At 47.7% G+C, this 57,671-nt stretch carries 50 protein-coding genes (1 of these 50 only partly in view); 17 read left to right on the forward strand and 33 right to left on the reverse strand.

All coding sequences use genetic code 11. From position 1 onward, the window contains the following. The first annotated feature begins 203 nt into the window (after positions 1 to 203). A complete protein-coding gene (putA, locus tag J9B83_RS03945; protein WP_211535434.1) occupies positions 204 to 3,326 on the forward strand; it encodes a bifunctional proline dehydrogenase/L-glutamate gamma-semialdehyde dehydrogenase PutA in 3,123 nt (1,040 codons plus the stop codon). Positions 3,327 to 3,340: 14 nt separating this feature from the next. Beyond that, positions 3,341 to 4,024 (forward strand): 1-pyrroline-5-carboxylate dehydrogenase, encoded by a 684-nt coding sequence (locus tag J9B83_RS03950; RefSeq protein ID WP_211535435.1) that lies wholly within the window; start codon positions 3,341 to 3,343, stop codon positions 4,022 to 4,024. A gap of 112 nt (positions 4,025 to 4,136) precedes the next feature. Here the strand turns inward: J9B83_RS03950 and J9B83_RS03955 are convergent, their stop codons facing one another. From J9B83_RS03955 to uvrD, 4 genes are all read right to left on the reverse strand, one after another. After that, positions 4,137 to 5,249: a TRAP transporter substrate-binding protein gene (locus J9B83_RS03955; protein ID WP_211535436.1), complete on the reverse strand. Its 1,113-nt coding sequence runs from the start codon at positions 5,247 to 5,249 to the stop codon at positions 4,137 to 4,139. A gap of 333 nt (positions 5,250 to 5,582) precedes the next feature. Further along, a complete protein-coding gene (locus tag J9B83_RS03960; protein ID WP_211535437.1) occupies positions 5,583 to 6,707 on the reverse strand; it encodes a TRAP transporter substrate-binding protein in 1,125 nt (374 codons plus the stop codon). Between the two features lie 268 nt (positions 6,708 to 6,975). Further along, positions 6,976 to 8,034 (reverse strand): Gfo/Idh/MocA family oxidoreductase, encoded by a 1,059-nt coding sequence (locus J9B83_RS03965; RefSeq protein ID WP_211535438.1) that lies wholly within the window; start codon positions 8,032 to 8,034, stop codon positions 6,976 to 6,978. 125 nt (positions 8,035 to 8,159) lie between these two features. Next, positions 8,160 to 10,373, reverse strand: coding sequence for a DNA helicase II (gene uvrD, locus J9B83_RS03970; protein ID WP_211535439.1), 2,214 nt, complete (start codon positions 10,371 to 10,373; stop codon positions 8,160 to 8,162). Positions 10,374 to 10,558: 185 nt separating this feature from the next. On the opposite strand from uvrD, the gene J9B83_RS03975 reads away from it, so the two are divergent. The 3 genes from J9B83_RS03975 (at position 10,559) to J9B83_RS03985 (ending at position 12,965) form a co-directional block, all read left to right on the forward strand. Continuing rightward, positions 10,559 to 10,762: a PA3496 family putative envelope integrity protein gene (locus J9B83_RS03975; RefSeq protein ID WP_211535440.1), complete on the forward strand. Its 204-nt coding sequence runs from the start codon at positions 10,559 to 10,561 to the stop codon at positions 10,760 to 10,762. A gap of 230 nt (positions 10,763 to 10,992) precedes the next feature. After that, the gene (locus tag J9B83_RS03980; RefSeq protein WP_211535441.1) at positions 10,993 to 12,189 is read left to right on the forward strand and encodes an amino acid aminotransferase; all 1,197 of its coding nucleotides are present in this window, start codon (positions 10,993 to 10,995) and stop codon (positions 12,187 to 12,189) included. Positions 12,190 to 12,338: 149 nt separating this feature from the next. Continuing rightward, complete coding sequence (locus tag J9B83_RS03985; RefSeq protein ID WP_211535442.1) at positions 12,339 to 12,965, forward strand: DsbA family protein; 627 nt, start codon at positions 12,339 to 12,341, stop codon at positions 12,963 to 12,965. 45 nt (positions 12,966 to 13,010) lie between these two features. Here J9B83_RS03985 and J9B83_RS03990 read toward each other — a convergent pair whose 3' ends face one another. After that, positions 13,011 to 14,540 (reverse strand): GntR family transcriptional regulator, encoded by a 1,530-nt coding sequence (locus J9B83_RS03990; RefSeq protein WP_211535443.1) that lies wholly within the window; start codon positions 14,538 to 14,540, stop codon positions 13,011 to 13,013. A gap of 178 nt (positions 14,541 to 14,718) precedes the next feature. Between J9B83_RS03990 and J9B83_RS03995 the strand changes: the two genes are divergently transcribed. After that, positions 14,719 to 15,936: an aminotransferase class V-fold PLP-dependent enzyme gene (locus tag J9B83_RS03995; RefSeq protein ID WP_211535444.1), complete on the forward strand. Its 1,218-nt coding sequence runs from the start codon at positions 14,719 to 14,721 to the stop codon at positions 15,934 to 15,936. A gap of 6 nt (positions 15,937 to 15,942) precedes the next feature. Continuing rightward, positions 15,943 to 16,338 carry a SufE family protein gene (locus tag J9B83_RS04000; RefSeq protein ID WP_211535445.1) on the forward strand — a complete coding sequence of 132 codons (396 nt, stop codon included), beginning with the start codon at positions 15,943 to 15,945 and terminating at the stop codon, positions 16,336 to 16,338. On the opposite strand, the gene tcdA is transcribed toward J9B83_RS04000, so the two are convergent. Further along, positions 16,310 to 17,101: a tRNA cyclic N6-threonylcarbamoyladenosine(37) synthase TcdA gene (tcdA, locus tag J9B83_RS04005; RefSeq protein ID WP_211535446.1), complete on the reverse strand. Its 792-nt coding sequence runs from the start codon at positions 17,099 to 17,101 to the stop codon at positions 16,310 to 16,312. The two genes, J9B83_RS04000 and tcdA, sit on opposite strands and share 29 nt — an antisense overlap. A 110-nt stretch (positions 17,102 to 17,211) precedes the next feature. On the opposite strand from tcdA, the gene J9B83_RS04010 reads away from it, so the two are divergent. Next, a complete protein-coding gene (locus J9B83_RS04010; RefSeq protein ID WP_211535447.1) occupies positions 17,212 to 17,952 on the forward strand; it encodes a TrmB family transcriptional regulator in 741 nt (246 codons plus the stop codon). Positions 17,953 to 18,060: 108 nt separating this feature from the next. Here J9B83_RS04010 and J9B83_RS04015 read toward each other — a convergent pair whose 3' ends face one another. The 13 genes from J9B83_RS04015 to mnmG all read right to left on the reverse strand — a co-directional run bounded on the left by J9B83_RS04015 (position 18,061) and on the right by mnmG (position 29,574). Further along, complete coding sequence (locus tag J9B83_RS04015) at positions 18,061 to 18,480, reverse strand: F0F1 ATP synthase subunit epsilon (protein WP_211535448.1); 420 nt, start codon at positions 18,478 to 18,480, stop codon at positions 18,061 to 18,063. A 62-nt stretch (positions 18,481 to 18,542) separates the two neighbouring features. Continuing rightward, positions 18,543 to 19,919 carry a F0F1 ATP synthase subunit beta gene (gene atpD / locus J9B83_RS04020; protein ID WP_211535449.1) on the reverse strand — a complete coding sequence of 459 codons (1,377 nt, stop codon included), beginning with the start codon at positions 19,917 to 19,919 and terminating at the stop codon, positions 18,543 to 18,545. A gap of 29 nt (positions 19,920 to 19,948) precedes the next feature. After that, on the reverse strand, positions 19,949 to 20,809 hold the full coding sequence (gene atpG, locus J9B83_RS04025; RefSeq protein WP_211535450.1) for a F0F1 ATP synthase subunit gamma: 861 nt from the start codon (positions 20,807 to 20,809) through the stop codon (positions 19,949 to 19,951). 84 nt (positions 20,810 to 20,893) lie between these two features. Beyond that, on the reverse strand, positions 20,894 to 22,438 hold the full coding sequence (atpA, locus tag J9B83_RS04030; protein ID WP_211535451.1) for a F0F1 ATP synthase subunit alpha: 1,545 nt from the start codon (positions 22,436 to 22,438) through the stop codon (positions 20,894 to 20,896). Between the two features lie 37 nt (positions 22,439 to 22,475). Further along, positions 22,476 to 23,012, reverse strand: coding sequence for a F0F1 ATP synthase subunit delta (locus J9B83_RS04035; protein WP_211535452.1), 537 nt, complete (start codon positions 23,010 to 23,012; stop codon positions 22,476 to 22,478). 11 nt (positions 23,013 to 23,023) lie between these two features. Then, entirely contained in the window at positions 23,024 to 23,494 is a 471-nt protein-coding gene (locus J9B83_RS04040; protein ID WP_211535453.1) for a F0F1 ATP synthase subunit B, read from the reverse strand. Between the two features lie 54 nt (positions 23,495 to 23,548). Continuing rightward, entirely contained in the window at positions 23,549 to 23,806 is a 258-nt protein-coding gene (gene atpE / locus J9B83_RS04045) for a F0F1 ATP synthase subunit C (RefSeq protein WP_036157682.1), read from the reverse strand. A 65-nt stretch (positions 23,807 to 23,871) separates the two neighbouring features. Continuing rightward, positions 23,872 to 24,699: a F0F1 ATP synthase subunit A gene (atpB, locus tag J9B83_RS04050; RefSeq protein WP_211535454.1), complete on the reverse strand. Its 828-nt coding sequence runs from the start codon at positions 24,697 to 24,699 to the stop codon at positions 23,872 to 23,874. Positions 24,700 to 24,749: 50 nt separating this feature from the next. Continuing rightward, positions 24,750 to 25,154, reverse strand: a complete 405-nt coding sequence (locus tag J9B83_RS04055; RefSeq protein WP_211535455.1) for an ATP synthase subunit I — start codon at positions 25,152 to 25,154, stop codon at positions 24,750 to 24,752. Positions 25,155 to 25,306: 152 nt separating this feature from the next. Continuing rightward, positions 25,307 to 26,188: a ParB/RepB/Spo0J family partition protein gene (locus J9B83_RS04060; protein WP_211535456.1), complete on the reverse strand. Its 882-nt coding sequence runs from the start codon at positions 26,186 to 26,188 to the stop codon at positions 25,307 to 25,309. Positions 26,189 to 26,248: 60 nt separating this feature from the next. Beyond that, on the reverse strand, positions 26,249 to 27,016 hold the full coding sequence (locus tag J9B83_RS04065; protein ID WP_211535457.1) for a ParA family protein: 768 nt from the start codon (positions 27,014 to 27,016) through the stop codon (positions 26,249 to 26,251). A 3-nt stretch (positions 27,017 to 27,019) separates the two neighbouring features. After that, positions 27,020 to 27,646, reverse strand: coding sequence for a 16S rRNA (guanine(527)-N(7))-methyltransferase RsmG (gene rsmG, locus J9B83_RS04070; protein ID WP_211535458.1), 627 nt, complete (start codon positions 27,644 to 27,646; stop codon positions 27,020 to 27,022). Between the two features lie 38 nt (positions 27,647 to 27,684). Beyond that, a complete protein-coding gene (gene mnmG / locus J9B83_RS04075; RefSeq protein WP_211535459.1) occupies positions 27,685 to 29,574 on the reverse strand; it encodes a tRNA uridine-5-carboxymethylaminomethyl(34) synthesis enzyme MnmG in 1,890 nt (629 codons plus the stop codon). Between the two features lie 715 nt (positions 29,575 to 30,289). Between mnmG and acuR the strand changes: the two genes are divergently transcribed. The 3 genes from acuR to J9B83_RS04090 all read left to right on the forward strand — a co-directional run bounded on the left by acuR (position 30,290) and on the right by J9B83_RS04090 (position 33,242). Continuing rightward, on the forward strand, positions 30,290 to 30,952 hold the full coding sequence (acuR, locus tag J9B83_RS04080; RefSeq protein ID WP_211535460.1) for an acrylate utilization transcriptional regulator AcuR: 663 nt from the start codon (positions 30,290 to 30,292) through the stop codon (positions 30,950 to 30,952). Between the two features lie 78 nt (positions 30,953 to 31,030). After that, positions 31,031 to 32,026 (forward strand): acrylyl-CoA reductase (NADPH), encoded by a 996-nt coding sequence (gene acuI, locus J9B83_RS04085; protein ID WP_211535461.1) that lies wholly within the window; start codon positions 31,031 to 31,033, stop codon positions 32,024 to 32,026. Between the two features lie 58 nt (positions 32,027 to 32,084). Next, positions 32,085 to 33,242, forward strand: coding sequence for a glycerate kinase (locus J9B83_RS04090; protein ID WP_211535462.1), 1,158 nt, complete (start codon positions 32,085 to 32,087; stop codon positions 33,240 to 33,242). 41 nt (positions 33,243 to 33,283) lie between these two features. Here J9B83_RS04090 and mnmE read toward each other — a convergent pair whose 3' ends face one another. The 4 genes from mnmE to rpmH form a co-directional block, all read right to left on the reverse strand. Beyond that, entirely contained in the window at positions 33,284 to 34,663 is a 1,380-nt protein-coding gene (gene mnmE / locus J9B83_RS04095; RefSeq protein ID WP_211535463.1) for a tRNA uridine-5-carboxymethylaminomethyl(34) synthesis GTPase MnmE, read from the reverse strand. A gap of 135 nt (positions 34,664 to 34,798) precedes the next feature. Continuing rightward, a complete protein-coding gene (gene yidC / locus J9B83_RS04100; protein WP_211535464.1) occupies positions 34,799 to 36,454 on the reverse strand; it encodes a membrane protein insertase YidC in 1,656 nt (551 codons plus the stop codon). A gap of 94 nt (positions 36,455 to 36,548) precedes the next feature. Further along, positions 36,549 to 36,947 (reverse strand): ribonuclease P protein component, encoded by a 399-nt coding sequence (gene rnpA, locus J9B83_RS04105; protein WP_211535465.1) that lies wholly within the window; start codon positions 36,945 to 36,947, stop codon positions 36,549 to 36,551. A gap of 8 nt (positions 36,948 to 36,955) precedes the next feature. Then, positions 36,956 to 37,090, reverse strand: coding sequence for a 50S ribosomal protein L34 (gene rpmH, locus J9B83_RS04110; protein ID WP_012072147.1), 135 nt, complete (start codon positions 37,088 to 37,090; stop codon positions 36,956 to 36,958). A gap of 508 nt (positions 37,091 to 37,598) precedes the next feature. Between rpmH and dnaA the strand changes: the two genes are divergently transcribed. From dnaA to gyrB, 4 genes are all read left to right on the forward strand, one after another. After that, on the forward strand, positions 37,599 to 39,155 hold the full coding sequence (gene dnaA, locus J9B83_RS04115) for a chromosomal replication initiator protein DnaA (RefSeq protein ID WP_211535466.1): 1,557 nt from the start codon (positions 37,599 to 37,601) through the stop codon (positions 39,153 to 39,155). A gap of 32 nt (positions 39,156 to 39,187) precedes the next feature. Beyond that, positions 39,188 to 40,285 carry a DNA polymerase III subunit beta gene (dnaN, locus tag J9B83_RS04120; protein WP_211535467.1) on the forward strand — a complete coding sequence of 366 codons (1,098 nt, stop codon included), beginning with the start codon at positions 39,188 to 39,190 and terminating at the stop codon, positions 40,283 to 40,285. Positions 40,286 to 40,400: 115 nt separating this feature from the next. Next, on the forward strand, positions 40,401 to 41,507 hold the full coding sequence (gene recF, locus J9B83_RS04125) for a DNA replication/repair protein RecF (protein ID WP_211535468.1): 1,107 nt from the start codon (positions 40,401 to 40,403) through the stop codon (positions 41,505 to 41,507). Beyond that, positions 41,508 to 43,931 carry a DNA topoisomerase (ATP-hydrolyzing) subunit B gene (gyrB, locus tag J9B83_RS04130; protein WP_211535469.1) on the forward strand — a complete coding sequence of 808 codons (2,424 nt, stop codon included), beginning with the start codon at positions 41,508 to 41,510 and terminating at the stop codon, positions 43,929 to 43,931. An 86-nt stretch (positions 43,932 to 44,017) separates the two neighbouring features. Here the strand turns inward: gyrB and J9B83_RS04135 are convergent, their stop codons facing one another. The 9 genes from J9B83_RS04135 to J9B83_RS04175 all read right to left on the reverse strand — a co-directional run bounded on the left by J9B83_RS04135 (position 44,018) and on the right by J9B83_RS04175 (position 54,700). Beyond that, the gene (locus J9B83_RS04135; RefSeq protein ID WP_211535470.1) at positions 44,018 to 44,152 is read right to left on the reverse strand and encodes an ATP-binding cassette domain-containing protein; all 135 of its coding nucleotides are present in this window, start codon (positions 44,150 to 44,152) and stop codon (positions 44,018 to 44,020) included. A gap of 32 nt (positions 44,153 to 44,184) precedes the next feature. Next, positions 44,185 to 46,185: a Fe(3+)-hydroxamate ABC transporter permease FhuB gene (gene fhuB / locus J9B83_RS04140; protein ID WP_211535471.1), complete on the reverse strand. Its 2,001-nt coding sequence runs from the start codon at positions 46,183 to 46,185 to the stop codon at positions 44,185 to 44,187. After that, on the reverse strand, positions 46,182 to 47,084 hold the full coding sequence (locus tag J9B83_RS04145) for an iron-siderophore ABC transporter substrate-binding protein (protein ID WP_211535472.1): 903 nt from the start codon (positions 47,082 to 47,084) through the stop codon (positions 46,182 to 46,184). Before J9B83_RS04145 ends, fhuB begins: the two co-directional genes overlap by 4 nt. Then, the gene (locus tag J9B83_RS04150; RefSeq protein WP_211535473.1) at positions 47,078 to 47,845 is read right to left on the reverse strand and encodes an ABC transporter ATP-binding protein; all 768 of its coding nucleotides are present in this window, start codon (positions 47,843 to 47,845) and stop codon (positions 47,078 to 47,080) included. Before J9B83_RS04150 ends, J9B83_RS04145 begins: the two co-directional genes overlap by 7 nt. Next, positions 47,829 to 48,620: a siderophore ferric iron reductase gene (locus J9B83_RS04155; RefSeq protein ID WP_211535474.1), complete on the reverse strand. Its 792-nt coding sequence runs from the start codon at positions 48,618 to 48,620 to the stop codon at positions 47,829 to 47,831. The genes J9B83_RS04150 and J9B83_RS04155 overlap by 17 nt, the downstream gene beginning before the upstream one ends. 17 nt (positions 48,621 to 48,637) lie before the next feature. Then, complete coding sequence (locus tag J9B83_RS04160) at positions 48,638 to 50,782, reverse strand: TonB-dependent siderophore receptor (RefSeq protein WP_211535475.1); 2,145 nt, start codon at positions 50,780 to 50,782, stop codon at positions 48,638 to 48,640. A gap of 142 nt (positions 50,783 to 50,924) precedes the next feature. Further along, positions 50,925 to 51,815 (reverse strand): AraC family transcriptional regulator, encoded by an 891-nt coding sequence (locus tag J9B83_RS04165; RefSeq protein WP_211535476.1) that lies wholly within the window; start codon positions 51,813 to 51,815, stop codon positions 50,925 to 50,927. Positions 51,816 to 51,913: 98 nt separating this feature from the next. Next, the gene (locus tag J9B83_RS04170) at positions 51,914 to 53,197 is read right to left on the reverse strand and encodes an NAD(P)/FAD-dependent oxidoreductase (protein WP_211535477.1); all 1,284 of its coding nucleotides are present in this window, start codon (positions 53,195 to 53,197) and stop codon (positions 51,914 to 51,916) included. A gap of 12 nt (positions 53,198 to 53,209) precedes the next feature. After that, entirely contained in the window at positions 53,210 to 54,700 is a 1,491-nt protein-coding gene (locus J9B83_RS04175) for an aldehyde dehydrogenase (RefSeq protein WP_211535478.1), read from the reverse strand. 197 nt (positions 54,701 to 54,897) lie between these two features. Here J9B83_RS04175 and aguB point away from each other — a divergent pair, with 197 nt between their 5' ends. Both aguB and aguA read left to right on the forward strand, forming a co-directional pair. Continuing rightward, the gene (gene aguB, locus J9B83_RS04180) at positions 54,898 to 55,788 is read left to right on the forward strand and encodes an N-carbamoylputrescine amidase (RefSeq protein ID WP_211535479.1); all 891 of its coding nucleotides are present in this window, start codon (positions 54,898 to 54,900) and stop codon (positions 55,786 to 55,788) included. A gap of 10 nt (positions 55,789 to 55,798) precedes the next feature. Next, positions 55,799 to 56,875, forward strand: coding sequence for an agmatine deiminase (gene aguA / locus J9B83_RS04185; protein WP_211535480.1), 1,077 nt, complete (start codon positions 55,799 to 55,801; stop codon positions 56,873 to 56,875). Positions 56,876 to 57,000: 125 nt separating this feature from the next. Here aguA and J9B83_RS04190 read toward each other — a convergent pair whose 3' ends face one another. Further along, positions 57,001 to 57,671, reverse strand: partial view of an extracellular solute-binding protein gene (locus J9B83_RS04190; RefSeq protein WP_211535481.1) — the 3' portion only. 448 nt of this gene lie beyond the right edge of the window; the window shows 671 of its 1,119 coding nt (coding positions 449–1,119); its start codon lies beyond the right edge, outside the window; its stop codon occupies positions 57,001 to 57,003.

Genomic DNA, 57,671 nt, shown 5'->3' on the forward strand with positions numbered 1-57,671 from the left:
ACTTTCTTATAAAAAAAGACGACTTTTCTGAAAGACTCTTTATCCCTTCTGTCACTAAAGTGTCAGCATTATCCAGACATGCATTTTTTTGATAAAGCAGAGCAAAAAACCATCAAAAAGACGCGTAACCGTTCCATCACACTAATGCGGCCTTACCTAAAAAAACCAACGCGGTATTTAGGTTAATGCGGGAGAACCCAACCATGTTTAAAGCGATTGAGGTGTTACAACCTAACTTCATTCAGCGTCCACTCAATGAATTGTGGCAGCTTATTTCCCCTCTTTATAAGATGGACGAAGACCAATGGTTGAAGGAGCTGTTGCCGCTGGCAAAGCCGACCGACAGTGAATTGGTCAGCCAAACCAATGCCGCTTCTAGCCTGATTGCCGCGGTTCGCAAAGATGACGACAGCATGTCGATGATCGATGCCTTATTGCTCGAATACAGCCTAGACACCAAAGAAGGCATCTTGCTGATGTGTTTGGCCGAAGCTCTTATGCGCGTGCCAGACAAAGACACCGCGGACGCCTTCATCAAAGACCGTTTGAGCGTGGCCGATTGGGCGTCTCACGCGAAAAACTCCGACTCCTTCTTCGTCAACGCCTCCACTTGGGGCCTCTTGTTGACGGGCAAAATTGTCACCATGGACGAAAACAAAGACGGCTCACCCGCCAACTTGGTGAACCGCATGGTCAATCGTGTGTCCGAGCCGGTCATTCGCAAAGCGATGAACCAAGCCATGAAAGTCATGGGGCACCAGTTCGTATTGGGTCGCAGCATCAAAGAAGCCCTTTCTCGCGGCAAAAGCTATCGCGACAAAGGCTACACCTACTCGTTTGACATGCTCGGCGAAGCGGCACTCACCGCTGCTGACGCGCAAAAATACCTGACCTCTTACGAGCAAGCAGTGGAGTCCGTCGGCAAAGACACTTACAGCCAAAAACACCGCCCAACAATCTCTATTAAACTGTCTGCCCTTCATCCTCGTTACGAAGTGGGTTGTGAAGAACGCGTGATGACGGAACTGTTTGACAGCGTCAAAGGCTTAATCGCCAAAGCACGCGCCTTGAACGTGGGCATCACCATCGATGCAGAAGAAGCCGATCGCCTAGAATTGTCTTTGCACCTGTTTGAAAAACTCTACCGCGACGATGTCACCAAAGGTTGGGGCTTATTTGGCCTTGTGGTACAAGCCTACTCCAAGCGTGCCTTGCCGGTACTTGTTTGGTTGGCGGCACTGGCGAAAGAGCACGGCGACCGTATTCCGGTTCGTTTGGTCAAAGGCGCGTATTGGGATTCTGAAATCAAATTGTGCCAACAACGGGGCATCGACGGCTACCCTGTGTACACCCGCAAAGAATCCACCGATGTGTCCTACTTGGCGTGCGCCCATTTCTTGTTGAGCGAACACACCCGCGCCAACATTTTCCCGCAATTCGCTAGCCACAACGCCCACACTATCGCGACGATTAACTGCATCGCGACGCAACTGGGCGCCACCACCAACGAATTCGAATTCCAACGCCTGCACGGCATGGGCGACGCTCTGTACAATCGCCTCATCAAAGACAGCGATATTTGCGTACGCATTTACGCGCCAGTAGGCAGCCACAAAGATTTGCTTCCCTACTTGGTGCGCCGATTATTAGAAAACGGTGCTAACAGCTCTTTCGTGCACCGTTTGATCGACGCCAGCTACCCAATTGCCGATTTGATCGACCACCCAGTGACCACCCTAGAAAGCCGCAAGTCTTTGTCGAACCCGCACATTAACTTGCCGTCTAACTTGTTCGACGACCGTAAAAACTCATTCGGCCCAAATATCGAAATTGATTCCGACTGGACACCATTTAAAGCGAAAATCGACGCCTTCATGGGTCAAGACACCCAATGGCGCTTCTACCCTATTGTGGGTGGACAACAAATCAAAACGGGTCATACCCATGCTATTTTGAGTCCTTACGATCACAGCGAAAGCGCGGGACAACTGGATTGGGCCGATGCAGCCACCGTGACGAAAGCCATTGATCTCGCCGAAGCGGCTTTCCCAGCTTGGTCCGCCCGCCCTGCTGGCGAACGTGCCGATTGCCTCGACAAAATGGCCGATTTGATGGAAGAGCACTACGCTGAACTGATCGCTCTGTGCCATCGTGAAGCGGGTAAAACCATTCAAGACAGCATCGACGAAGTACGCGAAGCCGTGGATTTCTGCCGCTACTACGCGCAGCAGGCTCGTAGCCATTTTGCCAATGCGACGCCATACAAAAACTTCCTAGGCCAAGAAAAACACGCCAAACTCAATGGCCGCGGCGTATTCGCTTGCATCAGCCCTTGGAACTTTCCGTTGGCGATCTTCACCGGTCAAATTGCTGCGGCCTTGGTTGTCGGTAATACCGTGGTCGCCAAACCCGCAGAGCAAACCAGCTTAATTGCATGTCGTGCCATTGAACTCTTGCATCAAGCTGGCGTACCTGGTGATGTATTGCACCTAGTACCCGGCAATGGTGCGACCGTTGGCGCACCACTCACCAGCGACAAACGCATTGCTGGCTTAGCGTTTACTGGCTCTACGGGCACCGCTCAATTGATCAATCGTACACTCGCTACTCGCGGTGTCGCACCGGTTCCAGTTATTGCCGAAACAGGCGGTCAAAACGCCATGTTGGTGGATTCGACCTCGTTGCCCGAGCAAGTGGTACGCGACGCTGTGCGTTCAGCGTTTGCATCCGCCGGTCAACGTTGTTCCGCTTTGCGTGTTTTGTTTGTGCAAGCCGACATCGCCGATCGTGTTATCCCTATGATCAAGGGCGCCATGCAAGAACAATCCGTCGGCTTGCCGTATTTGCACAGCACGGATGTGGGCCCTGTGATCGATAAAAAGGCGCAAGCCATGTTACTAGAACACATCGACCGCATGACCAAAGAAGCCAAACTCATCGCTCAATCTGAGTTGCCTTCTTTTGCCGACAAAGGCACTTACGTGGCACCGACGGCGTTTGAAATTAGCAGTATTGATCAACTTACGGACGAGAAATTCGGCCCTATTCTGCACGTGGTGCGCTACAAAGCCCGTGATTTGGATAAGATCATCGACACCATCAACAACTCAGGCTTTGGTTTGACCTTGGGTGTTCACAGCCGTAACGAGACTACCTGTGCCCGCATTGCGAGCCGTGCTCGTGTCGGCAACATGTACATCAACCGCGACCAAGTCGGTGCCGTGGTCGGTGTACAACCATTCGGCGGCCAAGGTTTGTCTGGTACTGGCCCGAAAGCCGGTGGCCCACACTATTTGCAACGCTTCGCCATTGAGCAAGACCTTTAAAAGGAGACATTATTATGACCATCGTACAACCTATCCAAATTCAGGTCGCTCAAGGTATTTTTGAGGCGTGGGACAGCTTAGGCGTAACAGACCGTGCCGCGAAACTAGAAAAAGCCCTAAACGCCTTCGCGCCGAGCGAACGCAACATGGCCGCGTGGCAAATCGACAACGCCAAGCAGTCCATTGCCGACACCCTGGTATTACCAGGGCCGACCGGCGAGCGTAACGAGCTGTCAAATCAAGGTCGCGGGCCGTTTCTTTGCTTGTCGTTGCTCGACGGCAAACAAACCAAAGTGGGCTTAGTCGGTCAGGTATTTGCCGCCCTTATCGCAGGAAACCCGGTGATTACCGTTGGCCCAACGGGTCAAGACATCATGGACTTGATCACGCCTTTTGTTGCAGAAGGGGTGGTACAAAACATCGCGGAATCCGCACAAGACTCCTTGATCGAAGCCAATCATCTGGCAGGCGTGGCGGTCATCTGTGACGCAGAACAAGCGCAGCAGCTAAATCAGCGCTTGGCGGCAAAAGGCGGTTTGATCTGCCAGTTGATCGAAGAAACCGACGCCGACACTCTCTCTACCATTAGCAAACCGCATTATTTACTGCGCTTTGTGACGGAACGTACCATCTCTAACAACACCACCGCAATCGGCGGCAACGCGACACTGCTTGAATTAGGCAGCATGAACGACTAACAAACGCCTTTGCACAGACAGTACTCAAAAAAAAGCCTTGCTAACATCCGCTAGCAAGGCTTTTTTATTCTGTGGTTCTTTTTACCCTGTCACGTATTGTATCCGTTAGCGCTTAGTCATCTGCTCGCGCATTGATAAACGCACGTTCTGAGATGTCGTGCCACGCGCTGACAGAATCTAGGAAGCTTTTGAACGAGTCATAGACCTTTTGGCTCATTGGATCGTTCGCTGCAATCTCTTGTAGAGTCTCATCAGAAGCGACTTTTAGGGCTGCTAACAGATCGTTCGGAAAGGTTTTCAAAATCACGTTGTGATCGTTCACCAGCGTTTCTAATGCTGCGTTGTTGCGAGCGGTAAACTCGTTCAACATAGCGAGGTTAGCCTGTTGTGCTGCTGCACGAACGATACCTTGTAGGTCCGCTGGCAAAGCGTTGTACGCGTCTTTGTTCACCAAGGCTTCGATCGCAGAGCCTGGCTCTTGCCAACCTGGGTAGTAGTAGTATTTCGCCGCTTTGTACAAACCAAAAGCGAGGTCGTTATACGGCCCTACCCATTCGGTCGCATCGATCGTACCGGTTTGAAGCGCAGTGAAAATTTCGCTGCCTGGCAAGTTCACCATCACAGCGCCGACTTTTTTCATCACTTCGCCGCCAAGACCTGGCATGCGCATTTTTAGGCCTTTGAAGTCGTCAACCGAATTGATCTCTTTGTTGAACCAACCGCCCATTTGCGCGCCTGAGTTACCTGCCGCCATCGGAATCACATTAAAAGGCGCGTACACCTCTTCCCATAAATCCAAACCACCGCCGTATTCCAACCAAGCGTTAAATTCTTGCGCCGTCATACCAAAAGGCACAGACGAGAAAAATTGCACCGCTGGCGCCTTGCCTTTCCAGTAATACGCCGTACTGTGCGCCATTTCGGCCGTGCCACGGGACACCGCATCAAAGGCTTCTAGTGCAGGAACCAATTCACCTGCCGCATAGACCTTCACTTCCAAGCGACCGTTCGACATGGTGTTAATGTTCTTTGCTAACGCCTCTGCACCGGTTCCTAAACCAGGGAAATTTTTTGGCCAAGTTGTGACCATTTTCCACTGAATTTTTTCGACTTTTTGTTCTGCTTTCGCCGTCTCTTCGGCTTTATCAGAACCACCACACGCAACCAAGGTTGCGGCTGCCAAACCGACTAACGCCAGCTTGCTCCACGTTTTTAGTGTTTTCATTTTTTATCCCTTAGGAAACGGTTTGTTTATTTTTATCAGATCAAGCGCCATGGCTTGCAACATCACACAACCCTAATTGTGTAATGCGAGACAGGGTTTGCGAACACCTATTCATGTTGGCAAACCTGACCCTTTAGTCACATTTCGTGCACTAAGTGGTCTGAATAGTATGAATTGCAGCCGCTGCCCTCAAGCGCTTTTTTCAATTTCTGTGACAATCAGCATAATTTCATCGAGATGGCGTCGCACAAAGCAAAAAAAGCGCCCTTGCTCATCACAAAGACGCTTTTAAACACTCATTTTCATGAATGATATCGTCAGAACATTCGCGAATTAATCGTTGGCTCTGGCGTTGATAAAGGCACGTTCTGAAATATCATGCCACTGGCTAACAGAATCCAAAAAGGCTTTAAACGACACATATACTTTGTTGCTCATCTCATCGTTTGCTGCCACTTCTGCCAATGTTTCAGCGGATGCTACTTTTAACGCCGCCAGCAAGTCGTCTGGGAAGCGTTTCAAAATGACATTGTGCTCGTCTACTAACGAGGTCAACGCCGCGTTGTTACGAGCCGTTAACTCATTCAACATAGACGAATTGGCTTTTTGTGTCGCTGTACGGACGATTTCTTGCAAATCCGCCGGTAAGGCTTCAAATGCTTCTTTGTTGAACAAGGCTTCTACCGCTGAACCTGGCTCTTGCCAGCCTGGGTAGTAGTAATACTTGGCCGCTTTATACAAACCAAAGGCCAAATCGTTGTAAGGACCTACCCACTCGGTCGCGTCGATCGCCCCCGTTTGCAAAGCCGTGAACATTTCGCTGCCTGGCATGTTCACCATCACCGCGCCCATTTTCTTCATTACTTCGCCGCCCAAGCCTGGCATGCGCATTTTCAGACCTTGGAAGTCCTCTAGGGAATTGATTTCTTTGTTAAACCAACCGCCCATTTGCGCGCCCGTGTTACCGGCTGCCATAGGGATCACGTTAAAAGGCGCGTACACCTCTTCCCACAAAGCCAAACCGCCGCCAAATTCCAGCCACGCGTTAAACTCTTGCGCCGTCATACCAAAAGGCACAGACGAGAAAAATTGCACCGCAGGCGCTTTGCCTTTCCAGTAATAGGCCGAAGTGTGACCCATTTCCGCTGTACCACGAGACACCGCATCAAACACTTCTAGCGCTGGGACAAGTTCGCCCGCCGCGTACACTTTCACTTCCAAACGGCCGTTTGACATGGCGGTAATGTTCTTCGCCAACGCTTCAGCACCCGTACCCAAACCAGGGAAGTTTTTCGGCCAAGTCGTGACCATTTTCCATTGAATTTTTTCGACTTTTTGTTCTGCTTTTTGTGCTGTATTGGTGGATTCTTCCGTGTTATCCGAACCACCACACGCTACCAATGACAACGCCAACAAGCCAGCAAACGCCCACTTGCCCAAACCCATTACATTACGCATTATTATTCCTCAGGGAGCCAGTTACTTGATAATCAAACCGTCTGTCCCTGACCAAAGGCGCGCCCAAACGCCCCCCACAGAGATAGAATCAACAACCGACGAGATCGAGACCATCGTCCATTGTTGTATTTTTATTTTAAGATCAGACAGAAAAACGCCCTTTTCCTGCAAAAACAACAAAAGGGCGAAAGATGATAAGAACTGGAGGCCGATTGCTCAACCTTTTTCCGTCGAAACCAATCGATTTATACCAATGCCGATGCAGCCTCTAAAGCGAAGGGGAGTAACTCCATGACATACGCTGACCACTTTCTGCCGATTGCTCGGCCAAACACAACAAATAGATCAACTGACAAGCCTGCACATTCGATACCGGTGCCTCGCCTTTGTTGAGAATAGCATCACGTAATTGCCCATAAAACGCCGCATATTCCCCTTGTGTTGACGCTTCAACCACGGTTTCAATCGTATTTTGATCGTAGGCCACAAAACGGGTAACGCGCTGCTGGGTCGCTTGCGATGGAAAATAGGGTTCCCATGGCATTTGTCCGCCACGCAGGGCTTCTTCTTGCGGGTCTAACCCCACACATTGCCAGCTACCCTGGGTAAAGCGGGCGTTGAAACGGCGCATTTCACCCGCTTCAAACGGCGTCGACGCCAAACGAATGCGCTTATCGTCGTAACCTAATTCAATTTCAAACCAATCGTGGGTGGGGCTATTGTCACGCAATGCATCGATGCTCGCGTGTAGCCACTTAGGTGGGCCGAACAAACACAAGGCCTGATCCAACAAATGTGACCCTAAATCCCAGAAAATCCCCGCGCCAACGCCTGGTTCCTCGCGCCATCGTGCCTGTGCCGTTGGACGAAAACGATCAAAGCGCGATTCTAAATGCTTCAACCCCCCCAATTCGCCACTGTCGATCAAGGCTTTTAGACGTAGAAAATCCCCGTCAAAGCGACGATTTTGATACACACAAAATACCACGCCTTTTTGCTTGGCTAGGGTACAGAGTTGCTCTATTTCGGCGACTGTAGTCACAGAAGGCTTCTCTAGCAACACGTGTTTGCTATTTTCCAGCGCCAATCGAGCCTGATCGAAATGCAGCGCATTCGGTGTGGTAATCACCACCAAATCCACCTGTTCTGCCATACACACATCGGCGGGCGACGATACCACAGACACTTCTGGCATCACCGACAATACCTCGTCGGCCTTAGAGCTGCAGACGTACGTCATCGTCATACCAGCATCATTTATCACAAACGGCGTATGAAACACTCGCCCCGATAAACCAAACCCGATCAAACCAACACGAATCGCCATGCGTCACTCCTTACATCTCGTTTTTATAATTATGCACTCTGTCTAAATGACGCTTTCATTTATCGCGTCACCTTAGATACTCTATTTGTCTGTTCAAACTGTCTGTTCATACTAACAAGCAGAAACTACAAAACCTCCAATTTCGCAAACGACAACACTAGCCATTTAGTGCCTTCGTCATCGAAGTTCACTTGCACTCGAGCTTGTGGCCCTTGGCCTTCGTAGTTAATCACTAAACCTTCACCAAACACTGGATGGTTCACCCGATCGCCCATGTTCACGGTGACCTCTGGCGCTTTGTAACTGTTTAACAGGCTGCTGTTTTGCAGTTTGCTTTTCTCTTGCTGATAATCTGGGCGTTGCAAGGACACAGGACGACTGACTTGTGAGCGCAAGCGCACTTCTTCTAAGCATTCCGCGGGCAATTCCTTGATAAAACGCGAGGGACTGTTGAAGGATTCGCTGCCAAACAAACGACGGGATTCCGCGTAGGTAATGTAGAGCTTTTCCATCGCGCGCGTGATGCCCACGTAACACAAGCGGCGCTCTTCTTCGAGGCGACCTGGCTCTTCAAACGACATTTTACTCGGGAAAACGTTCTCTTCTACGCCGGTCAAAAACACCAACGGAAACTCCAAGCCTTTGGCGGAGTGCAAGGTCATCAACTGTACGGCGTCTTGATATTCATCCGCTTGGGCGTCGCCGGCATCCAACACGGCTTTATCGAGGAAGGCCATCAGCGGCGAACTGAATTCTTCGTCTTCATCGCTCCAACTAAAACCACCGGCGGCACCGACCAACTCTTTTAAGTTTTCGATGCGCGCTTCGCCTTTTTCGCCTTTCTCTTTTTCATGGAACGGAATCAAACCGGCTTCTTCGATAATCTGCTCGAAAATGTCGTTTAAGTTCAAATCCGGCTGCTGTACCGTGGTGGTCAACCCCTCAATTAACTGCAAAAAGGCGTTTATGGCATTGGTCGCCCGAGCCGTCATCAAAGATTGTCGTACCACTTCTTGCGCGGCTTGCCACATGGAGCAGCCATTGTCACGGGCGATTTCTCGCAAGGTGCCAATGCTGCGCTCGCCAATACCGCGAGGCGGCACATTGATAACGCGCTCCATGGCGCCATCGTCGTTCGGATCTAACGCCAATCGTGCGTACGCCAAGGCGTTTTTGATTTCCAAACGGTCATAGAATCTGTGCCCACCATAAATACGATAAGCAATCTGTTCCCGAACTAGGCATTCCTCAATCACACGTGATTGTGCATTGGAGCGGTACAGAATCGCCATGTCCACCAGCGGTGTACCCTTGTCGTGCCACTGCTTGATGATGCCCATGATGAAACGCGCTTCGTCTTGTTCGTTAAAGCCAGCGTACAAAGAAATAGCATCACCGTCGCCGCTTTCTGTCCATAACTCTTTGCCTAGGCGATCGTTGTTGTTCTTAATCAAACCGTTAGCTGCATTCAGTATATGGCCTGTAGAGCGGTAGTTTTGTTCTAGTCGCACCGTGCCGACGTCTTTGAAATCTTTGGTGAAATTTTGGATGTTTTCGATTTTCGCCCCACGCCAGCCGTAAATGGACTGGTCATCGTCGCCGACCGCGGTAATCGTACCCTGATCACCCACCATGATGCGTAGCCAAGCGTATTGAATGGTGTTGGTGTCTTGGAACTCGTCCACCAGCACGTGGCGAAAACGCTCTTGATAATGGCGTAACAACGTCGGTGTGCTGAGCATGAGTTCATGGGCGCGCAGTAACAGCTCGCCAAAGTCCAATAAGCCGCCGCGTTCACACGCTTCTTCGTAGTGGTAATACAGCTCTCGCATGCCTTTGTAGAAAGGGTCGTGACTGTCTGGCACGTGCGCTGCACGGCGACCTTCGTCTTTTTGGCCGTTGATAAACCAACACACTTGCTTGGGTGGCCAGCGGGTGTCGTCGATGCTGAGCTCGCGCATGATGCGTTTCACTAGGCGCAGTTGATCGTCGCTGTCCATAATCTGGAAGTTTTCTTTTAGCCCAGCATCACGCCAGTGAGCGCGCAGTAAGCGATGTGCTAAGCCGTGAAAGGTGCCTACCCACATGCCCTGTGGCGGTACACCGACCAACTGTTCGATTCGCCCCTGCATTTCACGAGCAGCTTTGTTGGTAAAGGTCACCGCCATCAGGCTATAAGGCGACAATTCATAGGCGTGCATTAGCCACGCAATACGGTGTACCAAGACTCGTGTTTTGCCCGACCCCGCGCCAGCCAGTACCAAGCTATTTTGCAGCGGTGCGGCGACCGCTTCACGTTGCTTGTCGTTAAGTGAGTCGAGGATAAAAGAAACGTCCATTACATTCCGCCATGATTAATTAATCTGTTTGTCATAAAAAACACGTAGAAAATAGGTTGATTTTCAATCGATTTACGTTTTTTATTAGTTTGAAAATGCGTTGTCTGTCTATTTTGACTTTTTTCAACTGCCGATGACAGTGATCTCTGCATCCAATGTCATTGAACGTACAAAAGGAGATTACGATGAGCGATTTTGTAGCCACACTCACTGAAGTTAAAACCAACATTATGCACGCTTCGATAAGCTTGGAAAATGAATCAAAAGAGCGTAATCAAAAGGAAGATGCGGCTCGTATGCGAAAAGCTCGACGCGCCATAGAGCAACATCTTGAACAGCGACGTTTGCATCATAACATTTCAAACGGTTGGGACGATGAGCCTATTTGAGTCACGTTATAACCTGTACTGATGGAACACTCACTGTTCAGACCTAACGGTCTCGTTAGGTCTGTATTTTTTCATCAAAATAATCACCAATCTTGATTTACCTCTGGTAAATGCCACCCCTTTCACCTCAACTTATGGCAGTTGCTCACGTCTTGGAGTACCATACGCTTTGATTTTTACATCCTCTAATCCATAATAAAAACAGACCATAACCCTCTTGGGGAGTTACCATGTTTGAACATATCCAAGCTGCTCCTGCAGACCCAATTCTTGGCCTAAACGATGCTTATAAAAACGACACGAATCCCAATAAAATCAACTTGGGCGTTGGTGTTTACAAAGACGAGCAAGGCAACACACCTATCTTAAAAGCCGTAAAACAAGCTGAAGAGCGTTTGTTGGCAAAAGAGAAAACCAAAAGCTACCTCAGTATTGAAGGCGCACCGGCTTATCGTTCAGCCGTGCAGACGCTTTTATTTGGTAAAGACCATAACATCATTACCAAGCAGCTTGCTCAAACAGCGCAAACTCCAGGCGGTACTGGCGCACTTCGCGTTGCCGCTGAATTCATCAAAAAACATTTACCAGAAGCCACTATGTGGGTCAGTAACCCAACGTGGGCAAATCATCAGTCTGTTTTCCAATCTGTTGGTTTAGAGGTCGGTAGTTACGCTTACTACGATGCGGACGCCAAATCTCTGGATTTTGAAGCCATGCTGGCCAGTTTATCGCAAGTGCCGGAAGGCGATGTGGTCTTGTTCCACGGTTGCTGCCACAACCCAACGGGCATCGATCCTACACCAGAGCAGTGGTACCAATTAGCGAAGCTGTGCAGCAAACAAGGCTTCTTACCTTTGTTCGACTTTGCTTATCAAGGTTTTGGCCAAGGTTTGCAAGAAGACGCTCAGGGCTTACGCACCTTTCTTGAACATGTGCCAGAAATGCTAATCGCCAGCTCTTTTTCAAAGAACTTTGGTCTTTACAACGAACGCGTTGGCGCCTTGACGATCCTATGTGAAACCGCAGAGCAAGCCGAAAACGCCTTCACTCAAGTGAAACGCTGTATTCGTACAAACTACTCTAACCCGCCATCTCACGGTTCTGCCGTGGTGGCCGAAGTGCTGAATGACGATGAGTTGTATGCGCTTTGGGAAAGTGAAGTAAAAGGCATGCGTACCCGCATTCATGAAATGCGCAGCTTGTTTGTGAATACCTTGCGTGCCAAGGGCGTCAGCCAAGATTTCTCTTTCATTTCGAAGCAGCAAGGCATGTTCTCTTTTTCTGGCTTAACGCCCGATCAAGTCGCCCAGTTGCGCAAAGAATACGGCATCTACATTGTCGGTTCTGGTCGCATCAGTGTGGCAGGCTTAACCCATGACAATATGGAGCCCTTGTGCAGTGCGATTGCAGAGATTCTAAAAGATTAACTATTAGTTGATCTTAAAAACGGCCACAAGCGATGCTTGTGGCCGTTTTTTTATGGCTTTTATTTGTTATGTGGTCGTCGAGGCTGCTACCTTATGGCCTGTTTTTTTAAATCGTAATCATTGTCTAATATGACCAATAGGAGCGAGCGATGGCCGCCACGCTGATTTACTGCTATGACCCAATGTGTAGTTGGTGTTGGGGATTTCGCCCAACTTGGAACAAACTACAAAAATCTCTACAAAGTTTAGTCGATGCCAACCAACTCACCATTCAACCCATGCTCGGAGGCCTCGCTGTGGATTCTGATGCGCCTATGCCAGAAGATATGAAAGGTAAGCTTGAAGGCACTTGGCACCACATTCAATCAGCTTTGGGCACCGAGTTTAACTTTGACTTTTGGCGCACGGCCTCACCACGTCGCTCTACCTACCCAGCATGTCGCGCCTGTTACGTGGCAAGAGACAGCGGCCTAGAAGATGAAATGTATCATGCCATCCAAAACGCTTATTACCTGCAAGCCAAAAACCCTTCGGACCTAGATACACTGACCGATTGCGCTGATCAAATAGGCCTAAATACAGAAGGCTTTGCCAAAGCCATGCAGCACGTGAAAGACAAACAGCTGATCGAACAAGAAATACAGCAAGCGCGACAGTTAGGGCTTAACTCCTTCCCTTCTTTGGCGCTGTTAATCGGCGACAAACTGACCCCGATCGCACTGGACTACAAAGATGCATCGAGCATGGTTACGGCCATAAAAAAGGCGCTGTCATAGCGCCTTTTCGTTCATTCCTCTTGTCTCCGCTCGTTCAATACATTCCTAACCAAAATCGTGGCTAATCAGGTCGAGCATTGGGTTGTAAAGCGGCTCTGTCGTTATTTGACGGGAAGCTTTTTTGGTCTTTTCGGCGACGGGTTCCGCCGCTAAATCACTTTGTACGGCGCTTTTTAGTGCGCTTTCAGCTATAGTTTCGGCTTCGTCCAGCTCATCGCTAGCGGGCGCGTTTGCATCTTGTATTTTTAGGTGTTCAGCCAAGGCCTTGGCCAAAGGTTCCACGTCATTCAGTGTTACGTTAACCGCCAACCAGTGGTTAGCGTCTTTTTCATGACTGACCAAGGTACCCGGAACAATGGCATGACGGAAGGTGCCGAGTAAGGTGGTCATTTTCGTGCTGTCTAAAGGGGAAGACAAACGCATCCATAATGCCATGCCGCCTTTACTGGCCGCAAAACTCACTCGGTCACCCAAACGGGTTTCTAAATGCGACTTGATGCGTTCTGCGTTGGCCCAGACATCACGGGCACGGCGCGTGATTGAGCGCTTACTATTGAGTTGTAGAGCATCGCATAGCGTCGCTTGTTGGCCTTCATTTAATGCCATGTCGGCACCTAAAAATGCACCGTCTAACTCATCATGATAACGAGCTGGTAAGCACCAAGCTGCTGACCGCCCTGATGTTTGCGATTCAACGCCACCGATATACACAATTTGGTCGGCGGTGTCTAAAGATTTGTAGGTCATCATAGGGCTGCTGCGATAAGCCAGATGCGAGCACAAATCCCACTCAATCACCGGCAAAGCGGCTTCTTCTATGATGGCAATCCAACGACGTAAACTCAGATTGCTAATCAACTGTCCCGTCGGAAACGAGAATTGCCCAGGCAACACCAATAAGCGAATCGGTTGCTCTCGTAAGCAAGTGATGGCTAGATCCAAATCCACTCCCCGTTCTCCTGCGCTCAAGGTCACCACTTGTCGACCTAAACTTTGCAGAGTCGTGGTGATGCGCGGATCGCAAGGGCTAAGCACCAATACTTGATCGCCACGCTGTGTGAGCGTCTGCACACTTTGGGTGAACATCGCCAACGGCGAGTTACCCAGCCATAGCTTAGCGGCGTGAGTTTTGATCGATACGCTTTTTAAATACTCACTTACTTGATCACGAGTAGCCAAATGCCCTTTGCCCAACACAGGTAAGAAACTATCATCGGAGCTAGAAATGGGGCTCAACAACACATCGCCTTGATCCACTAACGCCATGTGATGGGCCAAGCTCGCCCATGCTGTTTGCGTGCCTTGACCAGGTAAGGTATGAAGACTTTCCCCTGCTAACAAGAGTGCAGGTTTGTTGCCACTTCGATGACACACAAAGTAACCGGATTTAGGTCGAGATTCGATCCAACCCTCTTCGCTGAGCAATTCATAACCATGAATAATGGTGTTTAAACTCAACCCCAATTGCTTGGATAAAGCGCGCAACGACGGCATTCTGTCCCCTGCCACCAGCGCATCTTGCGACATTTGACCGAGAAACCAATCCACGACCCCTTTGTATAAAAAATCCGCCACGAATGTGTACCCTCTTTAATTTTTTGGCTTATATCTGTTATCAAAGAGTATAGTATTCTTCTTTGTATCTGTCTTAAAAAATGCCGATGAAAGCGCAAGGCTTTCTGTTTAAAGGTCAGTTAGGGTACAATTTTTGGTCTTTCGCCCTTTTCGTCTTTTTGCCCAAAGTAGAGTACTCATGGCTTTTGACCCTTCCTTGCTGCGCCCTTTATTCCCGATTTTATCGCAACCGGCCTATGAGCATCCGCTGACCTATTTAGACAACGCGGCTACTACGCAAAAGCCGCTCGCGGTGCTCGACGCCATACAAAACTATTACCGCACCGGCAACGCCAATGTTCACCGTGGCGCGCACTTTTTGAGCGACCGAGCAACCAATCAGTTCGAGCATGCTCGACACACCCTCGCCCACTTTCTACAGGCTCCGGAACAGAGTCATATTATTTGGACGAAAGGCGCCACAGAAGCCATTAATATGGTGGCCTACGGTTTAGAGCATGTGCTCGCCAAAGGCGATGAGATCCTCATCACCAGTTTAGAGCATCACGCTAACTTGGTGCCCTGGCAACAATTGGCGTTTCGTACTGGCGCGCGTTTGCGCGTGTTGCCGCTCACGTCCAGCGGCGAGTGGGAAGCAGAATTTGCCCATTACTTTTCCGATCGAACCCGCATCTTCGCCGCCACACAAATCTCCAATGCGATCGGCACAACGACACCTATGCAAACCATGCTCGACCTTGCCAAACAGCAGGGGGCTTTTACGCTTGTGGATGGCGCGCAGGCCGTGGCGCACTACCCTGTGAATGTCAGTGAATTAGATTGCGATTTTTACGTGTTTTCTGGCCATAAAATGTATGGCCCAACGGGCATCGGAGTCTTATACGGCAAACAACACGCGCTGGAAGTCTTGATACCTTATCAAACAGGGGGCGAAATGGTTCGACATGTGTCCCATCAGGCGACGGAATTCAATGTCTTGCCTTATCGCTTGGAAGCCGGCACACCCAATATCGAAGGGGTGATTGGACTAGCGGCGGCATGTGATTTTTTGTCGGCGCAAGATCGGTCAGCATTATTGGCGTGGGAACAAAGCTTGGCGCATCATGTGTACACAAGGCTCCACAAAGAAGGCGGCATTGAATTACACTCACCTGAAAACAGCACCACCTTGGTGTCGCTCAGTGTGCCTAATGTGCATCTTTTGGATTTGAACGCCTACCTAGACAGCCAAGGTGTGGCGGTGCGTGCCGGTAGTCACTGCGCCCACCCGCTGATGGCGCAACTTGGCGTGTCGGGTACTTTGCGAGCGTCTTTCGCTTGCTACAATACCCTTAAAGAAGCGGATCGATTTTGCGACGTGCTGATCGACGCCATTGATTTACTGAACGATGAGTAACTCACGATGACAAATGCACCTTCACTAGACATCGAACACCAACTGCAAGCGTGTCGTAGCAAAGAAGAAACGTTTAAAACCTTGGTTGTTTTGAGTAAAACCCTACCAAGATTGAGCGACGATGAAAAAATCGAAGACAACAAGGTGAAAGGCTGCGAAAGCGCGGTCTGGCTCATCATCGAAGACATCAACGACGTTCGTCACATTAGAGCCGACAGCGACGCCAAACTGATGCGCGGCGTACTGGTTGCCCTGTTAAGCTTGGTGGCAGATAAATCTTTCGCCGACATTCAACAAATGGACTTGAAGCGTGAACTGGCTGAACTCAACTTATCTAGCTACCTGACCAGCTCACGTACCAATGGTGTACTGGCTATTTTGGCTCAGATCCAGCGGCCTTAGCGAGCTTTTCCAGTACTCTCGACACAGCAACAAACGCAAAAGACGCGGTCACCGCGGTGCTCGCGCCAAAGCCAGTATCGCAGTTCATTTTGGTTTCTGTGTCGCCTTTGAGACGTTGATAAGAGACAGTGCCGTCGCCTTGTGGGTAGCGTAATTGCTCGGTGGAATACACACACTCGATGTCAAAGCGGCGCTTCGGATTGCGCGTAAAATTATAATAGCGACGTAGAAAATTGCGCAATTTGGCCGCTAATGGGTCTTTTTCTGTTTTAGCCAAATCACCAATCAGGATTTTGGTTGGGTCTGTTTGACCGCCTGCACCGCCGACGGTAATCACTTTGCGCTTATTGCTCTTACTCCACGCCATAAGAGCCGCTTTTGGCTTGATACTGTCTATGCAGTCAATAATGTAATCAAACGGCTCAGACAATAGCTCAGATAGATTTTCAGGGGTAATAAAGTCTTCTATACAAGTCACTTGGCAATGCGGATGGATCAACTTGATGCGCTGAGCCATAACATCGACTTTCGCTTCACCGATCGTGCCGTCTAGCGCGTGAATTTGGCGATTAACATTAGTAACGCAGACATCGTCCATGTCAATCAAGGTGATGCGACCAATACCTGAGCGCGCCAAGGCTTCTGCCGCCCAAGAGCCCACCCCACCAATGCCGATAACGCAAATATGCGCCTGCGAAAAAGCCTCATACCCAGCATCGCCATACAAACGGCGAATACCGCCAAATCGTTGATCGTCTGTCACTTTTGTCTCCTCGCAGGCAGATCGTCCTGCGTTTTGCGTTTAATGCGTGTATTCTTGTAAAGGCCGTAAGATACGGATTTTTGTAACGTATTACCCCAGCTGTGAGCCCTATGATCGAACAAGCTTTTGAAATACTTGGTGTTACCCCTAGAGAAACTCAGCTTTACCAAACGTTGTTAAAACTGGGGCCCTCGTCGATTCGAGACATCGCCGAGCACAGCGGCATCAACCGCGGTACGGCCTATGAATCTCTGAAACAGCTGCAGACTAAAGGTATTGTTAGCTATTTTCCTAAAGGAAAACGTCGCTTTTTCATGGCGGAAAACCCTGATATTTTGTTGAACCTAGCGGAAGAAAAACGCAACCGCTTGAACAAAACCATCGACAACTTAAAAAACACCATTATTCCCAACTTGCATCAGCAACAGCCAGACTACCACCAAACCAATGTGCGCTATTATGAAGGGGACGACGGCATCGAGTGGGTCTTGCGCGATATTTTAAACGTGGTGTCTCAACAAGACCATAAAGAATATTGTGTGTTTTCATCTAAGCCGATTCGGCCTTTTTTGTATCGCCCCTTTCCAAACTACACCAAACAGCGGGTTAAATTGGGCATCAATGTAAAAGTCATTGCTTTGGGAGACGGTGGCGAAGAAGCCGAATTGTCGGAACGAAAATGGATCAAAACCGAAGGTTCAGTCGACGCCAGTTACATTGCTATTTACCCACCAAAATGTGCCATTATTTCCCTCGCCAGCAACAACTTTCCCTCTGCTGTGGTGTTGGAGTCCAAAGACATTGCCAAGGCTCAGCAGATTATTTTCGACACCCTTTGGAAGATGTTGTAGCGTTTTTATAGCCACTTTAGGGTTCGAGCGACTAGAACATAAAATATAGACCATTAAAAAAGCAGCCCTTAGGCTGCTTTTTTGATTTCTCTAATTCAACAATAACGCTTATTTTTGCTGGCGAAACTGCTGAATCGTACGTAGGCGGGCCATGGCTTCTGCCAATTCCACTGTCGCACGAGAGTAATCGACATCAGGTTGTTGATTCGCAAAAAGCTCTTTCGCATGCTCTTGAGCTTTTAGTGCTGCCTCTTCGTCCAGATCTCTTGCACGAGTGGCTGAGTTAGCCAAGACAGTGACACGGTGTGGTTGAACTTCTAAGAAGCCACCAGACACGAAGATAAACTCTTCATCACCATTTTCTTTAACCACACGAACAGGACCAGGTTCCAGAGTCGTCAACAACTGTGCGTGGCCAGGCATAATACCTAGATCGCCGTAGGAGCCTGACGCCACAAGATATTGAACCTTACCGGAAAAAATCTCTTGCTCAGCGCTTACGATATCGCAGAGTACTGTGATAGCCATAAGTTGCCTCTCTTAGTCATACTCAGTAAAAGCATCTAGGATGCTTTTACATCGTGTGATGGTTAAAGTTTCTTAGCTTTCTCGACCGCTTCGTCGATACTACCAATCATGTAAAACGCCTGTTCTGGAAGCTCGTCAAACTCGCCATCCAAAATGCCTTTAAAGCCGCGGATAGTATCTTTCAAAGAAACATACTTACCAGGTGCACCTGTAAAGACTTCTGCTACGAAGAAAGGCTGAGACAAGAAACGTTGGATTTTACGAGAACGGTTAACCGTTTGCTTATCTTCTTCAGATAACTCGTCCATACCCAAGATTGCAATGATGTCTTTCAATTCTTTATAACGTTGCAATACCATTTGTACGCCACGTGCTACGTCGTAATGCTCTTGACCGATAACAAGAGGGTCAAGCTGACGTGAAGTAGAATCTAGCGGATCGATCGCTGGGTAGATACCCAAAGAAGCGATGTCACGAGACAATACAACAGTTGCATCCAAGTGAGAGAAAGTGGTTGCTGGAGACGGGTCAGTCAAGTCATCCGCTGGTACGTATACCGCTTGAACAGACGTGATAGAACCTGTCTTAGTAGAGGTGATACGTTCTTGAAGAACACCCATCTCTTCAGCAAGTGTAGGCTGGTAACCTACCGCAGATGGCATACGACCTAGCAATGCAGATACTTCTGTACCGGCAAGCGTGTAACGGTAGATGTTATCTACGAAGAAAAGTACGTCACGACCTTCGTCACGGAACTTCTCTGCCATGGTCAAACCAGTCAAAGCAACACGTAGACGGTTACCTGGTGGCTCGTTCATCTGGCCGTAAACAAGAGATACTTTGTCGATTACGTTCGAGTCAGTCATCTCATGGTAGAAGTCGTTACCCTCACGAGTACGCTCACCAACACCGGCGAATACAGAGTAACCGCTGTGCTCGATCGCGATGTTACGGATAAGCTCCATCATGTTTACGGTTTTACCAACACCCGCACCACCGAACAAGCCTACTTTACCACCCTTAGCGAAAGGACAAACAAGGTCGATAACCTTAATGCCTGTTTCTAGCAATTCGTTGCTAGAAGACTGCTCAGAGTAAGAAGGTGCAGAACGGTGGATAGACCAACGTTCTTCTTCGCCGATAGGGCCTTTTTCGTCAATTGGGTTACCTAGAACGTCCATAATACGGCCTAGTGTTTTCAAACCAACAGGGACAGAAACAGGTTTGTTGGTGTTATCAACAGCCAAACCACGCTTCATACCGTCTGTAGAACCCATGGCGATAGTACGAACAACACCATCACCTAGTTGCTGTTGAACTTCCAACACCAACTCTTTACCCTCGATAGTCAGGGCATCATATACTTTTGGCACGCTATCACGTGGGAATTCCACGTCGATAACCGCACCGATAATCTGTACGATTTGTCCGCTACTCATGTTCGGATCCTCTTAAATACCTAAATACCTTAAACCGCTGCCGCGCCGCTGACTATCTCAGAAATTTCCTGAGTGATCGCTGCTTGACGAGCCTTGTTGTACACCAACTGCAATTCATCAATGATATCGCCCGCGTTGTCGGTTGCGTTTTTCATCGCAAGCATTCGAGATGCTTGTTCACACGCAATGTTCTCAACGACTGACTGATATACTTGAGATTCAATGTAGCGAACCAATAATTCGTTTAAAATTTCAACGGGCTCTGGTTCGTAGATGTAATCCCAGTGGTGCTGTAACTCTGTATTCTCTTCCGCTTTTAATGGCAAAAGTTGCTCGACTTTAGGGACTTGAGTCATGGTATTCACGAACTCATTAGACACCACGTAAAGACGATCAATGCGACCTTCATCAAACGCGTCCAGCATCACCTTTACGCTACCGACTAGGTCGTCCGCTTTGGGTGCATCACCTAGACCGGTGAAGGCTGCTGTGACATTTCCGCCGTAGTTACGAAAGAATGAAACCGCTTTGCTGCCGATAGCACAAACGTCGATTTCAACGTTGTTATCAGCAAACTGCTTCATGTCTTTGATGGCTTTTTTGAACACGTTAATGTTCAAACCGCCACACAAACCACGATCAGAAGAGACTACGATATAACCAACACGATTCGCCTTACGTTCGGTAAGGTAACGGTGTTTATACTCAGGATTCGCGTTGGCCAAGTGACCAACTACTTGGCGAATTCGTTCCGCATACGGACGAGAAGCGGCCATACGATCCTGAGCTTTACGCGTTTTACTCGCCGCTACTTTTTCCATAGCACGGGTAATTTTACGCGTATTGTTAATGCTCGAAATCTGAGTACGTATCTCTTTTCCGACTGCCATAATAGAACTGCCCTTGTGAGAATGTTATTTCACAAACTGCAAGAAGATGGTGACAAGCTGATTAACGGCTTGTCACCAAAGTCATTACCAAGTTTGCGTCGCTTTAAACTTCTCGATTGCCGCTTTCAATGTCGCTTCAATCTCGCCGTTAAAATTACCAGTTTTGTTGATGTCAGCCATCACGTCAGCGTGTTCGCTGTTCATGAAGCCTAACAATGCTGTTTCAAAACTGCCAATTTTGCTTGTTTCAACATCTTCAAGGTAGCCATCATTAGCAGCGTAAAGAACTACACCCATATCTGCTACAGGCATAGGAGAGAACTGTTTCTGTTTCATCAGTTCTGTCACTTGTTTACCGTGCTCAAGCTGCTTACGAGTTGCTTCGTCTAGGTCAGATGCGAACTGAGCGAAGGCCGCCAATTCACGGTACTGAGCCAAGGCAAGACGAATACCACCGCCAAGCTTCTTAACGATCTTAGTTTGCGCTGCACCACCTACACGAGATACAGAAATACCTGCGTTCATCGCTGGACGAATACCGGCATTAAACAAGCTCGTTTCTAGGAAGATCTGACCATCGGTGATGGAGATAACGTTTGTCGGTACGAAAGCCGATACGTCACCACCTTGTGTTTCGATGATTGGCAATGCGGTCAAAGAACCGGTTTTACCTTTCACTTCACCATTGGTGAATTTCTCTACGTATTCTTCGTTTACACGAGAAGCACGCTCAAGAAGACGAGAGTGAAGGTAGAAAACGTCACCTGGGTAGGCTTCACGACCTGGTGGACGACGAAGAAGCAACGAGATTTGACGGTAAGCCCAAGCTTGTTTCGTCAAGTCATCGTATACGATCAACGCATCTTCACCGCGGTCACGGAAATATTCACCCATAGTACAACCAGTGTATGGCGCTAGGAAAAGCATAGACGCTGGATCGGATGCACCGGCTGAAACAACCGTGGTGTACTCCATTGCGCCAGCTTCTTCAAGCTTACGTACTACGTTGGCAATAGTAGATTGCTTCTGACCAATCGCTACATAGACACACTTAATGCCGCTGTATTTTTGAGCGATGATAGTATCGATCGCAAGTGCTGTTTTACCAACCTGACGGTCACCGATAATCAACTCACGCTGACCACGACCTACTGGTACCATGGCATCAATTGCCTTGTAACCTGTTTGGATTGGTTGATCAACAGACTGACGAGCAATAACGCCAGGCGCTACTTTTTCAACTTTGTCTGTTAGTTTTGCATCGATTGCGCCCTTGCCGTCGATTGGGTTACCCAATGCGTCAACAACACGACCTAGCAATTCAGGACCTACTGGAACTTCCAGAATGCGACCTGTACATTTCACTTTTTGACCTTCTACAAGGTCTTGGTATTGACCCAATACAACCGCACCAACAGAGTCACGCTCTAGGTTCAAGGCCATACCGTAAACACCACCAGGGAATTCAATCATTTCCCCGTACATAACATCTGCCAAGCCGTGGATCAGAACGATACCGTCTGCCACACTGACAATTGTGCCCTCATTTTGGGCGTCAGAAGACACATCAAGATTCTCGATGCGCTTCTTAATAATCTCGCTGATCTCAGATGGATTCAGTTGCTGCATGCTAAATTCCTCAACCCGGTTTCGATTTAACGAAACACTAGGAGTTTATCGCCTCGGACAGTTTCGCTAGTTTACCGCGAACTGAACCGTCGATGATTAAGTCACCTGTACGAATAACCACGCCACCGATTAGGCTTGCGTCTGTTTCACTGGTTAAGTTGACGGTACGGTCTAACTTTTTACTCAATGAAGCGGCCAGTGCTTGTGCTTGTTCTGCTGTTAATTCGAAGGCAGACGTAAACTTCACGTTTACCGCTTTTTCGAAATTCAGTTTGAACTGTGAAAATAACTCAGAAATAGCTGGGATCAGCGTTAAACGATTATTCACCGCTAGGGTCAATAAAAAAGCTTTCCCTTGTTCTGTGGTTACTTCTGCACAAACGTCCGCTAGAGCGCTTGCCTTCTCTTCCGCACTAAAAGCTGGATTTCCAAGTGCTTTTTTAAGCTTAGGTTCCATGGTCACAACGGCTAATGTGTTTAACATATCAGCCCATTGTGAAATATGACCTTGCTCTCTCGCAACTTCAAAAACCGCTTTTGCGTACGGTCGCGCGACTGTTTTTAATTCAGCCATTAGACCCTCGCTTAAAGCTCTTTGGCGAGCTGTTCAACGATCTCGCTATGTGCTTTCTCGTCAATGGTGGCTCCCAAAATCTTCTCGGCACCAGCAAATGCAAGAACGGAAACTTGAGCACGCAATGCTTCTTTAGCACGCATTACGTCTTGTTCGATCTCTGCTTGAGCTACTTCGCGCAGACGCTTGCCGTCGGCAATTACCTGCTCTTTTGCCTCGTCGACCATTTGGCTCGCACGTTTGTTGGCTTGTTCAATTATCTCGGCCGCGTTCTCTTTGCTTTCACGTAGAATTTGAGAGGCTTGTTCTTGCGCCAACTCAAGGTCACGTGAAGCACGGTTCGCTGCTTCCAAACCGTCTGCGATTTTCTTGCTACGCTCTTCGAGCGCAGCAATCACTGGTGGCCACACAAATTTCATGCAGAACCAGACAAAAATCGCAAACGAGATAGCTTGGCCTAGAAGTGTGAGATTTAAATTCACGCTAATATCCTCGCTCTAAGTCGTTTAAAAAAGTTTTCAAAGTAGTCTGAAAACTTAGCCAGCAACCTGAGCAATGAAAGGGTTCGCGAATGTAAAGAACAATGCGATACCAACGCCGATCATAGATACAGCATCCAAAAGACCCGCTACGATAAACATTTTCGTTTGTAGCATAGGGGCAAGTTCAGGTTGGCGAGCACTCGCTTCCAAGAATTTACCACCCAAGATAGCAAAACCGATGGCTGTACCCAATGCAGCAAAGCCAATTAGCATTGCTACTGCGATTGCCGTCATACTTACTACTAGTTCCATTTTAACTCCTAATTTTCACAGTTTTAGATTTACAAGGTTTAAAAACACAGGGGATTACAAAATCATTAATGCTCTTCGCTCGCCATGCTTAGGTAAACAATGGTCAGCATCATAAAGATAAATGCTTGCAAAGTTATGACTAAGATATGGAATATTGCCCAAGGTACAGATAACGCCCATTGAGCGAACCAAGGTAACACGGCAATCAAGATGAAGATCAACTCACCAGCGTATAGGTTACCGAATAAACGTAACGCCAATGAGACAGGCTTAGCCAACAGACCAACCATTTCTAACACGAAGTTAAATGGGATCATGATTGGAGTGTTAAAAGGTTGCAGTGTCAGCTCTTTCGCGAAGCCACCGATTCCTTTGATGCTAATGCTGTAAAATATAATGAGGAAGAACACAGACAAAGATAGACCAAGAGTCGCGTTGATGTCTGTTGTTGGGACGATTTTAAAGTAATCGAGCCCGAATACGTCGTGAGCAATTCTTGGCACAAAGTCGACAGGAATCAAATCCATCAAGTTCATCAAGAAAATCCACACAAAAATGGTTAACGCTAAGGGAGCAATGACTTTGCTCTTACCATGAAAACTCTCTTTAACAGAGTTATCAACGAACTCAACCATCAACTCTACAAAATTTTGTAAGCCTGTTGGTGTATCAGTAGAGGCTTTTTTCGCCGCGATACGGAACAACCATAAAAACAAAATACCTAAACCAATAGAAAAACCCATTGTGTCTAAATGAATTGCCCAAAAGCCCATATCAGATGCTTGTTGTGATGTTTCCGCAATACCCCAGCTACCATCAGGATGCTGACCAAAGGTCAAATTCTGAAGGTGGTGCTTTATGTATTCGGAAGCACTTGGATTTTCACTTGCCATAATTACATCCACGCCCTTTCAATTATTAAAACGATTTTCCTTTTTGCTGACTATTGTCTCAACAAAATAGGACTGAGCCAGTGACTCAGAATAGCGACCCCAAAACCTGCAAAGAAATATTCAGCAGAAATAGGTTTCACCAAAATAAAAACCAACGACAATACTATTGCCGTTAACACTAACTTGCCTGCTTCACCGCGATAAAAAGAACGCACGACCTCTTTTGCTGGTCGGACGCCTTTGTAAGCAAACACTCTCCAGGCCATGTAGACACTGGGTAACAAACTACTAAAGGCGCCTAGGATAAAAGAGTACCCATACAGACCGCCACTCACGTAAAAAATTCCCAAAGATATCAATAAAACTAAGAGTATTTGTAATAACAAGAAACGAAAGATCGCCTTTTTCTTAGCGCTTACAATCGCACTCGCGCTTAGTGGCTTTTTCACTTCCATTTCAAACTCTCTGTTCGCCCTATAAAAGTGCAACCAATGTGATGATTTACGAAATTCGAGGCATTATAGGGGGAATGGCGGCGGTGTTCAACTTAAACCGATTCTTATACTCACTATTTAGAAGCGTTATTTTGGCCTCAAAATTCGCTTTACTAACGACTAACCAGTTCACTAATCAAGCGCTCTAGGTGCTCTGCGTTACGATATTCAATCACCACCTTGCCTTTCCCTTTGGCGGAAGGTTGTATTTTTACCGTTGCATTGATTTTTTGGCTAATGCGCTCAGCGTCTGCACTTAAATCAGGCAAGGCTGCTTTTGCTTCTTTTTTATTGTCTTGATCTGATTGGATATTTTTTACCAATCGCTCTGTTTCGCGAACCGATAAGGATTTTGTTACCACTTGGGAGGCCGCTTGTATTTGCTGATCATGCTCCAAGGGCAGCAAGGCTCTCGCATGACCCATCTCTATGTCACCGTGCTCTAAAAGACGACGCACCTCTGGTGTTAATCCCAATAAACGCAATAAGTTGGCAATGGTCGAACGAGACTTTCCTATGGTATCAGCCACTTGCTGTTGCGTTAATTGGAAGTCATCGACTAAGCGCTGCAGGGCGATCGCTTCTTCAATAGGATTTAAATCTTCACGCTGAATATTTTCAATAAGAGCCAACACCACAGCATCGGCATCTTCCACGTGTCGAATAATGACCGGCACCTGGCTAAGTTCCGCTAGTTTAGCGGCGCGCCAACGACGTTCCCCAGCAATAATTTCATATTTGTTCGGCGCGATGAGTCGCACCACAATTGGCTGCATTATGCCTTGATTACGAATAGAAACCGCCAACTCTTCAAGCTGTGTGGGGTTCATATCACGACGAGGTTGAAACTTACCTTTGGATAGCCACTCAATAGGCAAATAGGTTAAACCTTTGATTTCATCACTGTTGCCATCACTAGGTGCATCGGCTTTTGTTGCTTGGGGCGCTAATAAAGCATCCAATCCCCGACCTAGACCTCTTTTTTTCATCGTCATATTTGTAACCTTAGTAGGATGTATCAGACCTTGTTTACGCTGTACTTTATACGATTGAGATCAAGCGCCTGATTTTCTAATAAATTCCCCCGCAAGCGCGAGGTAAGCAAGGGCACCACGGGATTTCTTTTCATAATGCAAAACAGGTATTCCATAGCTTGGGGATTCAGCAAGGCGAATATTACGCGGTATAACAGTATCGTATACCTTGTTGCCAAAATGCTTATGAAGCTGGCTGGAAACATCGTGAGTTAAGCTAGGCCTTGGGTCATACATGGTACGTAAGATCCCTTCTACCACCAGAGATGGATTCAAAGCTTGTGTTATTTTCTCTATGGTTTGCAGTAAAGCAGTTAAGCCTTCTAAAGCATAGTATTCACACTGTACCGGAATCAAAACCCCTTGAGATGCGGCTAAGGCATTCACGGTCAACATGTTCAATGCCGGTGGGCAATCGAGCAGAATATAATCAAACTCAGTATCGACTTCGTATAAGCCGGCGCGCAAGCGAGTTTCTTTACTCGGTAGGTCCAATAACACCACTTCGGCACCCGTTAAATCCCCATTTGCAGGCAAAACCCAATAATCGCCTGGTGACACTTTCTTCATCACCTCTTTGGCGCCATGGGTGCCAACCAACACATCGTATACACTAGTATCCAAATCTTCTTTGCTCAAACCACTGCCTGTGGTGGCGTTGCCTTGGGGATCTAAGTCGATCAATAGTACTCGGCGCTTCATCGCTGCCAACGACGCCGCTAAGTTTACGCACGTCGTCGTTTTTCCTACGCCGCCTTTTTGATTGGTCACCGCGATGATTCTTGCCATGTTTTATCCTTTACGCGCCATCACAACCATATGACGCTCAGCCTGAATAGTGGGCACATTGAGAGGTTCTACTGATATCACCGTTACCTCTTTTGGTAAGGCGGCTATTTCATCATGAGGATACATGCCTTTCATGGCCAAAAAATTACCCGTGTCTTTTGGTAAGGGCAATGTCCATGTGATCATGTCTTGTAGCGAGGCAAATGCTCGCGAAATAACATGATCGTATTGACCTTGATGAGCGTGTTTTTCAACGCGTTCGTTGGCGATGGTGACATTATCCATGCCCAAATCCATTTTTACCTGGGTAAGAAAACGCGTTTTCTTACCATTGCTGTCAAGCAAAGTGAATTGTTTTTCTGGGTAGCAAATCGCTAGCACCATACCAGGCAAGCCAGGTCCAGTCCCCACATCGATGATGTTTTGCCCAGTGATAAAGGGCAAGGTGGCCAAACTGTCCAGTAGGTGCAAGGAAATCATTTGCTCAACGTCACGAATGGCCGTGAGGTTGTAAGCTTTGTTCCACTTTTCAAGCAGCGTTAGATATTGAACAAGCGTCTGAATGGTGTCATCAGATACATCAGCGCCCAGTTGTTGGGCGCCTTTTTGAATGGTGTCAAAATGTGTCACAGTCGATCCATGTAATAAGGGATTGTCGGCTGATGATTTTAGGCACTTTTGCGCGCAATGGCACGTTTTTTAAGATGAATAAGCAATAAGGATACCGCCGCTGGGGTCACACCTTGAATACGCGATGCCGCCGCTAAGGTTTCAGGTCGTTGTTGTGTCAGCTTTTGTTTGATCTCATTGGATAAACCTTCCATTTTAGAATAGTCCAAATCATCGGGTAAAAGCGTGTTTTCTTGACGGCGTAATCGCTCAATGTCTTCTGCCTGACGAGTAATATAGCCCGCGTATTTTACGGCGATCTGAACTTGTTCTGAGACTTGCTCGTCGACCGGTTCATCTAACGCATTTTTTAAGTTCGCCACATCCGCATAGACAATATTTGGACGTTTTAATAAATCCAACAAGCTGTATTCATGGCTAATAGGCGTTTCTAATTTGGGGTTGATCACTCCCGCTTCAGGGGAATTTGGTACGATCCAACTGGATTTTAAGCGTTGTGTTTCTTGTTCTATGGCGTCGCGTTTTTGACAGAAAGCAGCCCAGCGTGCATCGCTTACCAAACCTAATTCACGACCTTTTTCTGTTAGACGCATATCGGCGTTGTCTTCGCGCAGAATCAAACGATATTCAGCACGACTCGTAAACATTCGATAAGGTTCTTTGGTGCCCATGGTGATGAGGTCGTCAACCAACACCCCTAAATAAGCTTCATCGCGACGTGGTGTCCAAGGGTCTTTTTCTTGTGCTAACAACGCCGCATTGGTACCTGCCAACAAGCCTTGTGCACCCGCTTCTTCGTAACCGGTTGTGCCATTAATCTGGCCCGCAAAGAACAACCCCGGCATGTGTTTGGTTTCAAGTGAATACTTTAAATCTTGCGGATTAAAGTAGTCGTATTCTATGGCATAGCCTGGACGGATAATATGAGCGTTTTCCATGCCCTTCATCGAACGAACCAAGTCTATTTGCACATCAAATGGCAAAGAAGTTGAAATACCATTGGGATACAACTCATGAGTGGTTAACCCCTCAGGCTCGATAAAGATCTGATGAGAATTTTTGTCCGCAAAGCGCACTATTTTATCTTCAATGGAAGGGCAATAACGTGGGCCAATCCCTTCAATGACACCAGTATACATAGGTGAGCGATCCATACCGGCGCGAATAATGTCGTGTGTGCGTTCATTAGTATGAGTGATAAAACACTCTATCTGACGAGGGTGCATGGCACGGTTGCCCATGTAAGACATAATAGGAGTAATATCATCACCTGGTTGAGCCTGCATCTGAGAAAAATCCACACTGCGAGCATCAATGCGCGGTGGTGTACCGGTTTTTAATCGATCAACCCGAAAAGGCAAGGCGCGTAACTTTTGTGCTAAGCCAATAGATGGTGGATCTCCTGCTCGGCCACCAGCATGGTTTTCTAAACCGACGTGGATAATGCCACCTAAAAAGGTACCGGCGGTCAACACAACGGTCTTACTTTGAAATCGTATACCTGTTTGTGTCACAACACCGCGTGCCTCTCCGCCTTCAACGATGAGGTCTTCAACAGATTGTTGGAACAACCAAAGATTTTCTTGGTTCTCTAACATGTGGCGAATCGATGCTTTGTATAAAATACGGTCTGCCTGGGCTCGGGTTGCTCTTACAGCAGGTCCTTTACGGGAATTGAGAGTACGAAATTGAATACCCGCTTGATCTGTTGCCAACCCCATTGCGCCATCCAAAGCGTCAATTTCTTTGACGAGGTGAGATTTTCCTATGCCACCAATCGCAGGGTTACACGACATCTGCCCTAATGTCTCAATGTTGTGAGAAAGCAATAAGGTTTTTACCCCCATGCGTGCTGCAGCAAGCGCTGCTTCTGTACCGGCATGTCCGCCACCAACGACGATCACATCAAAGCGACTTGGGAAATCCACAGGAACCTCGGTATTACTAATTAAATAGAAAACAATGAATAAAAATCGAACAGCTATCGATAAGGCCGCCTAGTATATAGGCAAAATTCTAAAAAGAAAGGCGTCACCCACTCCATTACCCGGTCATCAATATTAATATATTAAGTAAGTATATAAGATCTTTTATGTTTGTTATGTTTATGTAACAAGCAAAATTCTGTTGATAACAAATTATTTTATATATAAATCATTGCCTTATGAACATAACATCTTGTTAATCGACCCCTTCCTTTCCTGTTATGTGGATAACCCTTTCTTGTGCATAAAACCTTAACTTATACACTCGAGATTTTTCGCCCCCGACTTATTAAAAACTGTGCAAAACTTCTTATTGACCTATCACCAAACTTATCAACAAGGCACTTTTAGCTATCCGAACTGTATAACATAATGTTTATTAACAGTTTTTTGTTGATTAAGTCGATTTTATGGGCTTTTTTTAAGAAATTTAATCCACAACGAAAAAAAATAAAAAAAGTGACATTCGTCTTGTTAACTGAGATCAAGGAATGTGCATAATTCGAAGAGAGTAAGGAAAATGGTACTTTGTGGTAGCGTAAAATTAGAATAAAGCGCTTTGATTTATACACTGTGTGTAACTTTTTGGCAGTGCGACCCACGGGTTTGATTTATGTAGTCGACTGGTCTATATTAAAAAATCAATATGATAACTCTGATGATAAAGCCATTGCAGGAAACCAGTTTGATGGAAGTGATCAACAAGCCGCGCCGCGGTCGGCCGAAAAAGTCCGCAACAGAAGGGATGGATACCCGCGAATCTTTGTTGCGCGCTGGTATGTCGATGTTGACAGAAAGTGGTTTTTCACAAAGTGGCATAGACCCTATTCTAAAGTCCGTTGGCGTGCCTAAAGGCTCTTTTTATTACTATTTTTCCAGTAAAGAAGCCTTTGGTTTGGCCGTTTTGGCTCGCTATCGACGCTACTTTGAAGCCAAACTTGATGGTTTTTTATTAGACGACGCGTTTTCGCCGTTGGAGCGGTTACAACGTTTTGCCTTGGATGCACAAGATGGCATGGCGCGTCATGATTTTAAACGTGGCTGTTTGGTTGGCAATTTAGAGCAAGAATCCAGCCTATTGTCGGAAGCTTTTCAACAGGCACTGCAAGATACTTACGCAAGCTGGCAATTTCGTGTGGCGATTTGTTTACAAGAAGCGAAAAAGCAGCAGTTAATGGCAGAAAACAGCCAAATAGACAGGCTGGCACAGGTATTTTGGATGGGCTGGGAAGGCGCTGTGCACAGAGCGCGATTGGAAAAAAGCAGTCAGCCTCTGAGTGTATTTATTGATTTTTACCTTGGCGCTATTCAACGAAACTAGACGCTAAGATTCCTACCAAATCGATTGATTTGGTTTTTTAACTATTTTAATAGACGATTGGTCTATATTGGAGGCACTATGTTTAAGGGCTTATTAATCACTCAAGAAACCGACAACGACAGAAAAAAAAGCGTGGCTACTGTTACCGAGCTAAACGAAAACCAGCTGCCTGAAGGCGATGTTCTGATCGATGTGCAATACAGCACGTTGAACTACAAAGACGGTTTGGCGATTACGGGCAAGGGCCCCGTCGTTCGTTCTTTTCCAATGGTGCCTGGCATTGATCTAGTCGGTAAGGTGTTGGAAAGTGATTCATCGCGTTTCGCGCCCGGAGACCTGGTTGTGTTGAATGGTTTTGGTGTGGGTGAAGCTCATTGGGGTGGGCTTGCAGAGCGAGCACGATTAAAAAGTGAATGGCTTATTCCGCTGCCTGAAGGCATAGAGGCGAAACAATCTATGGCCATAGGCACAGCGGGTTACACGGCCATGTTGTCTGTATTGGCGCTGGAAAAACAAGGCGTGACACCAGAGTCAGGGGATATTTTGGTAACAGGTGCCAATGGTGGGGTTGGCAGTTATGCGATTCGCTTACTGAATCGTTTGGGTTATCGTGTTGTAGCGTCTACAGGCCGAATGGAAGAAGCAGACCATTTAAAAAGTCTTGGTGCCAGTGACGTCATAGATAGACATACCCTGTCGGAGCCGGGCAAACCCTTACAAAAAGAGCGTTGGGCTGGAGTAATCGATTGCGTGGGCAGCCATACTTTGGCCAATGCCTGTGCCAGCACACAATACGGTGGGGTGGTGACTTCCTGCGGTTTGGCCCAGGGCATGGATTTTCCGGCGTCGGTTGCGCCTTTTATCCTTCGTGGCGTAAAACTGATTGGTATCGACAGCGTAATGAGACCGCTAAAAGATCGAATGGAAGCGTGGCAGCGTTTGAGTGAACTGCTCCAAGCAGAGGATTACGATGCCATCAGCGAAGAGATTCCCTTGGATAAGGTGGTAGAAACGGCCTATAAATTGCTTGATGGTCAAGTACGAGGTCGAGTATTGGTGAACATGAAAGCGTAATAATTCGCGCTTTGTGTTTCCTTGCTGCGACGGACATTGTATTCAGAAAGGAGCCAATATGAAGATTGTGATTGCACCGGATTCGTTCAAAGAAAGTCTTACTGCTTTGCAGGTCGCCAATGCGATTGAAAACGGCTTTTATCAGATTTTTCCTGATGCACATTATCTAAAAGTGCCTATGGCCGATGGTGGCGAAGGCACGGTGCAATCCATGGTGGATGCGACACAAGGTCAAACCATTGACCTTGAAGTGACAGGGCCACTGGGCAATAAAGTGATGGCGCAATACGGTATTTTGGGGACGACCGCAGGCCAGACTCCAACGACCGCCGTGATTGAAATGGCCTCGGCGTCTGGTTTGCATCTGGTGCCTCGAGAGCAGCGTGACCCTCTTTATACCACCAGCTTTGGCACCGGAGAACTGATCAAAGACGCCCTTGACCGAGGCATAAAACACATCGTGCTGGGCTTGGGGGGCAGCGCTACGAACGACGCAGGCGTCGGACTTGCTCAAGCGTTGGGCATTCAATGCCAAGACGATCAGCATCGAGAGCTGGCTTTTGGCGGTGCGGCGCTCGCACAATTGCGCCATATTGATGTGAGTCAGGCTCACCCTCTGCTCGCTGATTGTCGTGTGGAAGTGGCTTGCGATGTCGACAACCCCTTGTGTGGCGATCGTGGTGCATCAGCGATTTTTGGCCCGCAAAAAGGTGCTACCCCCGAGATGGTTGTAACACTCGATAACGCCCTAGGGCATTTTGCCGATGTGTTAGTGCAGCAAGGTTTTACCGATCATCGATTGGAAGCGGGCGTGGGAGCCGCAGGCGGTATGGGCTTAGCCGCCAAGGTGTTTCTTAATGCCACATTAAAACCCGGTATTGAGATTGTTATGGACACGGTTGGGTTAGGCAAAGCCTTACAAGGTGCCGATCTTGTCATCACCGGCGAAGGCCGAATGGATGGCCAAACGGTGTTTGGTAAAACCCCAATGGGGGTGTTGAAAAAAGCCTTAGCAAATAAGGTGACAACCATTGGTATTGCTGGGTGTTTAGGTCAAGACGCCGAGGCGATTTTAGACCACGGCATGTCGGCTATTTTCCCGATTATTCCTACCCTCGACACCTTAGATACGGTACTAGCGCAAGCCGAAAATAACCTGATCAACACATCGCGCAACATCGCCTCGATACTTAAGCTGGGCAAAAATCTCGCGTAAGCATCGACGCTTTGTTGTAACAACCGTTGTCGTGATAACCCTTATTTACCGATACAAAATGAGCCAAAGATACGTCCCAGCAAGTCATCACTGGTGAAAGCGCCAGTGATTTCACTGAGTGCTTGTTGCGCTTCTTTAAGGTCTTCGGCCAATAATTCCCCAGCGCCGTAACCCTGTAGTTGTTCGTTGCCAGCGTCTAAAAAGCGTTTGGCTTTGTTAAGCGCTTCTATGTGTCGACGACGGGCAATAAAACCTCCTTCTGTGGTGCTGTCGAAGCCCATAACGGCTTTTAGATGGCTGGTCAGCCCATCAATGCCCTGCCCTGTTTTGGCAGATAAAGAGATCACAGGGACGCCTGAGACTGTCTCAGTGCCGACGTTTTCTTTGGTTAAATCCACTTTGTTGCGCACCAGCGTCAGATGTTTGGTGTCGCCCAGTTTTTCCATAAATTCAGGCCAGATCTCGCTGGGATCTTTGGAATCAATGGCTTGGCTGTCGACCATCATCAAGATGCGATCGGCTTTGCTGATTTCATCCCATGCCCGTTGAATCCCAATGCGTTCCACTTCGTCTGGACTGTCGCGAAGCCCTGCTGTGTCTATGATGTGCAGCGGCATCCCATCTAGGTGAATATGTTCGCGCAATACGTCACGAGTGGTGCCTTCGATGTTGGTGACGATGGCGGAATCCTTGCCCGATAAAGCGTTTAATAAGCTGGATTTACCGGCGTTCGGACGCCCTGCAATCACCACACTCATGCCTTCACGAATCAAGGCGCCTTGATTCGCTTCTTTGAGCACATCCGCTAGCTTGGCCTGAATGCCTGCTAATTCATTGGCGACCTTGCCATCGCCGATAAAATCGATTTCTTCTTCTGGAAAATCAATGGCGGCTTCCACATAGATACGCAAGTGAATTAAGGCTTCAACCAGCTCATCGACGCGTTTTGAAAACGCACCTTGCAGAGATCGCAACGCGCATTTTGCCGCTTGCTCTGAGGTACTGTCGATCAGATCCGCAATGGCTTCCGCTTGGGTTAAGTCCATTTTATCGTTCATAAAGGCGCGTTCAGAAAATTCACCAGGTCGCGCTAAACGTGCTCCTAAGGCCACACAATGGCTCAGCAGCATGTCCATGATCACCGGACCACCATGACCCTGTAGCTCAAACACGTCTTCCCCCGTAAAGGAATTTGGCCCTGGAAAGTAGAGCGCCAGACCCATGTCGAGCTGGTCGTTTTGTGCGTCGTTAAAAGGCACATAATGGGCGTAACGGGGTGTCGGTTCAAAGCCGACAATTTGCTTGGCAATGGCCAAACTTTTCGGGCCGGATAAACGAATAATACCAACACCACCACGGCCAGGAGCAGTGGCTTGTGCGGCAATGGTGTCTTGGTCGGTGGCGTATTGGAAATCAGTCATAATCAAACCCAGTGTTGTTTGGTCGATAAAGTCATTTGATGGTCGAAGTGGCTGTTTGGCGATGCATGGATAGTGACAAAAAAGGCCTCCCAATGGGAAGCCTTTTTGATTCAAAACACCGCGCAATGTTGCGTATTAGGCTTCTTTTTCAATGCGTTTGGTAATGATGTACTGCTGCACGATCGACAAGGTGTTGTTGGTTACCCAGTACAGAACCAAACCACTTGGGAACCACAAGAAGAAGAAGGTAAATGCGATCGGCATAATCTTCATGATGCGTGCTTGCATTGGGTCTGGAGGCGTTGGATTCAACATCTGTTGTCCCAGCATACTCAAGCCCATCAGTATAGGCAGAATGAAGTACGGGTCCATAACCGACAAATCGTTGATCCACAGGAAGAAAGGCGCGTGACGCAATTCAACCGATTCCATCAATACCCAATACAAAGAAAGAAACACGGGCATTTGCACCAATATAGGCAAACAACCACCCAACGGGTTGATTTTTTCTTTCTTGTACAGCGTCATCATGGCTTGCGACATGGCTTGTCTGTCGTCGCCGTGTTGCTCTTTAAGCTTGGCAATTTCAGGACCGAATTTGCGCATTTTCGCCATAGAACGGTAGCTGGTGGCCGACAACTTGAAGAAGATGGCTTTCACACACACTACCACTAGGATGATGGCGATACCCCAGTTGATGACGAACGATTGAATCAAGGTCAACAACCAAAACAAGGGTTTCGCTAACCACCACAACCAGCCGTAATCGACAGTTAATTCTAGGTTTTCAGCGGTATCTTGCAGATGATCTTGCAGTTTTGGTCCCACATAAAACGTGGAGCTCAAAGTGCCTTGAGTGCCCGGTGCAATTTCAACCGCGGAACCGGTGAAACCTATGATGTTAAAGTCACCATTAGTACGTGCTTGCATGGTCACTTTTTGACCCTGCTCTGGCACCCAAGCGGACACAAAGTAATGCTGAAGAATCGCTACCCAACCTTGTGTTGTTGAGGTTTTAATAGGCTCTTCTGCCATGTCAGAGAAAGAAACTTTACTGTACTTGGTTTCTTCGTCTGAAATCGCACCACCCAGATAAGGCTGTAAGCCCATGCTGGTGGCTTGACTTGGATCTGGTGTATTGTCGCGTTTGATTTGCGCGAACAAGTTACCGCGCCATGTAGACGCCGCCGCATTGTCAACGGTAATCAACTGACGGATACGGTATTTACCCTGCATAAAGCGGAAGGTTTTGGTGTATTTCACCCCGTTTGCGTCTGTGTAATACAGATTTACATCCAGAGAGTCTTGGCCTTGCTCGAGTGTGTAAGACGTTTGTTCAGACTGATAAACAGGACGACCTTCTGATGAAGCATCTGGGCCATTTTGACCGATCAAACCGCTTTGCGTGACGTAGGTTTGCTCGCTGCTGTCTTCTAAAATGACAAAAGGATCGGGTTTACCCAATTCTTTTTTATACTGTAAAAGCGCCGCACCAACAATATCGCCACCAATCGGATTAATCGACACACGAAGTGTATCTGTGGTGACTTCGATCAATTTGCCAGGAGCGATTTGTTGTGCGCTGTCTGGAATCTCGCTATTGGCTTCGTTAGCGCTTTGAATTGCCATTGGCAAATCATTGTTGGCTTCGAGGTTTGTCTCGGTGGGAGACTGAGTGCTTTGGGCAACGCTTTGCGTGGACTGAGGACCATAATCCTGGCTCCACTGCAAAAACAGTAGGTAGCCACTGATAAAAAGCGCACCCCATAAAAAGTAACGTCTGAAATCCATGGTATTCAACTAATTTGTTTGGTTGGACAATAGGTTCACAGAACCCTTATAAAAATCACGCGCTATTAAACCAGCCTTTGGCAGTTTTTTCAGCCTATTTCTGCTTAGAGAGGTCGCGTTTTTTAGTTTGAGATGGTTTTTGTGCTTTTTTCGCCAGCTGATCCCACGCTTTATTCAGTCTTTTGTCTAAATCGGCGTTATCAAGCTCTTTGATTCCTTGTCTAGCAAGAAAAACAATGTCTAAGCCAGCCAGTGGCATTTTGTGATGGCGAAAGGAATCCCGTACCAAGCGTTTGATACGATTCCGGCCTACCGCACGTTTGTCCGTTTTTTTCGACACAATAAGACCTAACCGAGTGTGGTTGTCATCTCGTTTTCGTGCCAATAAAAGGAATTCGCCTGCGAAGACTTTGGAGGAGGTGTCATTAAAGACAGATTGATAATCCCCGGCATTCAGAAGTCTGACATGCCGAGGAAAACAATAATCGGTCATCAGCGGGATTATGCGCTTAGTACCTTGCGTCCGCGAGCGCGACGACGAGCGATAACTTGACGTCCGCCTTTAGTAGCCATACGGGCACGGAAACCGTGGTTGCGTTTGCGTTTAAGAACGCTAGGTTGGAAAGTTCTTTTCATCTTAATTCTCTCACTGAATGCAGTGTTTGAGTTTTGAGGGTTAGCGGCCGCCAAGCCTCTACATTTGATCGTCAAATCAGGGCGCGGATTTTAGAGGCTTTTTTGCACAAATTCAATGTTTATTGCTCCATAAATCGTTAAAAAACAACGCACAAATCATTAAACACTTATCAACAGAGTTTGTATTAAAAAGTGGATAATAAAAAAAGCTAGCCATTTAGTTATCCACTGATAAAAATCCTAGATAAATATGTGCATAAGATTCAAAAAGATAGCGGCTTGTTCACATGTGAATAAGTGGCGAGTAGATGAAAATTTTATAGTGGATAACTGCCATGGATATACACAAAAAGTATTTTTATCTACCGCTGTGCATAACTTTTCCTGTGATTATTATTTTCCTTTTGCACATTGTGCAGGGCTTTTTTCTATTTATGTGTGGATAACTTTATAGTGGCGATGTAAAATCCGCTTCTTGTCTGTCACTCAACCAGGGAGTACGTCTACAGTGTCTTTGGAACATTGGAATCTTTGCCTGCAGCGCTTGCAGGGTGAGTTTTCCACCTCTCAGTTCAACACCTGGATTCGTCCATTGCAGGCTGAAATGACGCCGAATGGCGACCTGTGCTTAAGTGCACCAAACCGATTTGTGTTGGATTGGGTGAGTAACAAATATCAAGCGCGCATTAAAGAGCTTTTGTCTGAGTTTGCTGGTGACGGTTTGGCGCCAGCTTTAAAGCTAGAAGTCAAAGCACAACACTTTGCGCAACCCAACACGGCGTCACCGCCACCACCACCTGTTTCCAGTGCCCCACCGATTAGCCCATTGAACAATGAAGTGGTGCGAGAGTCGGGTTATCGTCCAGGGTTCGGTTTGATGGACGAAGAAGAAGGCACCCCCCACGCCGACTTAGAGTTTGAAGCGCCTTTGACCTTGTCGGCCAATGGTCGTGGCTTACGTGGCGAGCTTGAACCTTATGAACAAGGCCAATTGCCTTTGACGGCACCAAAACGCAAGGTGCAAGTGGAAGGCGGCATCAATCACGGGGCGAATCTAAACAATTCTTTTACCTTCGATAATTTTGTTGAGGGTAAATCTAACCAACTTGCTCATGCTGCAGCGTTGCAAGTGGCCGAAAACCCAGGCGGTGCTTACAATCCATTGTTTATTTATGGTGGCGTGGGTTTGGGTAAAACTCACTTAATGCAAGCCGTCGGCACAGAGTTAATGCGCCATAACCCCAATGCGAAAGTCGTGTATTTGCACTCAGAGCGTTTTGTGGCCGACATGGTAAAAGCCTTACAACTTAACGCGATCAACGATTTTAAGCGCTATTACCGCTCGGTAGATGCTCTATTGATCGACGATATACAATTTTTTGCTGGTAAAGATCGCACCCAAGAAGAATTTTTTCATACCTTTAATGCCTTATTAGAAGGCGGTCAGCAGATGATTTTGACTTGCGACCGCTATCCAAAAGAAATTCAAGGCTTGGAAGATCGGTTAAAATCTCGCTTTGGTTGGGGGCTCACAGTGGCGATTGAGCCGCCTGAATTGGAAACCCGTGTGGCGATTCTGATGCGTAAAGCCGATGAAAGCGGCATCAAGTTGTCTTACGATTCGGCGTTTTTTATTGCTCAGAAAATTCGCTCCAATGTGCGAGAATTAGAAGGTGCTTTGAAGCGCGTAATAGCGAACTCGCACTTTACGGGTCGCGCGATCACACCAGACTTTGTGCGTGAATCACTAAAAGACCTTTTGGCCTTGCAAGACAAGCTGGTGAACATTGATAATATCCAGCGCATTGTGGCGGAATATTACAAAATTAAGATCAGCGATTTGCTGTCGAAACGTCGCAGCCGCTCCGTGGCTCGACCTCGTCAGGTTGCCATGTCGCTGGCTAAAGAATTAACGAATCACAGCTTGCCGGAAATTGGCGACGCCTTTGGGGGTCGTGATCACACCACGGCACTGCATGCGATTCGCAAGATCAAAGAGTTACAAGACACGGATTCTGATATCCGTGAAGACTACAAACAATTAATGCGAATTCTGACCACCTGATGGTCTAAGACTTTGAGTTTACGAGGAAAATAATGAAATTTTCAGTCGTCCGCGAGACACTTCTTAAGCCACTTCAACTTGTGGCAGGTGTGGTAGAGCGCAAGCAAACCATGCCCGTCTTAGCCAATGTACTAGTGGAAGTAAGCAACCAGACCCTCACCTTGACAGGTTCCGATTCGGAAGTGGAATTGATCGGTCATTTAGCACTGGATGAGTGCGAAGAAGGTCGCATTACCGTGCCGGCTCGCAAACTGATGGACATTTGTAAAAGTTTGCCCGACAGCGCCGTGATTGAGTTCACCTTAGACGGTCAAAAAGCGGTAATTCGCTCTGGTCGCTCACGCTTTAGTTTGTCGACCTTGCCAGCCGAAGAGTTTCCGAACATCAAAGACATGCAAGGCGACTTAACGGTATCCATTGCGCAAAACAGCGTACGTCGTCTGATCGACCGTACGGGTTTTGCCATGGCCAATCAAGATGTGCGTTATTACTTAAACGGCATGCTGATGGAAGTGGCCGATGGGCAACTTCGCGTGGTGGCCACCGACGGACACCGTTTGGCGACGGCCGTGGAAGACGCTCAAGTCAGTGGTGATTTGACGCAAGTGATTGTGCCGCGTAAGGGTGTGTTGGAATTGAACCGTTTGTTGAGCGACACCGACGAGCTAGTCGAGCTCACTATAGGCACCAACCACATTCGTGCCAAGGTGGCAGAATATGTATTTACCTCTAAATTAGTCGACGGTAAGTTCCCGGACTACCACCGAGTGATTCCCCGTAACAATGAAAAAATCATCATTGCGGATCGTTTAGAGCTGCGCCAAGTGTTTTTGCGTGCGTCTATCCTGTCTAACGAAAAATACCGCGGTGTACGCTTAATTCTATCGAACGGTATGTTGCAAGTGTTTGCCAACAACCCAGAGCAAGAAGAAGCCGAAGAGTCCGTGCTGGTGCAATACCAAGGCGACAACATGGAAGTGGGCTTTAACGTTGGCTATTTGTTGGACGTATTGGGCGTGGTCGACACTCAAGAAGTGCGCTTGTCCCTGAACGACTCCAACAGCAGCGCCTTGATCGAAGAAGCGCAAAGTCATGCGGCGCAATACGTCGTGATGCCGATGCGTTTGTAATCGCGTTTTTTGCCGTTAATACAGATCAAATGCTGGTCTTATCACCCGTTTGGCTTAGCACAAGAATGCTTTGCCAAGCGGGTTGTTTCTTCCCTCCAATGAAGGTGTAAGCCTTATGCCGCTGGTGCGTTTGGACATTTCCCATGTTCGCAACCTTTCTAGTGTGCGCTTTGAACCCTCGCCTCAAGTCAATGTGATTGTCGGTAAAAATGGCAGTGGCAAAACCTCTGTGCTCGAAGCGATCCACTTGCTGTCCTTTGGCCGCTCGTTCCGCAGTCACAAGCATAAAACCTACATTCAATACGATAACGACGCCTGTGTGGTGTTCGCTCAATTGCATCAAGCCCAAGGCAGTCCAGTTCGCGTCGGGTTACAGCGTCAGCGCGATGGTCACATTGATGTGCGTATTCAAGGTCAGCGAGCGCAATCTGTGATCGAATTAGCCGAACGCTTGCCGGTGCAGCTGATAAACCCTGATGCCTTTCGATTATTAGAGGGGTCGCCGAGCATTCGCCGCCAATTTATCGACTGGGGTGCCTTCCATTTCGACAAAGACTTCATTCAAGCGTGGCGAGGCTGGCAAAAAGCATTAAAACAGCGGAATACCTTGCTTAGACGTGGTAAAATATCCCTCAGTTTATTGGCCGCATTTGATCAAGAATTGATTCGATTAGGCGAGCAGGTGAATCAATCTCGCAAGGCGTACGTGACAAAATTGACACCGCATTTTGAGCGTGTTTTAGCGCAGTTGAGCGATGAACTGTCCGTGCAATTGCAGTTCTTTCAAGGCTGGGACGCGCAAAAAGATTTGCACATGGCGGTCGACGCCGGACGTGAACGAGACATCGAGCTAGGCTACACCCATACCGGCCCTCAACGAGCCGATTTGCGGGTGAAAACCGCCACAGGCGATGCCTTAGATAGCTTGTCACGGGGTCAGCAAAAGCTGGTGGTGTCGGCGCTGAAAATCGCGCAAGGTCAATTATTGATTGATATGGGCCGCCCTTTGGTGTTTTTAGTGGATGATTTGCCCGCCGAGTTAGACGCCAATCACCGACAAAAGTTGTGTCAGTTGTTGGAGTCGTTAAACAGCCAAATTTTTATTACCAGTGTTGAGCCTGATACCACGGATTTTACGTGGGCCAACACCACAGACGTTCGCCAGTTTTCCATGAATAACGGCGAGTTGTCTTTATTGAGCAAAGGTTTACAGGAGAGTTAAATGAGTGAAAATAATTACGATTCGTCCAGTATCAAGGTGCTCAAAGGCCTAGACGCTGTACGTAAACGCCCAGGAATGTACATTGGTGACACAGACGATGGCACCGGTTTGCATCACATGGTGTTTGAGGTCGTGGATAACTCCATTGATGAAGCCCTTGCTGGTCACTGTGACACCATTACCGTATTGATTCACCCTGATGAATCCATTTCTGTATCGGATAACGGCCGTGGTATTCCGGTCGATATCCACGAAGAAGAAGGCGTGTCTGCCGCGGAAGTTATCATGACGGTTCTTCATGCCGGTGGTAAATTTGACGACAATTCCTACAAGGTGTCCGGTGGTCTTCATGGTGTAGGTGTGTCCGTGGTAAACGCCTTATCAGAAGAACTGACGCTCACCATCCGCAAAAACGGTAATGTTTACGAGCAGCATTATGCCCACGGTGTACCTCAAGCGCCCTTGGCGATAGTCGGCGACACCGATGGTGCGGGCACGACGGTGCACTTCAAACCCTCTGCTGACACCTTTAACAACATTTTATTTATCTACGATATCTTGGCAAAACGCCTGCGTGAGTTGTCTTTCTTGAACTCAGGCGTCGCCATCAAACTCAAAGATGAGCGCAGTGGTAAAGAAGATTTCTTCAACTACGACGGTGGTTTGCGTTCTTTTGTTGAGCATTTGAACACCAACAAAACTCCGATCAACGACATTTTTCACTTCATTTGCCAGCGCGATGACCTAGAAGACGGCATCGCGGTAGAAGTGGCGCTACAGTGGAACGAAGGCTTCCAAGAAAACATCTACTGTTACACCAATAATATCCCTCAGCGCGACGGCGGTACTCACTTAGCGGGTTTCCGTGGCGCCTTGACGCGAACCCTGAATAACTTCATCGAAAAAGAAGGCTTAGCGAAAAAACAAAAAGTGGCCACAACCGGCGACGATAGCCGCGAAGGCTTAACCGCCATTGTGTCAGTAAAAGTACCCGACCCTAAATTCTCTTCTCAAACCAAAGACAAGCTGGTGTCGTCGGAAGTAAAAACCGCCGTAGAGCAAGAAATGGCGAAGCGTTTTGCTGAATATTTGTTGGAAAAACCAGGCGAAGCTAAAATCATTGTTAACAAGATGATTGATGCGGCTCGTGCCCGTGAAGCGGCGCGCCGTGCCCGTGATATGACTCGCCGTAAAGGCGCGTTAGACATCGCCGGTTTGCCAGGTAAATTGGCCGATTGCCAAGAAAAAGACCCTGCGCTTTCTGAAATCTACCTAGTGGAGGGTGACTCGGCGGGTGGTTCGGCGAAGCAAGGTCGTGATCGTCGTACGCAAGCGATCTTGCCACTGAAAGGTAAAATCTTGAACGTCGAAAAAGCGCGTTTTGATAAGATGCTGTCGTCTGTGGAAGTGGGCACACTGATCACCGCACTGGGTTGTGGTATTGGTCGCGACGAATTTAACATCGAAAAGCTACGCTACCACAGCATCGTTATCATGACCGATGCCGATGTGGATGGCTCGCACATTCGTACCTTGTTACTGACGTTCTTCTTCCGTCAAATGCCAGAAATCATTGAACGTGGTCACATCTTTATTGCCCAACCTCCTTTGTTTAAGATCAAACGTGGTAAGCAAGAGCAGTACATCAAAGACGAGCCCGCGCTAGAGCAACACTTGATTGAGGTGGCATTAGATGGCGCGCACATGCACGTCAACGCTGATGCACCGGGCATTCAAGGGGAACATTTAGCGAAGTTAGTGCGTGATTACATTCGTATTGAAGCAGACATTGATCGTTTATCTCGTGTGTACCCTAAAGACGTAATGACCAAGCTTTTGTATTGCAAAGCCTTAACCCAAGAAAACCTTGCTAACGAAGCCGATGTTACCGAATGGGTTGAAGCGATTCGTCGTCAAATGCCACAAGATGCCCGTACCGGCTTCCGTTTCGATTTCTCGGTTGAAAAAGACGATGAACGTAACCTGTACCTACCTGTGGTCGATATCATGTCCCATGGTGTGTCTAATCGTTATCGCTTTGAAGGCGCCTTCTTCAACTCACCTGAGTACAAGCGCATCGTTGCCATGTCTGAAACCGTAGAAGAATTATTCGGTGAAGAATCTTACATCCAACGTGGCGAGCGTCGCGAGTCGGTGACAACCATCAGCGACATGAAAGCCTGGCTGATGAAAGAAGCGTCCCGTGGCATGACCATCCAGCGTTACAAAGGTCTGGGCGAGATGAACCCAGAGCAACTTTGGGAAACCACCATGGACCCAGATGCCCGTCGCATGTTGCGCGTGACCATCGACGACGCCGTCGCCGCCGACCAAATGTTCACCACATTAATGGGTGACGAAGTGGAACCGCGTCGTAACTTCATCCAAGAGAACGCCCTAAACGTCGCCAACTTGGACGTGTGATAGTGTTGCTTTAAGTTAGATCATTTAAACATCAAAAAGCCTCGACTTCTCAGAAGATCGGGGCTTTTTTGATTTTGGATGAGTATTTAGTTGAGATTAAAGTCACAGATAACGATGGTGGATTTACCGGCTCCACTGGGGCCGATAAGTCCAACAATCTCACCATCGGGCACCTCAAAACTGATGTCTTTCAATACACAAGGGCCAGATTTGTAGCGCATTTTTAAATGCTCAATTTTAAGCGCTGATTTTATTATGAACTGTTGGTATTTTTACGGTTTTTCAGCAGCAAGACGATAAAATAAGTGCCCCCTATGATAGCGACCATGGTACCAGCAGCTAATTGATTCGGATAAATAATGGTTTGCCCTATCCAGTCTGACAGTTGCAGCAAGCTGGCACCTAGTAAAGCGGATAACAACAGCTGAGGCAAAACAGTACGTGCTCCGAGCAAGCTGGCGAGATGGGGAGCGACAATACTGACGAAGGCAATGGGGCCGACCAGTGCCGTTACCGAAGCGCACAAGGCACCGGATAGAGTCAGCAAAAACACAAAGGTTGGCTTGACGGCAATGCCTCGTGCCGCAGCGGTTATGTTGCCCATAGACATGAGTGCTAGCACGCGGTGTAAGCTGACAATGAATAGGATCAAGATACTACTAATAAAGCATAATAAAATCGCTTGCTCTGGCGTGACTCGGTAGGTAGAGCCCGCTAACCAGCGCAAAATATCGTAAACCTCTTCTGTACCTCTCATCATGCTAAACTGTACCAGTGTTTCTATTAAAGCAGACAGCGCCACACCGGTTAAAATCATTGGAGCGGGTGCGAACCGAAAGCGTCGACCGAGCATGAGTAAGAATAACAACACCGCCATACTGCCTAGAAACGCAATGATGGGACCGAGCTCTCCCATGCGAATACCTAAAAAAGCGCTACAAGCTACCATAGCGAGTACGGCACCAGCGGATAAGCCCAATAAGTCAGGGCTAGCCAAAGGGTTATGAATGAGTCGTTGCATAATCACGCCTGATACAGCCATAGCTGCGCCTGCTGCCAGACTAGCCGTCAGTCGAGGCCATTTTAGTGACCAACTAAACGCATTTGGCCAATGAAGCACATAATGATTGTGCTCAAAATGGGAAAAGACGCCAAGAAACAGAATGACGATGAAGACGAAAAGCACCAGCAATAGTCGCTTTGTGGACAGCCCAGAGTGACTGACAATGGCCCGAAAACTGCTGTTTTCTGCCTGGGTTAAGCGTTGACGAATGAGCCAAACAAGCAAGGGTGCACCCAATAACGCTGTGGTTAACCCTGTTGGTACTATGTCTAAGCTGATCTTTCCTATAATAAGAGCAAGATTATCCGACATGATCAGTAGTAAAGCGCCGAGTAAACAGGACCAATAAAGCTCTGACGTTGCGGTTCTCGCTCCTACTAAACGCGCCAAATTAGGAGCGACCAAACCAAGAAAACCAATAATACCAACCATGGTAATGGCTGCGGATAGCATCCACAGGCCTGCAACCATGAGGATAAGAAATAAAGCGGTGACATTTAAACCACGCCCTGCTGCGCCCTTCTGCCCCAATTTTAATAAAGTCAGTGGTCTACCTGCGAAGAGCAATATGGCGATACCAATCAAGCAATGGGGCCATAACCAATGAACCTTGTGCCAACCATTTTGATTTAAATCCCCTGCTCCCCAAATGAATAAGTTTTGTGCGTATTGTTCATTCAACAAGACTAAAGCGGTTGTTATGGCACCAAATAGCAGGTTTACGGCCATGCCGGACAAGACGATGGACAGACCAGTCAGTTGGCGAATACCACTGATAAATAATACTAACCCTAAAGCAAGGAGCGACCCCATCATAGCGGCGGCGGCTTGAAAATGGGCCTGGCCTTCTGGCCAAAAAATGGCCAGGACTATAAGGCCAAGCCAAGCCCCGCTAGATGTGCCCAAGGTGGTTGGCGAAAGTAGTGGATTGCGAGTCAACTGTTGAATCACACTGCCGATTAAACCGATGGAGCCACCTACCAAGAGTGCCATTATCAATCTAGGTAAGCGGGAGTAAGCCCAGTCGACCTGATCAAAGTTTTGCATGATCTGTTGTTGAGAAAGTTGTCCTGTAACTATATCCCACTGGGTTTTTAATGTGATTTCTGTGTCTATTTGTAGGAGCGTTAGGCAAACGAAACCTAAAACAAAGAGAGCGGCATATTGCCCTTTTGTGCGGGAGGTGATCATTCTTTGTTCGCTAATTTGAGTAAGGCCGCGGTCATTGCTTCTGCCAAATATTGCAATGACATGGCTCCGCCGTAGGTCCAAGTGGACTCAACAGAGGCCACCCTGCCACCTTGTACAAAAGGCATGGCTTGCCATAACGGTGACTGATTGAGCTGCTCTTCTTGGTAAAAAGGTTGGAAGTAGAGCAAAACATCTTGGTCGATTGTTCGCAGAAATTTAAGTCTTTTTTGTTCTAATCCCCACTGACTATTTTTAATGACTATCGCCGGCTTAATACCGAGTGCCTCAAGCGCGTATTGTGGCATGGAATTTTCACCGTACACGTAAGCGGATGTTGTATTGGCAAAGCGCATACTGGTTACCTTAGGTAAACCATTCACAAAAGCGTGTTCAAGCTGAGTTCTGAGTGTGTTGAGTACCTGGCTGCGCTGTTTTAACTTCTGTAAGGCAATATCTTCTTTGCCCAAAAGTTTAGCTAGAGTCATGAAGTCTCTGTCGGCTTGTTCGGCGTTATTATGGTCTGCTCGGTAAGTATCGAATAGCATTACAGGAGCGATGGCTTCTAATCTTGATGCCATGTCTTTTAATGAGCTGCCAATCAAGATGATATCGGGTTTTAATTGTACAAGTTTTGCTAAATTAGGCTCTTCACGAGTGCCTATGCCCTCTGTGGAAGAAGGGATGGCCGGACGCTTTACCCATTCGTTATAGCCTTTGATATCGCCTGCGGCAATGGGTGGTACACCTAATTCGATGAGGCTTTCCGTTAAGCCCCAATTTAGTGAGGCAATACGAGTTGGTGTGACGGTTGATTCTGCCTTGATCCATGTGGAAAAGCTGAGCAGACACAGAATGAAAGCCGCTTTAAAAAAGGGTTGGCTGGGGGGCAGTGTCAACATACTATGGCTACCTTGGAATCATTTTCTGGGTGTTGGATCAATGTCATAGGAATGCCGTATAACGCTTCTAGAGGTCCGGCTTGCATGAGCTCCTTTGGTGCGCCTTGAAAGAAAACCTTACCTTGTTTCATGGCGACTATGTGATCGGCATATCGTGCAGCCAGATTGATATCGTGTAGGATCAATACCATGCCCTGCCCTGTTGTACGGTTAAGGGTTTGCAGTAAGTACATTAATTCGTATTGATGAGAAATATCTAATGCCGAGGTGGGTTCATCTAACAATAAGACGGGAGATTGCTGTGCCAGAAGCATAGCAATCCAGGCACGTTGGCGTTCACCACCGGATAGTTCTTCAATACATTGCTGGGCAAAGGGTTCGATGCCCACTTGGTGAATAGCCTGGTGAATAATGGCGTGATCAGAGGCTTGCATTCGTCCCCAGCTACCCCGCCATGGAAAGCGACCTAGTTGGACTAATTCTTCTACGATCAAACCAGAAGAAGAAGGCAGTTGCTGGGGAAGAAAAGCGATCTGTTGCGCTAGGGTTCGTTGAGAAAAAGTGCGCAATGGTTTGTCCGTAAAACAGATTTCGCCCTGATCAGGAGTAAGTTGACGAGCAAGACATTGCATCAGGGTGGTTTTGCCTGAGCCATTATGGCCCAGAATCACCGTTAGTTGATTGGTTGGAAGGGCAAGTTGAGGAACCTGTAAAATGGCTCTTTGACCTCTTTCGATCAACACATCAGTGAGCTTGTACATCTTGATCCTTGTTTGCTTTGTTCTTTTTAAGGCGTGGGCATTCTGCACACAGACCGCCATCATGACGACGAAAATGTAAGCAGCAAGTTCGTCTTGTAAAAGTCAAGGCTGTATCATCATGATGCAGTCGTTCTCTTGGTGTGAGCGGTAGATCTAGCGCATTTGCCCATAATGTGAACTCTTCTATGATGGTATGTTTATTTTCTAAGATCGTTGGTCTTTCATGAAAGTGCTCTAGCGCAATTTTTTGGGCCACCAGAAGAGAGGTCATAAATTGATCGGCCAACAAAGCTTGGTACAAGACGTTATTGCCACCAAATTGTTTAAGATGCTCGCTTTTCAATACATCAAATAAGCCTTTAAGCTGAGTCGCGGCGTGAACAATTAGGGATAAGTGGTTACCAGTAAACCAAATACTCTTTTTTTGCTCTAACGTGCGATCGGGTAAGGCGTAACCAGCAATGTAAGCACCCTGTTGACTCTGGTGTAAATGGCTTAGAGTATTGGGTACCTGTTTAAGGTGATAGACACAAATCAAAGCTAGGTAGATGGGTTGCCAGCAGCTCAGACCCCAAGATCTAACGCGCCAGTATGGAGCACCTGCTTCAGGGTGTGCCTTACGTAATTCGTGATGCATCTTTGCTAAGAAGCCTGCTGTCGAATGTATCGACAGAAGACGTTCATTTTGATGCAAATCTGTACCCAATTCTCTTCCTTCAAGAATAGGAATACAGGCTTTGCTTGAGTGAAAAAGAGAGTCTAACGACCTTTCCATATTAGTGCCTCAGATCGTTAGAAATCATACCGACCACTTATTTCGAAAGAGCGATCCGCGCCATACCAGCAGTTGTCTGTGTCGTAACAGCTGTAGTAGGTTTCGTCGAAAGCGTTGGTAACAGCGAGTTTTACACTTGCTCCTTTCCAGTTTGCAGACAACTGAGCTAAATCGTAACCAACAGACAAATCCACTAAAGTATAAGAAGGCACAGTGTCTGAATTTTCTGCATCGACTTGCATAGAGCCAACATAGCGTAGACCTGTACCAAAAGAAGCCCCTGCTAACGCGCCTGAATCAGGAGCGTAATTCAACCAAGCACTAAATTGTTGCTCTGGTGTCCAGATGGGGGTGTTGCCTGCTATTCCGCTATTGTCTTTTGTTACCTCCACGTCTTGCAGAGTGTAAGCTACTGAGACACTCCCCCTTGGTGTTAATGCTTGTTTTGCTTCTAGTTCAAGTCCTCTAGCGCGTACTTCACCCACTTGGATTTTGTCGTATGCTGTTCCATTTGGGTCATTGGTTAGCACATTGCTTTTGATAATTTCGAAGACAGTGGCGCTGGTGGTTAGACCACGAGACTGATATTTCAAACCGGTTTCCCACTGGTTTGCTGTCGATGTGTCAAAATCATTGCCATCTTTATCTGAGCCGCTAACAGGTTCAAAGCTTTGAGCGAAATTGATGAAAGGAGAGATACCATTATCAAACTCATAAAGTGCACCAACCCGACCACTAAATTGGTTTTGATCTATTTTTGTTGTCGCATCGGCGCCATATTTCGTACCGGTTTCTTCGTATGAAAAACGGTCATAGCGGCCACCTGCTAGTAACACCCAGTTGTTCAAGCGAACTTGGTCTTGTATATATAAACCGGTTTGTTTCTTTTTGATGGTGAAGTCACTGCTGTACCCAGAGGCTGCAAAGTCTAAATCACTGGCGATGATTTGATAATAATTTGGATCATATAAATCAATACTTGGTGCGACAGCATCTTCATATTTAATATCGGAAGTCAGTGTTAGATAATCTACACCGAACAACACATTGTGTTCTGCTTCACCAATATCGAAGATTGCTGATAATTGGTTATCAAGGTTGATTCCTTTAGTTGACTCGTCAGTTAGGTATGCCCGACGGTTTAGTGTCCGTTCATCGCTGTCAAGACCTGTTGAATAAGTATTCTCTTGATAGGCTTCGGCGATGGTGACACGAGCATTCTGCATAAAGCTCCATGTCTGATTGATACTATGGTCGAGTTTGTAACCTAAGAGAAGTACATCTCTATCGTATGTTTCCCAGTTAGCGTCACCAGCGTAGGCGCTGTCACTGAGTTGTCCGTTAATATTACTATAAACGGTACCTCGACTAGGTAAGGATGAATATACTCCCATAGAGGGGTCGTTTTGATAATACATATTTAAGTTGAGTTGAGTATCCGCGCTAAGATCGAGATCAAGAGAGGGTGCGATCAACATACGTTTGTTTTCAGAAGTGACCGCTTGTCCATCAGACTCTGATATTTTGGTGATAAGTCGATATCTTGCGCTGTCACTTATGGCTCCAGTGGTGTCAAGGCTAACTTCTTTTTTGCTGTCGCTACCGACGACGACTTCCAGAGAGGTTTTTTCTTCATCCTGAGGTACTTTGCTGATGATGTTTACCATACCACCAGGTGGCATTTCGCCATATAAAGTGGAGGTTGGGCCTTTGAAAATCTCGATTTGTTCAACGGTAGACATGTCGATTTGAGGCTGTAAATTCCAGTCGTTGTACAATAATGGCAAACCATCTAGTAAAACAGTGTCGTTATCAAAACCACGAATATTGAATAAATCTAAGCGCGAGATTGCTCCGCCGCGTAGTTCAGTATTTACGCCAGCGCTGTAACGAACCGCTTCAGAAACACTTTCAACGCCAAGAGACTCTAGGCTTTCAGCATCAATGATAGAAATGGCTTGAGGTGTTTCTTCTGGATCAAGCTGTGTTTTTGTTGCGGTATTACGGTATGTCTGTCCTTTGACTTCTAGAGTGCTGAGTTGGTCTACGATAATATTTTCTAACATTGTTGAGTCTGCTGTGTCTTCTGCGAATACATGAGACGATGCAGAGAGTATGGCAACTGCGAGCATGGTAAGAGGGAAATGCACGGCCGGTTTCATGGTTTACTCCAGTAATAAGATACGATCACGTTTGATAATGGATATCATTATATAAACCAAGTTTAGATAAAACTTAACGTTTTGGTGCATCTTGATAAAGAATGTGAGCGTCATACACTTGTTTATGTCTGGTGTTTCCCTGCTATCTCGGTCGAATTGGTAACCAATATTCCATATAACTGGATGGATCTTTGGGGTCGTAACCTGGCTCGTATTTCTCCAGCTCATAGCCAGAAATACCATCGTAATTTGACTGTGGTAACCAATAAGACAAGCACCAGGCGACGTTTTTTTCAATGGCAGCGACTTTTCCTTGCACAGGAATCACTGCGTATTCTTGTGGCGGAACTTGTAAGGTATCTAAATCACGAGATGGGCATTTATTGGGAGCATGGGTTAAAAAGCCCGCCCAATAGTGCAGTTGGTTAGGGTGGTCAACTTGGTCCCGAGTATCTATTACACCGATAGGCTGAATGCTGTCGACTAGCATGGTAGGTGGGTTTAGCGCCTGCCAAAGCTTAGGAACCCGCTCTAGAAAGTTAGGTGAAGAGGAGAATAGCCCACTGATCCAGTCGTGTTTGCCTTGAACATGAAACGCGTCATGACTTTCAATACGGATTTGAGTAAACGACAAAGGCGACTTTTCATCATCTTGATGCTTGTTTTCACGAGGACACAGAGGAGTACGCAAGCCTTGGCGCTTTCCTCGCAGGCGATACTCTCTTGGGGTGCAATGAAAAAACTGCTTAAAGGCGCGGGAGAAACTGATCTCGGAATCAAAGCCACATAGAATGGCGATATCCAAGTGCTTGGTTTTGCTCGAGAGCAATAGTTCAGCCGCTTTGCTCAAGCGCAGTTCGCGAATGTATTGTGCTACGGTTATTCCGGTTGCTTGACCAAAAACACGTTGAAATTGCCAACGGGACCAGCAGCTTTTCTCAGCAAGATCTGCCACATTGATGGTTTCATCGAGGTGTTCGTGAAGGTAATCTAATACCTTTTCAATGCGAGTGAAGGTGTTTTGCTTTGGCATAGCAGAGCGCTCAAATATCAGTCGTTTAGATAATAACCATTATCATCTAAACGACTCCATAATGCCAATTTTGACCGCAAAGACTGATGCTTTGTAAGCTAAATACCTAATTTATCACGCATGTTGTAGTACACAGCGCCAACGGCGGTGTAAGGAATGCGAAGCATGCGGCCGCCGGGGAATTGATACTGAGGCATGCTGGCGAAGACGTCGAAGCGTTCGGTGTCGCCGTGGATGGCATCAGAGAGAATCTCGCCCATAAGATGGGAGTTGGTGACGCCGTGGCCAGAATAGCCTTGAGCGTAGTAGAGATTGTCGCCGATTTTACCCACTTGCGGCATGCGCATCATGGTCAATAGGAAGTTACCTGTCCAAGCAAAGTCGATTTTCGCATCCTTGAGAATCGGGTAGGTTTTGAGCATTTTCGGCACTATGATGGACTCAATTTTACCCGGATCTCGTGCGCCATAGGTGGTGCCGCCGCCGTAAATCAGGCGACCGTCCCCAGACAAACGGTAATAATCCAATAAATAGTTACAGTCTTCTACACAGCGATCTGTTGGTAACAGTTGCTTTTGGATGTCTTCTGGTAGGGGCTCGGTAGCGATGACCTGAGTGCCACATGGCATGGCTTTTTTCTCAATGTCCGGCAATAAACCAAACATATAGGCGTTACCAGCGACGACCACGGTGTCAGCGATGACAGTGCCTTGCTTAGTAACAACCTTGCCGGGTTTGCCCTGTTCAAGACGAACTACTTCGGAATCTTCAAAGATTTGACCACCCAAGGCTTCGAACGCTTTCGCCTGACCCAGTACTAGGTTCAAAGGCTGAATGTGCCCGCCTTTACGATCTAGTAATCCACCAGCATAACGGTCTGAGCCGATATGGTCTTGAATTGACGACGCTGAAAGCAGCTCTAGTTCGTTGTGACCATGGGATTCCCACAAGGCTTTTTTGGCTTTGAGGTCTTCAAATTGTTTTGGATTACAGGCCGCAAACACATTACCGTGTTTTAGGTCGCAATCGATGTTGTATTTCTCGATACGATGGCGGATTAACTCAGAACCAGCAAAGGCCATTTTGGCCATTTTTTTGCCAATCTCGTCGCCATAGCTGTTAAAAATATAATCGATGTCGCGGTTAAAGCTGTTGACGATCTGACCGCCGTTACGACCCGATGCACCAAAGCCGATACGAGTACCTTCTACGACGATGACTCGCTTACCCTTCTCAGCCAAGCTCAACGCGGTTGAAATGCCAGTGAAGCCGGCACCCACCACGCAAACATCGCAGCGATGTTCACCGGTCAGTTGAGGGCGAATGACTTTGTCGTTAGCAGAGGCCGCGTAATACGAATTTGCATGATTTGTAGATGACATAGATAACCCCTGCTATTTCAAGCTGATCCAAGTGTTTTTAATTTCGGTGTATTTTTCCAAAGCGTGCCAGGATTTATCGCGGCCATTGCCGGAGGCTTTTACACCACCAAAAGGCACTGTGGTGTCGCCATCTCCCCAGGTATTTACCCACACCATGCCAGATTCCAACAAGCGACTGACGCGGTGCGCGCGAGACAAGTCGTTGGTCCAAACGGATGCACCAAGGCCGTATTTGGAGTCGTTGGCTAACGCAATGGCTTCTTCTTCGGTGTCGAAGGTCATCACGGCAAGAACTGGCCCGAAGATTTCTTCGCGAACAAATTCCATTTCGTGGGAAGCATCGGTGAAAATCGTGGGTTGCGCGTAGAAGCCCTGCCCTGCTTGGTATTCACGCACACCGCCTAAGGCCAGCGTTGCGCCGTCGGCAAGGGCGCTGTCGATGAACCGATGAACGGTGTCGAGTTGCGCTTTGTCGACCATGGGGCCCATTTTGGTTTTAGGGTTCAATGGATCGCCTGGGACGTAGGCTTTGGCCGCGCTGATCAGCGCCGCCATAAATTCTTCTTTGATGCTGCTGTGAACATACAAACGAGAGCAGGCAATGCACACTTCGCCCTGGTTGGTGAAGATGGCCGACGCCGCGCCTTTTGCGGCCGCTTGAATGTCTTTGCAATCGTCAAACACAAGGCAAGGCGATTTACCGCCGGCTTCGAGCCAAACGCGTTTCATGTTCGATTGCCCTGCATATTGCATTAGCATGCCAGCCACACGGCTGGAGCCAGTGAACGCCAAGGTGCCAATATCGTGGTGCAAGGCCAGCGCTTTACCCGCGGTGTGACCAAAGCCCGGTAGCACGTTGAAGACTCCATCAGGCAGCCCTGCTTGCGTCGCCAATTCGGCAATGCGTAAGGCGCTTAACGGCGCTTTTTCAGACGGTTTTAGAATGACAGAGTTACCCGCCGCCAAGGCCGGTGCGATTTTCCACATCACCATCATTAAAGGGTAATTCCATGGCGTGATGACAGCGACCACACCCAGTGGCTCGCGGCTGATCAGCGCCAAGTTGTTTGGGTTGGTCGGTGCAATTTCGCCATACAATTTGTCGATGCATTCGGCTGACCAACGTAGCGCGTCGATGGAATCTGGCACGTCGATGTTGACCATCTCAGAAATCGATTTTCCCATGTCTAGGGTGTCGGTGAGGGCCAATTCGTCTTGATGGGCTTCGAGCAGATCTGCCCATTTTTGTAAAACACGCTTGCGTTTGCCAGGCGCCATTTTTGACCATACGCCACTTTTAAAGGCCGCTTTGGCGGCGTCGGTGGCAATGTTAACGTCGGCTTCGTCGCAGCTGGCCATTTTGACCAACAGAGATTCGTCGGTTGGGTTAATGCAATCGAATGTTTCACCACTTTGGGCTGGTGTGAAACCACCATTAATGTAAGCCTCGCTGTGTAGGCTAATGGTATCGCGCAGAGCTTGCCATTCTTGGTAGGTTTTCATGGTCTGCTTTTCCTTTTATCTTTCGCCAAAAGGCCAAATGGTTATTGTGAATCTAAGCTAACTGAGCCACGCTTATCGTACTATATCCCCGTGGGGGTATATCGTAATTTTACCAACCTACTAAGATGACGATTACTAGGGTGGCTATGTCACACTAAAGTGTCCCCATAACAAAACACCGCTTGGAGAACCCGTTTATGTCAAAGGTTACTGTTGCTGCTACGCAGATGCATTGCACGTGGAATAAAGAAGAAAACATCGACCGCGCTGAAAAGTTGATTCGATCTGCTGCAGCTAAAGGCGCGCAAGTGATTTTGATTCAAGAATTATTTGAAACGCCCTATTTTTGCATTGAAATTCACGAGCCGTACCACGATCTTGCGACGACGCTCGAAGAAAACGCCGCGTTCAAACGCTTCCAAGCTTTGGCCGCCGAGCTTAATGTGGTGTTGCCTTTTAGCTGGTATGAGCAAGCAGGTCAGGTGCGTTTTAACTCTTTGGCGATGATAGACGCAGGTGGTGAATTGTTGGGTGTGTACCGTAAAACGCACATTCCAGACAGCGACGGCTACCTTGAAAAATACTACTTCAGTCCTGGTGATACCGGCTTTAAAGTATGGAACACGCAATTTGGCTGCATTGGTGTGGGTATTTGCTGGGATCAATGGTTCCCTGAAACGGCTCGCTCTATGGCTTTGATGGGCGCCGATATTTTATTGTTTCCCACAGCGATTGGTTCAGAACCTAGCCAATCCGATTTAGACAGCATGCCCCATTGGACCAACACCATGCGCGGCCATGCGGCGGCAAACCAGGTGCCGGTCATTGCGTCAAACCGTATCGGTAAAGAAGTGGCTGAACACCGTGATTTGGCACTGACTTTCTACGGCTCGTCGTTTATTTGTGATGAGCGCGGTGAATTGATTGAGCAAGCAGACCGTGAAACTGAAGGCGTGTTGATTCACACCTTTGATTTAGACCATGTACGCACACAACGCAAAGCCTGGGGTTTGTTCCGTGATCGTCGCCCTGAGCATTACGGCGTACTTCAAACTCTTGATGGCCAATTAAAATCCACCGTGAAATAAAGAGAACAGCATGTTAACGACGCCAAAAAACGATCAATTCTGGATGCCGGGTGAACACACGCCACAAGCCAGCGTGTGGTTAGCCTGGCCGACGCGCCCTGATAACTGGCGTGAAAACGGCTTGCCCGCGCAAGCGGCGTTCGCCCACTTTATCGAGCGTTTAAGTGGCTACGTTACGGTGAAATTGGCGGTTTTGCCCGACTACGAAGCGCAGGCCAAAAGCATGTTGCCCGCCTCGGTAGAGCTGCATCCGATGGCCTACAACGATGCTTGGTTGCGCGATACCGCGCCGACCATGGTGATCAACCAAGCGGGTGAAAAACGCGCGGTTGATTGGCAGTTTAACGCCTGGGGCGGCGAGCTAGACGGCTTGTATGACGACTGGTCCGACGACGAAAAGGTCGCGCAAAACGTGGCGACAATAGAGGGTGTGCAGTGCTACCACGCGCCTTTTATTTTGGAAGGCGGCTCGATTCATTGCGACGGCGAAGGCACCTTGTACACCACAGAAGAGTGTTTATTGCACCCTAGCCGCAACCCTAATTTAAGCCGTGAAGACATTGAGTCACTGCTCAAAACCTACTTGTCTGTTGAGACCATTATTTGGTTGCCACTGGGTTTGTTCAACGACGAAACCAATGGTCATATCGACAATATTTTGCATGTGGTGCGCCCGGGTGAAGTCTTGTTGACTGTGTGCGACGATGAGAACGATCCGCAGTACGCGATCAGTCAGCAGGCGTTGTCGATCTTATCCAACACGCGCGATGCCAAAGGTCGTGAGATTAAGGTGCATGCCCTGCCGATGCCGGGGCCTCTGTATATCCGCGAAGACGAAGCTGCAGGCTTGGTGCAACCAGAGCGTATGGAGCGTGCCACCGACGATCGTTTGGCGGGGTCTTATGCCAATTGCTTGATCTGCAACGGTGCGGTGTTTTATCCGCTGTTAGACGAAGCACAAGACGCGAAAGCCCACGAGGTGCTGCAAAAGGCGTTTCCTGAGCATAAGCTGATTGGTATTCCGGCGCGAGACATCTTGTTGGGCGGTGGCAATTTGCACTGCATTACTCAGCAAATCCCTGCCTAATCTGAGTGTAACTTGGGCCTGATTCAGGCCCAAAAGCAAAAAACACCGAGCGATGGTATCGCTCGGTGTTTTTACAACGCAACTCAATTTAATTTAAATCAACTTAAATCAAAACCTATGAAACCTTAACGGTCGGTTTTCACATTGGTCCACAAACGCGCCATCAAGCGTTCGATGCGAATACCACGAACTTTCTGTGCGAAGAGTTTCTTTTTCACCTCAGCTGGTGGATAGATGCCCACGTTGTCGCGGATTTCTTCGTCTTGTAGGTCCATCGCGTCCATGTTCGGGTTAGCGTAGGCCACGTAGTTAGACACGTCAGCGATCACTTCGGGTTGCAATAAGTAGTTGATGAAAGCGTGAGCGGCTTCTTTGTTGTCGGCGGCTTTTGGAATCGCCAACATATCAAACCAAATTTGCGCGCCTTCTTTTGGGATCGAGTACTCGATGTTCACGCCATTGTCGGCTTCGATCGCTCTGTCTTGGGCTTGCAACACATCTCCAGACCAACCAATCGCTACACAAATGTCGCCGTTTGCCAAAGCGCTGATGTATTGCGATGAATGGAATTGACGCACGTAAGGGCGCACGCTTTTCAGCAATTCAACCCCTTCGCTGTCCAGCGCGTAATCCGCTGGAGTACGGCTGTTTGGATCTTTGCCAAGGTAATTCAGTACCAATGGGTACAGTTCATCTGGTGAGTCTAAAAACATAACACCACAAGACTGCAGCTTTTGCATGTTTTCTGGCTTGAGTACCAAGTCCCAGCTGTCGACGGGGGCATCATCGCCCAGCG

It is taken from the genome of Marinomonas vulgaris (assembly GCF_018145875.1).
In the GTDB taxonomy this organism is placed as follows: domain Bacteria; phylum Pseudomonadota; class Gammaproteobacteria; order Pseudomonadales; family Marinomonadaceae; genus Marinomonas; species Marinomonas vulgaris.

Bases quoted from the DNA above. Each gene is read 5' to 3' on its own strand.
- gyrB (WP_211535469.1), top strand. From the start codon at position 41,508: ATGAGTGAAAATAATTACGATTCGTCCAGTATCAAGGTGCTCAAAGGC.
- uvrD (WP_211535439.1), bottom strand. From the start codon at position 10,373: ATGGACGTTTCTTTTATCCTCGACTCACTTAACGACAAGCAACGTGAA.
- atpE (WP_036157682.1), bottom strand. From the start codon at position 23,806: ATGGAACTAGTAGTAAGTATGACGGCAATCGCAGTAGCAATGCTAATT.
- J9B83_RS04155 (WP_211535474.1), bottom strand. From the start codon at position 48,620: ATGGAAAGGTCGTTAGACTCTCTTTTTCACTCAAGCAAAGCCTGTATT.
- atpG (WP_211535450.1), bottom strand. From the start codon at position 20,809: ATGGCAGTCGGAAAAGAGATACGTACTCAGATTTCGAGCATTAACAAT.
- atpB (WP_211535454.1), bottom strand. From the start codon at position 24,699: ATGGCAAGTGAAAATCCAAGTGCTTCCGAATACATAAAGCACCACCTT.
- J9B83_RS04135 (WP_211535470.1), bottom strand. From the start codon at position 44,152: ATGCGCTACAAATCTGGCCCTTGTGTATTGAAAGACATCAGTTTTGAG.
- J9B83_RS04055 (WP_211535455.1), bottom strand. From the start codon at position 25,154: ATGGAAGTGAAAAAGCCACTAAGCGCGAGTGCGATTGTAAGCGCTAAG.
- J9B83_RS04170 (WP_211535477.1), bottom strand. From the start codon at position 53,197: ATGTCATCTACAAATCATGCAAATTCGTATTACGCGGCCTCTGCTAAC.
- rpmH (WP_012072147.1), bottom strand. From the start codon at position 37,090: ATGAAAAGAACTTTCCAACCTAGCGTTCTTAAACGCAAACGCAACCAC.
- J9B83_RS04145 (WP_211535472.1), bottom strand. From the start codon at position 47,084: ATGTTGACACTGCCCCCCAGCCAACCCTTTTTTAAAGCGGCTTTCATT.
- acuR (WP_211535460.1), top strand. From the start codon at position 30,290: ATGATAAAGCCATTGCAGGAAACCAGTTTGATGGAAGTGATCAACAAG.
- J9B83_RS04150 (WP_211535473.1), bottom strand. From the start codon at position 47,845: ATGTACAAGCTCACTGATGTGTTGATCGAAAGAGGTCAAAGAGCCATT.
- J9B83_RS04015 (WP_211535448.1), bottom strand. From the start codon at position 18,480: ATGGCTATCACAGTACTCTGCGATATCGTAAGCGCTGAGCAAGAGATT.
- J9B83_RS04090 (WP_211535462.1), top strand. From the start codon at position 32,085: ATGAAGATTGTGATTGCACCGGATTCGTTCAAAGAAAGTCTTACTGCT.
- J9B83_RS04010 (WP_211535447.1), top strand. From the start codon at position 17,212: ATGATCGAACAAGCTTTTGAAATACTTGGTGTTACCCCTAGAGAAACT.
- putA (WP_211535434.1), top strand. From the start codon at position 204: ATGTTTAAAGCGATTGAGGTGTTACAACCTAACTTCATTCAGCGTCCA.
- rnpA (WP_211535465.1), bottom strand. From the start codon at position 36,947: ATGACCGATTATTGTTTTCCTCGGCATGTCAGACTTCTGAATGCCGGG.
- dnaN (WP_211535467.1), top strand. From the start codon at position 39,188: ATGAAATTTTCAGTCGTCCGCGAGACACTTCTTAAGCCACTTCAACTT.
- yidC (WP_211535464.1), bottom strand. From the start codon at position 36,454: ATGGATTTCAGACGTTACTTTTTATGGGGTGCGCTTTTTATCAGTGGC.
- J9B83_RS04060 (WP_211535456.1), bottom strand. From the start codon at position 26,188: ATGACGATGAAAAAAAGAGGTCTAGGTCGGGGATTGGATGCTTTATTA.
- mnmE (WP_211535463.1), bottom strand. From the start codon at position 34,663: ATGACTGATTTCCAATACGCCACCGACCAAGACACCATTGCCGCACAA.
- J9B83_RS04035 (WP_211535452.1), bottom strand. From the start codon at position 23,012: ATGGCTGAATTAAAAACAGTCGCGCGACCGTACGCAAAAGCGGTTTTT.
- aguA (WP_211535480.1), top strand. From the start codon at position 55,799: ATGTTAACGACGCCAAAAAACGATCAATTCTGGATGCCGGGTGAACAC.
- J9B83_RS03950 (WP_211535435.1), top strand. From the start codon at position 3,341: ATGACCATCGTACAACCTATCCAAATTCAGGTCGCTCAAGGTATTTTT.
- aguB (WP_211535479.1), top strand. From the start codon at position 54,898: ATGTCAAAGGTTACTGTTGCTGCTACGCAGATGCATTGCACGTGGAAT.
- J9B83_RS04160 (WP_211535475.1), bottom strand. From the start codon at position 50,782: ATGAAACCGGCCGTGCATTTCCCTCTTACCATGCTCGCAGTTGCCATA.
- atpD (WP_211535449.1), bottom strand. From the start codon at position 19,919: ATGAGTAGCGGACAAATCGTACAGATTATCGGTGCGGTTATCGACGTG.
- J9B83_RS04165 (WP_211535476.1), bottom strand. From the start codon at position 51,815: ATGCCAAAGCAAAACACCTTCACTCGCATTGAAAAGGTATTAGATTAC.
- acuI (WP_211535461.1), top strand. From the start codon at position 31,031: ATGTTTAAGGGCTTATTAATCACTCAAGAAACCGACAACGACAGAAAA.
- J9B83_RS04000 (WP_211535445.1), top strand. From the start codon at position 15,943: ATGACAAATGCACCTTCACTAGACATCGAACACCAACTGCAAGCGTGT.
- recF (WP_211535468.1), top strand. From the start codon at position 40,401: ATGCCGCTGGTGCGTTTGGACATTTCCCATGTTCGCAACCTTTCTAGT.
- J9B83_RS03985 (WP_211535442.1), top strand. From the start codon at position 12,339: ATGGCCGCCACGCTGATTTACTGCTATGACCCAATGTGTAGTTGGTGT.
- J9B83_RS03965 (WP_211535438.1), bottom strand. From the start codon at position 8,034: ATGGCGATTCGTGTTGGTTTGATCGGGTTTGGTTTATCGGGGCGAGTG.
- J9B83_RS03960 (WP_211535437.1), bottom strand. From the start codon at position 6,707: ATGCGTAATGTAATGGGTTTGGGCAAGTGGGCGTTTGCTGGCTTGTTG.
- J9B83_RS04065 (WP_211535457.1), bottom strand. From the start codon at position 27,016: ATGGCAAGAATCATCGCGGTGACCAATCAAAAAGGCGGCGTAGGAAAA.
- J9B83_RS03995 (WP_211535444.1), top strand. From the start codon at position 14,719: ATGGCTTTTGACCCTTCCTTGCTGCGCCCTTTATTCCCGATTTTATCG.
- J9B83_RS04175 (WP_211535478.1), bottom strand. From the start codon at position 54,700: ATGAAAACCTACCAAGAATGGCAAGCTCTGCGCGATACCATTAGCCTA.
- J9B83_RS03980 (WP_211535441.1), top strand. From the start codon at position 10,993: ATGTTTGAACATATCCAAGCTGCTCCTGCAGACCCAATTCTTGGCCTA.
- J9B83_RS03975 (WP_211535440.1), top strand. From the start codon at position 10,559: ATGAGCGATTTTGTAGCCACACTCACTGAAGTTAAAACCAACATTATG.
- J9B83_RS03955 (WP_211535436.1), bottom strand. From the start codon at position 5,249: ATGAAAACACTAAAAACGTGGAGCAAGCTGGCGTTAGTCGGTTTGGCA.
- atpA (WP_211535451.1), bottom strand. From the start codon at position 22,438: ATGCAGCAACTGAATCCATCTGAGATCAGCGAGATTATTAAGAAGCGC.
- fhuB (WP_211535471.1), bottom strand. From the start codon at position 46,185: ATGATCACCTCCCGCACAAAAGGGCAATATGCCGCTCTCTTTGTTTTA.